Origin of the sequence: Sphingomonas sp. PP-F2F-G114-C0414 (genome assembly GCF_003688595.1) — a bacterium.
In the GTDB taxonomy this organism is placed as follows: domain Bacteria; phylum Pseudomonadota; class Alphaproteobacteria; order Sphingomonadales; family Sphingomonadaceae; genus Sphingomonas.
This window is the reverse complement of sequence record NZ_RCWT01000011.1, coordinates 1-56,808: the sequence shown is the minus strand read 5'-3', so window position 1 is coordinate 56,808 and position 56,808 is coordinate 1. Positions and strand designations below refer to the sequence as shown.

Sequence of the window (56,808 nt, the reverse complement as noted above, 5' to 3'; positions counted from 1 at the left end):
GCCCGAGGGCACCGAGTTGTTCATCGTCGAGGGCGATTCGGCAGGCGGTTCTGCCAAGCAGGCGCGCGACCGCAAGACGCAGGCAATCCTCCCGATCCGTGGCAAGATCCTCAACGTCGCGTCCGCCACCAGCGCCAAGATCTTCGCCAACCAGGAAATCGCCGACCTGACGCTCGCGCTGGGCTGCGGCACGCGGAAGGACTGCACCCCCGACACGCTTCGCTACGAACGCATCGTCATCATGACCGACGCCGACGTCGACGGCGCCCACATCGCGACGCTGCTGATGACGTTCTTCTTCCAGGAGATGCCCGAACTCGTCCGCCGCGGGCACCTCTACCTCGCCCAACCGCCGCTCTATCGCCTGACGGTCGGTACCAAGAGCGTCTACGCGCGCGACGACGCGCACCGCGCCGAACTCGAGCGCACCGTGTTCAAGGGCAAGAAGGTCGATGTCGGCCGCTTCAAGGGGCTCGGCGAGATGAACCCGAGCCAGCTCCGCGAAACCACGATGGACCCCGCCACCCGCGGCATGCTCCGCATCACGCTGCCCCAGGAATACGAGGAGCGCGCGCAGGTAAAGGACCTCGTCGATCGCCTGATGGGCAACAACCCTGCACACCGCTTCGCGTTCATCCAGGAAAATGCTGGGCGCATGGACGAGGAAGCGATCGACGCATGAACCAGACACGTACACTTCGTAAGGAAGCGCTTATCGCTTCATGGGCCAATTCGGACTGGGACGACGTCGCGCGTTTCATCGGGCCAAACGCGCACCGTTTCGCCAGTGCATGGGGAAAGGCACGTGACAAGATGGTGAAAGCCGGCGGGGGGCTCGTGCTCACTTGGTGCTGGCCCGCGCTGTTTTTCGGGTTCGCGTGGTTTCTGTACCGCAAGCAATGGGCAGTTGGCGCCGTCCTGATCATCCTGCCGCTGGTGGTCGGGTATTTCTTTTCCGTTTCGGCCGGCGGTGGCGCGGCAATCTTCATTGCGATGATAGCCAAATCGACGATCGCGCAGGATGCGGTCACCAAGATCGCGAAGATTCGTGCAGCGGGTGGCGGCGACGCGGAGATTGCCGCGGCAGGCGGAGTCTCGGTCATCGCCGGCGTGCTGGGCGGTATCGTCCTGGTGGCGGAGCTGGCGCTCGCGTTCGTGGGCGCAGTAATGGATCAGCAGGCCCATTTGGCCAGTCTCAGCAACGTCTAGAACCGGTGGGCGTGCCCATTCGACCGGCGTCCAGCGTCGGACGTGATTGACGCACCCGCCGCGCTACCGATATGAGGCCGCGTCGGGCGACCATTGGGTCGCCCTTCTCGTTTCGGAAAGGAAGCGCTTGTGACCATCACCCCGCTCATGCCCGTCTACCCGCGGTGTGGCGTGCGTCCGGTCCGAGGCGAGGGCGCGTACCTCTTCGGCGAGGACGGCCAGCAATATCTCGATTTCGCCAGCGGCATCGCGGTCAACGCGCTCGGCCACGCGCATCCGCACCTGACCAAGGCGATCGCGGAGCAGGCCGCGACGCTGATGCACGTGTCGAACCTGTACGGATCGCCGCAGGGGGAGCACCTCGCGCAGCGCCTCGTCGACAACAGTTTCGCCGATACGGTGTTCTTCACCAACTCCGGCGCGGAAGCGGTCGAATGCGCGATCAAGACCGCGCGGCGCTATCACTTCGCCAACGGTAATCCGCAGCGCCACACGCTGATCACGTTCGACACCGCGTTCCACGGTCGTACGCTCGGCGCGATCTCCGCGACCAACCAGGCCAAGATGCGCGACGGGTTCGAACCCTTGCTGCCCGGTTTCGGCTACGCGAAGTTCAACGATCTCGAAGGCGCGCTGGCGCTGATCGACGACAACACCGCCGGCTTCCTGGTCGAGCCGATCCAGGGCGAGGGCGGTATCCGCCAGGCGAGCCACGAGTTCCTCACCGGTCTGCGCAAAGCCTGCGACGAGCACGGCCTGTTGCTGGTGCTCGACGAGGTCCAGTGCGGCTATGGCCGAACCGGCAAGTTCTTCGCGCACGAGCTGTACGGTATCACGCCCGACATCATGTCGGTCGCCAAGGGCATCGGTGGCGGCTTCCCGTTCGGCGCGTGCCTCGCGACCGAAGAGGCGGCAAAGGGCATGGTCGCGGGCACGCATGGCTCGACCTATGGTGGCAATCCGCTGGCGATGGCGGCGGGCGAGGCGATCCTCGACGTGATCCTGGAGGACGGGTTCCTCGACAACGTCACCGCGATGGGCGACCGGTTGCGGCAGGGGCTCGAACAGATGATCCCGAACCACGATCATTTGTTCGACAGTGTCCGCGGTACCGGGCTGATGCTCGGGCTGAAGCTCAAGAGCGACAGCCGTGCGTTTGTCGCGTTCGCGCGCGACAACCACAATCTGCTGCTGGTGTCGGCGGGCGAGAACGTCGTCCGCATCCTGCCGCCGCTGGTGATCGACGAGAGCCACATCGCCGAGTGCATCGACAAGCTATCGACCGCCGCGCGCGTCTACGTACCCGCCGCCGACGATTGAAACTGATCCTCCCCGGTACGGGGAGGGGGACCATGCGAAGCATGGCGGAGGGGGATCGCCTCGAAGTGTTGCGTTCGTGGAGGCCCCCCTCCACCATTCGCTATGCGAACGGTCCTCCTCCCCGTGCCGGGGAGGAATTATGCGCCATTTCCTGAATCTCACCGACGCCGGAGCCGACGGCATCGCCGCGATGCTCACGGACGCTCTGGACCGCAAGGCGGCCCGCGACGGCTTCCCCAAGGGCCGTGCCGACACCGATGCACCGCTCGCCGGCCACACGCTCGCGATGGTCTTCGAGAAGAGCTCCACCCGCACGCGCTTCTCGTTCGACATGGCGATTCGCCAGCTCGGCGGCACGTCGATCGTGTCCGACGGCGGCTCGATGCAACTCGGCCGCGGCGAGTCGATCGCCGACACCGCGCGCATCCTGTCGGGCTATGTCGACGCGATCATGATCCGCACCGACGATCATGCCAAGATCGAGGAGATGGCACACTACGCCTCCGTCCCGGTCATCAACGGCCTGACCGACGCGTCGCATCCGTGCCAGATCATGGCCGACCTGCTGACGATCATCGAGAGCGGCAAGGCGCTGCCTGGCCTCAAGGTCGCATGGCTCGGCGACGGCAACAACGTGCTCGCCTCGATCGTCGAGGCGGCGGGGCTGATGCAGTTCGACGTCGTCGCGGCCTGCCCGCAGGGGTTCCAACCAGAGGAAGAGGCGATCGTCCGCGCGTCAGGGCGCGCCCGCGTCGTGGCCGATCCGCGCGAGGCGGTCGAAGGTGCTGACATCGTCGTCACCGACACCTGGATCTCGATGGGGCAGGCGCATGCCGAGGCGAAGCTGAAGGCGCTTACCCCGTATCAGGTCGACGCCGCGCTGATGGCACTCGCCAAACCCGACGCGAAGTTCCTCCACTGCCTCCCCGCGCACCGCGGCGAGGAAGTGACGCCCGACGTGATCGACGGCCCGCAGTCGCTGATCTGGCAGGAAGCAGAGAACCGCCTCCACGCGCAGAAGTCGGTGCTGCGCTGGTGCTTCGGTCAGATCGGTTGACCTGAACGGGCAGGGTCACCATCTGGCGGACGATGAACGATACGCCAAAATTCGATCCCAACGTGACCGATCTCGACCGCGCGCTGGCTTTCGCGATCCCCGCGCGCAGTGCGCGCGGTCGGATCGTGCGGCTCGGTACCGCGCTCGACGAGGTGCTTGCCGCGCATGCCTATCCGCCCGCGATCGAGAAGCTGCTTGCCGAGGCGCTCACGCTCGCCGCGCTGATCGGTTCGACGCTCAAGGACTCGAGCGGCCAGCTGACGATGCAGACGCGCACCGACAACGGCGTCGTCCAGCTGCTCGTCTGCGACTACCGTGGCGGCGAAGTGCGCGGCTATATCGAGTACGACGCGGACAAGCTCGCCGAGGCCCCCGCCGAACCATCGCTGTTCGCGCTGTTCGGTGCCGGCTATCTCGCGATCACGTTCGACATGGCGACCAGCAACGAACGCTATCAGGGTATCGTGCCGCTCGACGGCGATACGCTGTCGCAGGCCGCGCAGAGCTATTTCACGCAGTCCGAGCAGATCCCGACGATGATCCGCACCGGCATGGCGAAGGGCGCCGATGGTCGCTGCATTTCCGGCGGGCTGTTCCTCCAGCATCTCCCCGAGGGCGAGGACGGGCGCGAACGCCTGCATACCAAGCTCGATCATCCGGAATGGGAGCATGTCGCCACGCTCGGCAACACGATGGGCGTCGATGAACTCACCGATGCGACGTTGCCGCTGGAGACGCTCGTCTGGCGCCTGTTCAACGAGGAAGAGGACGTCCGCATCCTCGCCGATATCCCGATCACGCGCGGGTGCCGCTGCGATCCCGAGTATATCAAGGGCGTGATCTCGAAGTTCCCGATCGAGGAACGGCGATCGATGGCCGACGAGACCGGGTTCATCATCGTCGACTGCGCGTTTTGCGCGACGAAATTTCCTGTGCCCGTCGACGAGTGATGCACTTTTGCCGGTCGATTGAGCCGCTAACGTAAGGAATTAACGCCCCATTTACTTATGTTAGGTATAGATCGGGGTGTGCTTTTTATTCAGCACGTTTTTCTCCCTTGTGGCGCGATCCGCGCCAACCTCAGGGGCTGCCTCACCGGGCGGCCCCTTTCTTTTTGCGCGCCGCTGGCCTAGCGCACTCCGCATCATGACATCCCCTGCTCCCTTTGCGGTCGCGCTCGTTTCGGGCGGGCTCGACTCGATGATATCCGCCGCGATTGCGCGCGAAGCCGGCCAGCGGCTGCTCGCGCTGTCGTTCGATTACAATCAGCGTCACCGGATCGAACTCGATGCGGCGCGGCGCGTCGCCGCGGCGCTTGGGGCCGAACGCCATATCGTCCTGCCGATGGACCTTTCCGCGTTCGGCGGCTCCGCGCTGACCGCCGATATCGACGTACCGAAGGATGGCGCAGGTACCGAAGACGGTGGCGGCATTCCCGTCACCTACGTGCCCGCGCGCAACACGATCTTCCTCAGCCTCGCGCTCGGCTGGGCCGAAGCAGCGGGCGCCCGCGACATCTATATCGGCGTCAATGCGCTCGATTATTCGGGTTATCCCGATTGCCGCCCAGAGTTCATCGCCGCGTTCGAAGGCCTTGCCGAACTCGCCACCAAGGCTGGTGTCGAAGGCCAACCGTTCCGCATCCAGGCGCCGCTGCAGCACATGACCAAGGCGGATATCGTCCGCGAAGGCACGCGGCTCGGTCTCGATCTCGGGCTGAGCTGGTCGTGCTACGATCCGACGCCCGACGGCAGGCATTGCGGCGAGTGCGACAGCTGCCGGCTACGCGCGCGCGGCTTCGATGAGGCTGGGATCGCGGATCCCACCGTCTATGCCGTGAAGCCCAGCTGACATGAGCTATGCGGTCAAGGAGATGTTCCTGACGCTGCAAGGCGAGGGCGTGAATGCCGGTTGCCGTGCGGTATTCGTACGGTTCGCCGGCTGTAACCTCTGGTCGGGCCGCGAACAGGATCGCGCGACCGCGGTGTGTCGGTTCTGCGATACCGAGTTCGTCGGCACCGACGGCCTAGGCGGCGGCAAGTTCGCCGACGCGCAGGCGCTGGCGGCGGCGGTCGCGGGATTCTGGGGCGAGGGGGCGCGCGACCGCTTCGTCGTCCTCACCGGTGGCGAGCCGATGCTCCAGATCGACGACGCGATCGTCGACGCGCTGCACGGCGAGGGGTTCCGGATCGCGATGGAGAGCAACGGGACTATCCCGGCGCATCCTGGGATCGACTGGGTGTGCATCAGCCCCAAGGCCGGCAGCATCGTCGTCCAGCGCACGGGGCACGAGCTGAAACTGGTCTGGCCACAACCGGGAACCGATATCGAGGATATCGAAACCTGGGACTTCGCCAACCTGCTGCTCCAGCCGCTCGACGATCCGCGGGCCGACGCCAATCGCGCGGCATGCGTCGATCTGGTCATGGAGCGGCCGCAGTGGCGGTTGTCGTTGCAGACGCACAAGCTGCTGGGGCTGCGCTGAGCGGCGCGAGGTCGGCGGTTGATATCCTGTCATCCCGGCGAAAGCGGGGATCTGTTTGACGCGCATCGCCCTTTGACGTCGGGACAAGGAAGGCGAGGGCGGCAGCCAGGGTTCAGCCGATATTGCTCGCCGATATGTGCCCGTCATGCCCGCGGAAGCGGGGACCCAGATGGTCAAACGGTCGCGATCAAGTCGCTAGCGTTTGCCACTATGGGTTCCCACCTGCGCGGGAATGACGGTAAGATGTTTGTCAGGGACAGGGTCCGGGTCTTACTGCCCGGCCATCCCGACGCCCGCTGGCGGCCAGTTCTGCGCGCCGCACTTCTTCTGGACCCACTCGCCCTTCTTGTTCCAGCAGATCGCGTCGAGCCGCGGCATCGTCGCGCGGTCGCGGCCAATATAGCGCGGGAAGCGCTGTTCGCCCCACGGGATCAGGCTGTTACGCAGCTCGCGCGAGCGCGCCAGCGCGACCTCGAACAGGTGACCACGCGGCGCGAAGACCGCATCGCGACCGATCGACGAGGCGGTCTTGCAGAAGCCGAACTGTGCGGCGACCGTGGCGAAGCTGGAATAGGTGCGCGTGCCGAACTGGTCGAGCGCGGTCTGGCCGGCCTTGACCCCGGAGGCCTTGTTCACGCGCGCGAAGTATTTGGTCAGCGTCGTGAACGAGTTCTTCAGCTCTTCGCTGTGATCGGAGATCATCGCGTTGTAGTTGGGCACGGTCAGCAGGGTCGGCTCGAACTGGCACTGCAGCGCCGCGACATTGAGCGCGGCGCGCATGTGCCACACCAGCGCCGCGCGGATTTCGTCCTGCGTCGCGCCGGGCAACACCTGGCCGAGATCGGCTTCGTCGCCGACCACCGCCGCACCCGAAAAATCGCGCGACTGCAAGAAAAACTGCGCCGACGCCGACTGGGCTACAGCCAGTCCACTCGTCGCCACGCATAGCGCGAGCGCGGTACGCAACACCTTCATTCCAACCTCCCCGGGATCTTCAAGTCATCGATTCTAAAGCGTTTCGACGCCGCTCCCAAGTGAATTTAACTATAGAAGGCGGGCGGTAGCGTCCATGTTTGCCGATCGCGGCAGTTTTTCGTCGCAGGCGAAATGATTCCGCGGTCGACGGTGGGTATGTGCCCTGCCCGACCCGGTCGGCGTGGCCGCGGCTCTATCCCGCAGACCGCGCGAGCAAGCTCTAGAAGCCCGCAAACGCAAAGGGCCGCCCGGTCGCCCGGACGGCCCTTTCGCAGCACGACGTCCCTTTCGGGCATGCCGTACCGCAGCAGTAATTTCCTTGCGGAAATTACATTGCGTTGTTGGTCACCGCGGTGTCGTTCGACATCATCGTGTCGTTCGCCATCATGGTGTCGTTGGCCATCATGCCACCGTTCGACGCACCGTCGACTGCGGTCATGTTGTCGGTCATCGTGTCCATGCCTTCGCTGGCATTCATGTCGGTGACCATCGTGTTGTCGGTCGTCGTCTCGGTCTTAGGACCGCACGCCGAAACGGCGAGTGCTGCGCTGGCGATCAGCGAACCGGTCAGGACCTTGGAAATGAGTGCACGCATGTGGAAGCTCCCTAGATAGAGGATTTGGCTGGCTGCTCGCCCTTAATACCCAAATCGTAGTGGACATTAATCCGATAACGCTTTGCCCTCAAGCCTCGTTTTCTCAAGGACAAGAAACTGTTTCAAGGAAAGCATCGGCCGTCAACGCCAGGGCGGCGTCGAAGGTTGCAAGGTCGGCGGGAATACCCAGCGATTGCAGGCTCGTAACGCCGTACTCCGGCAGGCCGCATGGGACGATGCCACCAAAATGGGCCAGATCGGGTGCCACGTTCACCGAGAAGCCGTGGAGCGTCACCCAGCGCTTCACCCGCACCCCGATCGCCCCGATCTTCGCCTCGCGGCCCCCCGGAGCATTGGGATCGAGTGTCCATATCCCGACCCGGCCATCCACTGCGAACGCCTCGACGCCAAGCTCGCCCAGCGCCGCGATCACCCAGGATTCGAGCGCGTGGACATAGCGGCGGACGTCACGCCCGCGCTTGGTCAGGTCGAGCACGACATAGCCGATCCGCTGGCCCGGCCCATGATAGGTGTATTTGCCGCCACGCCCGGTCGGTATCACCGGAAAGCGCGCATCGATCAGGTCACCCGGTTCGGCACTTGTACCGGCCGTGTAGACCGGGGGATGTTCGAGCATCCACAGCAGCTCGCGCGCCTCGCCCGCGCCGACCGCCGCCGCGCGCGCCTCCATCTCGGCCAGTGCGTCGGCATAGGGGGTCAGGCCGGCGCTGGTCCGCCATTCGATATCGTCGGGCAGGGGGATCGTCACCGACCCCAATTGCGCACCCGCAGCCCGACTTGCAAGCAGGCGTGCAACCTGTGGTCAAGCGCAAGGGCTTCGGCTAACCCGCGCGATACAGGAACCCGGGGGAGTTTGGCGCATGGTGAAGATGGGGACGGTCTGGGATCGCACGATCGAGGTGCTCAACGGGCGCACCGGCATGATCGCACCGATCGCGCTGCTCGGCATGCTGCTGCCCAGCGTAATCCGTGACGGCTATGTCGCGTTCGCTGCACAGGGAACGATGAGCTTCGCGCTGATCGGAAGCATTTTGGCGATCGGTACGCTGGTCGCGATGCTCTGGTCGCAACTGGCGATCGTCGCGATCGCCAGCGATCCCGCCACCGATGCCGCGTCCGCGCGCCGAGACGCTGGTGCGCGCGTGCTCCCGGCGCTCGGCATCACCGTCCTGATCACGCTTGTCGCGGCGCTGCTCGTCGTGCCGCCGATGATCGTCCTCATCCAGTCGGGGTTCGATTTCACCGCCGCCGCCAATGGCCGCAGCGCGCAGATGACTCCGCCGAGCGCTGGCGTGGCAGGGTTCATCGCGCTGTACAGCCTCGCGTATCTCCTGGTCGCGATCTGGGTGGGCGCGCGGCTGGTGCTGCTCAACCCGGTCATCCTCAACGAACGGCTCGGGATCGGCGCGATCCGCCGCTCGGTCCAGCTGACCAGGGGGCTGACGTGGCGGATCATCGGCGTGCTGATCCTGTTCGCAGTCGTCATGCTCGTCTCGACCTGGGCCGCGCAGTCGGTGACCGGGATCGTCTTCCGCCTCGCGCTCGGCGCCGACGGCATCGCCACCGCGACCTTCCTGTCGGGTGTGGCCGCGACGATCGTCACCACCGCCTTCACCGCGCTCGCCGCCGTCTTCACCGCGCAGCTCTACGTCGCGACCAGAGAGAAACACGCCGTTCCATGAAGCTCGATTTCGCGACCGTCCTCACCGACGCGTGGAGGCTGTTCAAACGCGACCGCGACCTGCTGCTGCGGATCGCCGCGCCGTTCCTGTTCCTACCCGCGTTCGCGCTCGCGTTGGTCGTGCCCGATCCGCCGATGCCCGACGCGGCGGCGGGCAACAACGAAGCGCAGGCGATGGTCTGGGCCGACGCGGTGCAGACCTGGGCGACGGCGTATGGCGGCTGGTATCTGCTCGCCTATGTGATGAGCTTCTTCGGCACGTCGCTGTTCTACGCGCTGTATCTCGATCGCGAGCATCTCGACTTGCGGCAGGCGCTGACGCGGTGCCTGCGGATTTTTCCGCGGTTCCTGCTGGCGATGGTGATCGTGTCGCTGCCGGCTGGGGCGGGGCTGCTGCTGTACGCGATCCCGGGTCTCTACATCCTCGGCCGGACGATGCTGACCGGGCCGGCGCTGTTTGCCGAAGCGCCGCTCGGTGCCCTCGGCGCAATCCGCCGCAGCTTCACGCTCAGCCGCGGCGCGGGGTTGCCGCTCATGGGGCTGGCGGCGTTCAGCTACATCAGCGGCTGGCTCGTCGGCGCGCCGTTCATGATGCTGGATCGTGCGCTGCGTGAAGGCGGCGAACCCAACCCGGTGGCGCTGGCGATCGTCGATGCCGGTGCCGCCGTGGCGGCGATGGCGGCCGGCATCGCAATGGCCCTGATCGCGATCTCCGCCTACCGCCGCCTGGCGCGGTAGGGCACGTCCCAATTACCCCCCCCGTCATGCCGGGCTCGTTCCGGCATCCACGGTTCCGCACACTCGATAGAACTTGGTTTGCGGAACGGTGGACCCCGGAACTAGTCCGGGGTGACGGAGTGGGCGAACTACCCCCGCTTCGCCAAAAACGGAATCTGCGGCGCCGTTTCCGGCGGCAGCAACCCGGAAGCCCGCGGGTCGGGAAACGTCTCGATCGTCCGCTTCACCGCCACGAAACCCTGCGCCCGATAAAACCCCAGCGCACTCGGATGATCAAGCGTGCAGGTGTGCAGCCACACCCGCTCCACCCCCTTGGCCCAGGCCCGCGCGCACGCTTCGGCCATCAACCACCGTCCATGACCCTGCCCGACAAGCTCCGGGATCAGCCCGAAATACGAGACCTCGCACGCGCCTGCCTCGCGGAAATCGAGTTCGAGCATCCCGACCTCGATCCCCGCCGGATCGAGCACCGCATACACCGCGATCCCCGGATCATGCACGATCGCCGCCAGCGCATCGTCTGCCATCACCAGCCGCGAGAACCACAGCCACGGGCTCCCCACCCGCCGAAACAGCGCGCGGTATTTCTCCAGCGCGGGCCGCTCCCACCGCACCAGCCGCAACCGCGATCCCGGACTCGGCCGCAGCGGCGGTCGCTTGCGCATTTCCAGCGTCGTGACGATCGTGGCAAGGACGTCGTCGGCAACCGGGATCAGCGCCACTGGATCACGACCACGTAGCGCGCGGCGGCAGGCTCATCAGGATCGCGTCGATGTTGCCGCCGGTCTTGAGCCCGAACAACGTGCCCCGGTCATAGACGAGGTTGAACTCGGCATACCGCCCACGCCACTCGAGCATCCGCGCCTCGTCGGCCGCATCGAACGGCGTATCCATCCGCCGCCGCACGATCCGCGGATAGGCGTCGAGGAACGCCTCGCCGACGTCGCGCGTGAACGCGAAGTTCGCGTCGAAATCGCCGTCGAGATGGTCGAAGAAAATTCCGCCCGCACCGCGGCTCACTTTCCGGTGCGGGATGTAGAAATACGTCTCCGCCCAGTCCCTGAACCGCTCGTAATGCGCCGGATCGTGCGCGTCGCACGCCGCCTTCATGGTTGCGTGAAAGTCGGCCGTATCCTCCTCGATCGGCAAGGGCGGGTTGAGATCGCCGCCGCCGCCGAACCAACGCTTGGTGGTGTTGAGGAAGCGGCAGTTCATGTGCACCGCGGGCACGTGTGGGTTGGTCATGTGAGCCACCAGGCTGATCCCGGTGGCGAAAAATCGCGGGTCCTCGCCGGCGCCGTGGATCGACTTGGCGAAGTCCCCCTCGAACGTGCCACCGACGGTCGAGACGTTGACGCCGACCTTCTCGAAGATCTTGCCCTTCATGACGCCGCGCACCCCGCCACCACCGGGTTCGCCCGACGGATCGATCCGGTCCCAAGGCGTGTATTCGAAGCTCGCGTCGGAGCCGGCTTCGCGCTCGATCGCCTCGAACTCGGCGCAGATGCGGTCGCGCAGCGATTCGAACCAGGTTCGGGCGGCGGCTTGCTGGGGGTCGAGATCGGTCATGCGCGGGTCTCTACCAAATCCTCCCCGGAACGGGGAGGGGGACCGTTCGGCTACTTGGCCGAAGGGTGGAGGGGGATTTCCGCTAGCGTTACGGTTGTGATGACGAAGCGGTGTGTTCGCGGTGAACCCCCTCCACCATGCTTCGCACGGTCCCCCTCCCCGCGTGCGGGGAGGATCAGCTCGGCCAGCCACCCGTCTGCCGCAACGCCTCCGCCGCGACGATTCCCGTCGCCACGGAGATGTTCATCGACCGCAGCCCCGGCCGCATCGGGATCAGCACGCGCACGTCGGCGCGCGCATGCACGTCCTCCGGCACCCCCGCCCCCTCGCTTCCCATCAGCAACACGTCGTCCTCGCGAAACTCCGCGACATCCAGCCGCACCGCGCCCTTGGTCGTCAGCAACACGATCCGCCCCGTCACCTGCGCCAGGAACGTGTCCCAGTCGACATGCCGCACCACATCGACCACGCCGACATAATCCATCCCCGAGCGCGCGACGGCCTTCTCGCTCCAGGTGAATCCCATCGGTTCGATCAGATCGACGCCGATCCCCATGCACGCGGCGGTCCGCAGGATCGCGCCGACATTTCCGGCAATATCGGGCTGATAGAGAGCAATACGCATACTCGATCCTCTAGCGCCCCCAGGGTCCGGAGGTAACCCAAAGCAAAATGCAGTTGGCAAACCCGCGCCCCGCCGTCTATCAAAGCACAGCCTCCGTGGGGACGGTCGGACGGATTGGGGACATGGTTTCGCGAAACCGAAAGCCCAGCCCGTCACGAAAAAAATAACGTGCAAGGGCGAGATGAATGGCGACAGTCGACGACATGGTTCCCCCCGGCGAATCGCCAGAGCCGTTTCACGAAGAGGCCCATGATCCTCGCCGCCGTGATTTCATCAACATCGCCGCGGTCTCTTTTGCAGGGGTAGGCGCGGTCGCGATCGTTCTGCCGCTGATCAATCAGATGAACCCGAGCGCAGACGTGCTCGCACAGTCGACCACCGAGATCGACCTGTCGAAGATCCTCCCCGGCCAGGCGATCAAGACCAGCTTCCGCAAGCAGCCTTTGTTCGTGCGCAACCTGACGCCGAAGGAAATCTCGGAAGCCGACGCGGTCGACATCTCGACCTTGCGCGATCCGCAGACGCTGGAGCAGCGCACCAAGGCGGGCAAGAAGAACTGGCTGATCACGCTGGGCGTCTGCACGCATCTCGGCTGCGTCCCGCTCGGCGCGGGTGAGGGCGAAAACAAAGGGCCGTTCGGCGGCTATTTCTGCCCGTGCCACGGCTCGGCCTACGACACCGCCGCACGCATCCGCAAAGGCCCCGCTCCGTCGAACCTCCACGTTCCGGACTATGCCTTCAACTCCGACACCGTCGTCACGGTAGGCTGAGGAAAACGACATGAGCTTTCCCTGGGCCAAGCAATACGAACCGAAGCTGCCGCTGACGCGGTGGCTGGATGAGCGGCTTCCCGTTCCCCGGCTCGTCTACAATTCACTCGGCGGCGGCTATCCCGTCCCGCGCAACCTCAATTACTTCTGGAACTTCGGCGTGCTCGCCGGCGCCGCGCTGGCGATCCAGATCGTCACCGGCATCGTGCTCGCGATGCACTATGCCGCCAACGGCGCGGTCGCGTTCGACTCGGTCGAAAGCATCATGCGCGATGTCAACGCGGGCTGGTTCCTGCGGTACGCGCACGCGAACGGCGCCTCGATGTTCTTCATCGTCGTCTACACGCACATCTTCCGCGGGCTCTATTACGGCTCGTACAAGGCGCCGCGCGAGATGGTGTGGCTGCTCGGCGTGGTCATCTTCCTGCTGATGATGGCGACCGCGTTCATGGGCTATGTGCTTCCCTGGGGCCAGATGAGCTTCTGGGGCGCACAGGTCATCACCGGGTTCTTCTCGGCGATCCCGCTGGTCGGCGACACCATCCGCATCTGGCTGCTTGGCGGATTCGCGCCCGACAATGCCGCGCTCAACCGCTTCTTCTCGTTGCATTACCTGCTGCCGTTCGTGATCGCGGGCGTCATCATCCTGCACATCTGGGCGCTGCACATCCCCGGCTCGAACAACCCGACCGGCGTCGACGTGAAGGGCGAGCAGGACACCGTCCCGTTCCACCCATACTACACCGCCAAGGACGGCTTCGGGCTCGGCATCTTCATGCTGATCTTCGCCGGGCTGCTGTTCTTCTTCCCGAACTATCTCGGCCACCCGGACAACTACATCCCGGCGAACCCGCTCTCGACGCCCGCGCACATCGTTCCCGAATGGTATTTCTGGCCGTTCTACGCGATCCTGCGCGCCTTCACCGCGGACTTCATCCTGCCGGCCAAGCTCTGGGGCGTGCTGGCGATGTTCGGCTCGATCCTGCTGCTGTTCTTCCTGCCCTGGCTGGACAGCTCGCCGGTTCGCTCGATGAACTATCGTCCCAAGGCGCGGATCGCGTTCTGGGTGCTGGTCGCCGATATCCTGATCCTCGGCTATTGCGGCGGTGCACCGGCGACGGCGACCTACGTGATCCTGAGCCAGATCTGCGCGGCGTACTACTTCGCGCACTTCCTGATCATCCTGCCGCTGATCTCGCGCTCCGAGCGTCCGCGGCCGCTGCCCAACTCGATCACCGAGGCCGTCCTGGCCAATCACGGTGGCACGAGCCCGGCCCAGACCGCGCTGTCCACAGCTTCTGCGCCGCACACCGCGCACTGATACGAACTAGAGGACACACACATGGTTCGTCTCATCGCATCCCTGGTCGGCGCGGCCTTCGTGCTGGTGCTCGGCATCGCGCTGTTCGGCAGCGTCTACGGGGCCATCACCGACCCCGTCGCACCGACCGCCGAGAGCGAGTATCATCTCCACCCGAAGGAGCTGGATCTCGCCTCGAACGGCGTGTTCGGCAAGTTCGACCGTCGCCAGCTCCAGCGCGGTTTCCAGGTCTACAAGGAAGTCTGCGCGGCCTGCCACTCGCTGCGCCTGGTGGCGTTCCGCGACCTGCAGAAGATCGGCTATTCGGAGCCCGAGGTTAAGGCGATCGCCAACCAGTGGGTGATCGAGCAGCCGTCGATCAACCCGGAGACGGGCGAAGCGGCCACGCGGAAGAACATCCCGTCGGATCACTTCCCGCTGCCGTTCGCCAACGACGTCGCCGCCCGCGCCGCCAACAACAACGCGTTGCCGCCCGACCTGTCGCTGATGACCAAGGCGCGTCACGATGGCGGCGCGTACATCCACTCGCTGCTGACCGGCTACCAGCCGCAGTCGGCGAAGATGTTGAAGGAATTCCCGGACATCAAGACGCCCGAGGGTCTGCACTACAACCCGTATTTCGCGAACCTGAACATCGCGATGCCGCCACCGCTGACGTCGGATGGTCAGGTCGGTTATGCGGACGGGACGAAGGCCACCAAGGAGCAGATGTCGACCGACGTCGCGGCGTTCCTGACCTGGACCGCCGAGCCTAACCTTGAGGCACGCCATGCCGCCGGGTTCGCGTCGATCATCTTCATCCTGATCTTCTGCGGCCTCGCCTGGGGCGCGTACCAGAACGTCTGGCGCGACGTTAAGCATTGATGACGGCCGGGCTCCCGCGGTAAGGGCGCACGGATAGAGGGAGCGGCGGACGGGCAAACAGCCTGATCCGCCGCTTTCGTTTTGGCCGTAGCGCCGCGCCGCGATACGGCCGCCGCTTCGTGCGAAGAAGGGAACGTCCATGTCCGAGACCAAAGAGCGCAATGCCGACCTGAAGGCGCTGATCCGCACCATCCCGGACTTCCCCAAGCCCGGCATCCAGTTCCGCGACATCACCACCCTGCTGCTCAACCCGCAGGGCTGGGCGACCGCGATCGAGCGGATGGTCGCGGCGGTTTCCGGCCCCGTCGATCTGGTCGCCGGCATCGAAGCCCGCGGCTTTCTCTTCGCCGCCGCGCTCGCCGCACCGCTGAAGGCCGGCGTCCTGCTGATCCGCAAGGACGGCAAGCTCCCCGGCACCACCATCGCCGAGGACTATGCTCTGGAATACGGCACCGACCGCATCGCGATTCACGCCGACGCCTTCGCCCCCGGCGCACGCGTCCTGCTGGTCGACGACCTGATCGCCACCGGCGGCACCGCCCGCGCCGCCGTCCGCCTGCTCCACAAAGCCGGCGCGGTGGTCACGCAAGCCCAGTTCCTGGTCGACCTCCCCGACCTCGGCGGAGCAGACGCGCTCCGCACCGACGGCATCGAAGCAACCGCCCTGATCCACTTCCCCGGACACTGACCGCGCGCCGACACTCGTCGCCTAATAGAGGGCACGCGTACCCCAATACGGCGCCACCCCGGCGTAGGCCGGGGCCCAATTGGGAAACGCTGCTAACGGATGACTGCGCGCCGTTATTTCTTCATCGCTATTGGACCCCGGCCTTCGCCGGGGAGGTAGTAGTTGCGGTTTGCTTCACGGATTAATCCCCGCCGACTGCGAGGCCTGGTAGGATTGAACAGATCGCGCGCGCGCCAACCCCAAACCGCGTCAGACCCCATTCATGGAACTCGCGATACACCGACTCCGTTGTACGACGAATAGCGGCGCGTTGGGTCCGCTCTCCACGTACGGGAGACTCTCCATGTTCATGAAGCGCTTCGGCATCATCGGCCTAGCCTTGGGCCTCGGACTCGGCGTCGCAGGCTGTACCGACGGGTACGGCTATGGCGGCGCAGGCGTCGGTTACGCCAGCGATCCCTATTACGGCGGCGGCGGTTACGGCGACGGCTATTACGGCGCGGGCTATGGCGGAATCGGCGGCGGGTATGGCGGCTACGGCCTCGGCGGGCTGAACTCCTATTACGGCTGGAGCGGCGATTATTATTATCCCGGCTCGGGCGTTTATGTCTACGATCGCTATCGCCGACCGCACCGCTGGAACGGCAACCAGCAGCGCTATTGGCAGGGTCGCCAGCAGTATCGCGGCAATGGCTTTGACGGGCGCGGCAACTGGGGCGGGTTCGCCAACCGCGGTGACCGCGGCAATCGCGGCCGAGACGGCGGCTGGCGCGGTAACCGCCCTGGCAATCCCGGCACGCCTGGTCAGGGCCAGTTCGGCAACCGCGGTCCCGGCCGCGGCTGGGATCGTGGGCGTGGTCCCGATCGCGGCCAGTTCGGTCAACCCGGCCAGCCGGCGCAGCCCGGACAAGTCGCCAACCCCCAGCAGCCACAAGCGCAAGGCGGCTTCCGCGGCAATCGCGGCGACGGTGCGTTCCGAGGCAATCGCGGCGGCGGCGGCCAGCGCTTCGGCGGTGGACGGCAAGGCGGCGGTAACCGCGGCGGCGGTCGTCCGTCGCGGTAACTAGGAAACGTTTGGTTCACGCGAAGGCGCAATGGCGCGAAGAGAAGGTTTAGATTTCGCGCAGAGGCGCAGAGGCGCAGAGGGTTGTTTGGGGCTAGGGCGGCGAGCCTTCGCGGTGGCAGCGAAACTCACCCGAGGCTCTGCCATGCAAAAATCTCTCCGCGCCTCTGCGCCTCCGCGCGAACAAACCTTCTCTTGGCGACTTAGCGCCTTCGCGTGAATCAATACTCGATGACAGCCCGTCGCCCCTCAGAGCCAAAGCTCGCCAATTAATCGGCTCGCGCATCTGTGGGGCGCGTCGCGACGAGGCCGTTCGACACGAACGTCATCACCATCACGTCGTCCTGGTTGAACACCCGCATCCGGCTCTTGAAGATCCCCATCTCCGGCCGGCTCGCCGACACCCGCTTCTCCAGGATCTCGGTCTCGCAGCGCAGAGTATCGCCCGGATAGACCGGCTTGATCCACTTCAGCTCGTCGATCCCCGGCGACCCAAGCCCGGCCTGCTGGTTCTCCTTCAGATGCGCGACCAGCATCGCCATCGTCATCGCACACGTATGCCAGCCGCTCGCCGACAACCGACCGAAATGCGTCTGCGCCGCCGCCTCGTCGGACAGGTGAAACGGCTGCGGATCGTATTTCGCCGCGAAGTCCATCACCTCCTCGCGCGTGACCCCGTAGTGCCCGAACGACGCGGTCCGACCGACCTCGATATCCTCGAAATACTGCACAACCTCTCCTCTTATCGTTGCAGTACCTTCTGGAAGGGTGCGTCGGTGCCGTCCAGCCCCGCCTCGGCCGGCAACCCGATCAGATCGCGCAGCAAAGGCTCGATCGCAACGTTGTCGAAACTCGCAATCGTCTTGCCGCGAGCAAACGCCGGGCCGTTGGCGATGAACAGCGCGCGCATCTCCGGCGCCATGTTGTCATAGCCGTGCATGCCGCCGACCGAAGCCTTGGTCGGCGCGCTCGGATCGACCCGCCAGCCGACATCGGCAAGGCACAGATAGCTCGGCACCCGCGGGTTGCGGCCATAATGGAACCGCGCCGGGATCTCCCCCTTGCGCCAGCATTGCAGGTGATCGTGTGGCTTCAGCAATCGCGCCTCCAGCGCCGACTCATGCCCCGGCACCGCGAACAGAGTCGCGTACGGCCCGGTCTCGACGGTACGATAGTCCGCCTTGTCCGCGATCGCGTCGAGCGCCACGACGCGCGTGCTGCTCGTCGCCGCCATGCCGTGATCCGCGACGATCACCAGGTTCGCCCGCTGCCCAAGCGCGGCCAGCCCGTCGACGAGCACGCCAATGCTCGCATCGACATCCGCCACCGCCTGAGTCACCCCAGCACTGTCCGGCCCACCCGCATGACCCGCGCTGTCGACCGTATCGAAATACAACGTCACCAGTTTAGGCCGGATCGCGGCCGGCCGCCGCATCCAGTCGAGCACCGCATTGACCCGCTGCGTTCCCGACACCTGCTGGTTGAACTGCTGCCAGTCCTCCGGCCGCGTACCGCCCTCTATCGCCCCGTGGCTGTCGGGCTTCACCTTGCCGCCGACCGCGACGTTCGCGCCCGGCCAGAACATCGTCGCGGTCCGGATCCCGGCCTTCTCCGCATCGACCCAGATCGGTGAACTTTCGCTCCACCAGAACGGATCGTCCGTCGTCATCGTGAACGTCTCACCCGGCCGCGCGGGATCCTCCATCCTGTTCCCGACGATCCCGCTGCGATCGGGGCGCAGACCGGTCACCAAAGTCCAGTGATTGGGAAAGGTGATGCTCGGAAACGACGGCCGCATGCTCGCGAAGACGCCGCCGGTGCGCAGCCGGTTGAGGTTTGGAGTTACCCCCCGATCGAGATAATCCGGCCGGAAGCCATCGATCGACACGAGGATGGTAACCGGCGCGCGAGCCTCGCGCGGCATCGCAGCCGCCGCCGTTGACACGGGGGCAGGTGCAGTAATCGGCGCAAGGGCGGGGGGCGTATACGGATACGCACACCCGGCGAGCGTCAGCCCTAGAAATGCGAGCACAGTCGTCTTCATCATAACCGTTCGTCCCGAGCAGGTGCCGACTTCGCGCGATCCCTACTCGGCACGAACGGCGAGCGAAAGCGACCGTTTGCATGGGCTAGCGGGCCGTCCAAGGGGAAGCACCACCCCGGCGAAGGCCGGGGCCCAGTTGGGGAACGTTGCTGATCGGCGTTGCGCTTCGTTACTGCCGCATACCCAATTGGACCCCGGCCTCCGCCGGGGAGGTAAAGGAGGTGCCGGGCAGGTAAAAGGAGGTGGTCGCCCGCAACACTCAGCACCAGCCGTCGGCCTACAACCCCACCGCCAGCTTGCTGAACAAGGTCCAGCTCACCGGCGTCTTTCCATACGCCGCCTCCAGCGCCTCCGGCTTGGCATACGCCGCCACGGTCCCGCCAAGCGCCAACCCAAGCGGCCCCACGATCGGCAGCCGGTACGCATACCCGACCTCCGCCTTCGTCACCCGGAACTTCCGATCATGCAGCGGATCGTCGTGATCGGGAAACAGCTCGTCGTTCGCCACGTTCTCGAGCCTGCCGAACACCGCATGCCGCGGCGTCAGCTCATACGTCGCCTCCGCCAGGAACGCGCTCAGCTTCTCCCCCGGCACGCGGTCCTTGAGACTATACGCGAACGTCGTCGCCAGCCCGCCCCGCGCATATTGCACACTCGCGGTCGAGCGGTTCTCATCCTCGCCCGGATGCTGCGCCTCGGGCTCCTTCAGATGGCCATGGCTCACCTGCACCGCCCAGAACGGCGACGGCGTCCACGTCCCCCGCACGCTCCAAGAATCGAGGCGCGGAGTCTCGATATTCCAGCGATGCTCGTCCGGCTCGCGCCCCTTGAACGCCGACGCCTCCAGCTGGAACGCGGGCGTCGCATACCCCGCCGTCACCACGCCGTAGGTGATGTGCGTCGAATCGAACCAGTGATGCGTGATCGGCGACATCGGCTGATACCGCGCCGACCCCCGGTGCATGAACGCGCTCGGCCCCAGCGCCGGCTCGCCGACCGGCCCGCCATACAGGAAGACGGTGTTGCCGTTCCCGAGCCGGTAATCGACCTTCGCGGCAAGCTCCATGAACAGGTCGTGCGGATGCTGCCGATCGACCAGCGGACGGTCGTTCGCCAGCTCGCCGGTCGCGAACAGATTGGTGTAGCCGCGCGCGCCCATCAGCGGCTCGAGGCTGTTCATCGTCCGCAGCTGGATATGGAACCGGTCGCCCAGGTCGCGATCCGCCATCAGCATCGCCATCGACTGCACGAACGCTTCGCTCTTGCCGCGCGGCCCCCCCTGGTCGGTCGCGACGCCCCACGCATAGCCATGCGCCATCAGCATCCACCCGCCTGCCTGGGTCATGTAGCCGCGCATCGGTCCCTCGGCCGCCGGTAGCCGCGACGTCCCGCTACCCTGGCTGTAGAAGCCCGCGGACGTCCCCATCGCCATCCCCGCCATCGCCGAGCCCGCCGGCATCTTCGCCACTGCCGCATCTGACGCCGCCCGGTAGGCCGGGTCGGCGATCATAGGGTGCCCCATCGCAGCATGGGTCATCGCGCCATGATCCATCTGGGCATGGTCCATGGCCGCACGGTCCATCGAAGCGTCAGGCATCGGCCTCTGGTCCATCGACATCGTGGAAATGGCCGGCGTCGCGCCCGGTGCCGATTTGGCCTGTTGGTCGACCGCTCCGTGTGTTGTGGGAGCCGGCGTGGCAGCCTTGGCCCCGGTCCTCACCGGGACGCGCATCGTCTTCCTTGTCTTTGTCTTATTGGCCCGCACGCGCGCGTCCGGCATTTGCATGGTCATGCCTAAACCATGTTGCGCAGCCGCGGCATGGGGCAGGCACAGCGCCGCGGCACTCGCCGCGAGCAGCATCGATCGTGTCATCGTCTGAAATCCCGATAAAGCATGAAGGTCAGGGTGCGGTTGCACCCGACGATCATGCGGTTCGGGGTGGTGGCAGCACTGGGGCGGCGGTCATGCCGATGTCGAATACGGCGGCTCGCTCGACCGGTACGGCGGCCGCGGCCGGCGGGACGTGATCGATCTGCGCCGCGGTCCAAGCCGAAGGCGGAATGCAGCCAATGCAACCGTGCGGCGCGACCGCTTTGTGATCGGCCTCTTGTCCCATGCCTTCCGTGGGCGCGCTTGCCATCGCCGGCATCGCATGCGGAGTCGTCGTGGACCTGCCATGACACGCCGCGGGCGCTGCGGCAGGAAGCGCGAATGCGGCAAACAGAAGCACCAGGAAAAACCGCATCAGCATATGATCCGGGTAAGGTCGCACCGCCGCGCGATCAACCCCGTTGCACGGTGGCGTGTCCGATCCGGCCGTGATCGTCTTGCCACCGTTTTCAGCAAGCGCGACAGCGTGGGTATCATTGTCGTGTCATCCGAATGCCGCACGCACCTCCTGGCCTGTGCTGCCTTGCGTGCCTGCATTCATCCGAAATATCCGCTAATCGGCCGGATACGCGAGCCCGCCGGACTGCGCGGACTTGAATGCGGTACAGCGTATGCGGCAGGAGTAATGGCATGACTCGTCCTCTCGAACTTCATCCCGACCGGCTGTTTCCCGCCGATCCGACCACTCGCGACATCGCCCGCGCGCTGTACGCGGAGATCGCCGACCTGCCGATCGTCAGCCCGCATGGCCATACCGATCCGACCTGGTTCGCGGACAATCGCAACTGGACCGACGCGACCTCGCTGCTGCTCGCGCCCGATCATTATCTGTTCCGGATGCTCTACAGCCAGGGCGTCGACCTCGATGCGCTGATGATCCCGGGCAAGGATGGCAAGGCGACCGCGGATCCGCGGTCGGCGTGGCGGACGCTTGCCGCGCATTACCCGCTGTTTCGCGGTACGCCGTCGCGGATGTGGCTCGATCACGTGTTCGCCGAGGTGTTCGGGTTCGACGTCGCGTTCGAGCCGGCCACCGCGGACCTGTATTTCGACACGATCGGCGAGAAGCTCGCGACCGAGGCGTTCCGTCCGCGCGCGCTGTTCGACCGGTTCAGGATCGATTTCCTCGCCACCACCGAAGGCGCACACGACAGCCTCGACGCGCACCATCGCATCCAGGCCAGCGACTGGAACGGTCGCGTCGTGACGACCTATCGCCCGGACGGCGTGATCGATGTCGAGCACGAACAGTTCGCCGGTGCGCTGCGGCGCTTCGGCGAGCTGACCGGCGAAGATGTGTATAGCTGGCAGGGCTATCTCGCCGCACACCGCAAACGTCGCGCCGATTTCCGCGCGGCGGGCGCCACCGCGACCGATCACGGCCACCCGACCGCCGCGACCGCGAACCTGTCGACGCCCGAGTGCGAGGCCTTGTTCGCGCGCATCGTCGGCAACGCCTGGACCTCAGCCGACGCCGAACTCTTCCGCGCGCAGATGCTGACCGAGATGGCAGCGATGAGCATCGACGACGGCATGGTCATGCAGATACATCCCGGCTCGGTCCGCAATCACAATGCCGGACTGTTCGCCAGCCACGGCCGCGACAAGGGTGCGGATATCCCCGGCCGCACCGATTACGTCCATGCGCTGAAGCCGCTGCTCGACCGGTTCGGCACCTCGACCGAGTTGTCGATCATCCTCTTCACGCTCGACGAGAGCGTCTACGCGCGGGAGCTGGCGCCGCTCGCGGGCCATTATCCGTGCCTCAAGCTGGGGCCGAGCTGGTGGTTCCACGACAGTCCCGAGGGGATGCGGCGGTTCCGCGAGATGACCACCGAGACCGCAGGCTTCTACAACACCGTCGGCTTCAATGACGATACGCGCGCGTTCCTGTCGATCCCGGCGCGGCACGATGTCGCGCGGCGTGTCGATTGCGGCTTCCTCGCGCGGCTGGTCGCGGAGCACCGGCTGGAGGATTGGGAGGCGGCGGAGCTCGCGCACCAGTTGACCAGCGACCTCGTGCGCAAGGCGTACCGGCTGTGAGGCTGTCCCGCGCCACCCTGGCCGCACTCGCCGACGACGTCGCGCAGCCCGCTACGTCGGATGCGCCCGTACGACGTATCGTCCATCTCGGGATCGGTGCGTTCCACCGCGCGCACCAGGCGGTCTACACGCAGGATGCGATGACGCCGGACGATGGCTGGCGGATCACCGGCGTATCGCTGCGATCGCCGCAGGTCCGCGATACGCTCGCGCCGCAGGACGGTCTCTACACCGTGACCGAGCGATCGAACGGTGCGACCTCGACCCGGCTGATCACCGCGATCGACACGGTGCTGGTCGCCGCAGAGGATCCGCAAGCGGTGATCGCCGCGCTGGCTGACGTCGACACGCACGTCGTCACGCTGACCGTCACCGAGAAGGGCTATTACCGGCACCCGGCAAGTGGCGCGCTGCTGACAGACGATCCCGCGATCGCCAACGATCTCGGCGGCGGCGTGCCACGGACGATCTTCGGCTATCTCGGAGCGGCGCTGGAGCGGCGGCGCAGCACGGGGGCGGGGGGGCTGACGCTCGTCTCGTGCGACAATCTGTCCGGCAACGGCGCGCTGTTGATTAGCCTGCTGACCGCGTTCGTCGACCACCGCGATCCCGATCTGGGCGCGTGGGTCCGCGCGCATGTCGCCGCCCCCGATACGATGATCGACCGGATCGTGCCGGCGTCGACGCAAGCCGAGCGCGCGAGCGTGGCGGCGGCGATCGGCGTCGACGATGCCGCAGCGATCGTCACCGAGCCGTTCCGCCAATGGGTGATCGAGGACCGCTTCGCCGGCCCGCGCCCGGCCTGGGAGACCGCGGGCGCGCAGATCGTCGACGACGTCGCGCCGTTCGAACTCGCCAAGCTGCGGCTGTTGAACGCGAGCCATTCGACGCTGGCCTATGTCGGGCTCCAGCTCGGCCACGCGTTCGTCCATGAAGCGATCGCCGATCCGGTGCTGCGCGCGTTCGTCGTGGCGCAGATGCAGGAGGAGGCGGTACCGAGCCTGACCGCCGCGGCGGGGCTCGACCCCGACGCGTATATCGACGCTATCCTCGATCGCTTCGCCAACGCCGACCTGCATCACCGGCTCGATCAGATCGCGATGGATGGATCGCAGAAGCTGCCGCAACGCTGGATCGCGACCGTGACCGACCGGCTGGCACAAGGACTGGACAGCCCGCGGCACAGCCTGAGCCTCGCCGCATGGATCGCCTACACAGCCGACGCCCCAGGTATCTCGGACGATCCGCTGCGCGATCGTTTCGCCACGATTTGGGCGGAGTTGGCACGCGATCCGCGCCAGGTCGTCGCGCGCTTCGTCGCCGAGCTCGGCATATTCCCCGCGCAGTTCGACGACGCGATCGTCGATTCGCTCGCCCAGTCCGTTGCGACATGGCGTGCGGAAGGTCCACGGGCCGCGCTGCAAGCAGCGGTAGGGGAGTTCGACGCATGACCGGCACGGTGCTCTGTTTCGGCGAGATGCTGTTACGCCTCGCCGCACCCGATCGCGGGCATCTGTTCCAGGAAGCGCGGCTCGACGCGCATTTCGGCGGCGCGGAGGCCAACGTCGCGGTCGCACTCGCGCGGCTCGGCGAACCCGCCGCGGTGATCACGACTTTGCCGCACGGATCGCTCGGCGACGCAGCACTGGAGTCGGTCCGCGCCGCCGGCGTAGACGTTGCGCGCGTCAAGCGCACCGACGGTCGGTTGGGCCTGTATTTCCTGTCGCCGCCGAGCGGTCCGCGGGGCGCGCATATCGTCTACGACCGCCTCGACAGCAGTTTCGCGGTGGCGCCGTCCGACGCCTATGACTGGCCCGCGCTACTCCAGGGCATAGACTGGCTGCACCTGTCGGGGATCATCCCCGCGATCGCCCCCGAGGCGGCACGGCTGTCGCTCGACGCGATCGCCGCGGCAAAGGCGGCGGGCGTGCAAGTCTCGTTCGACGGCAATTTCCGCGCGAGCATGTGGGCGCGCTGGTGCGTCGATCCGCAGCAGATCCTCGTCGATCACGTCGCCGGCGCCGACCTGCTGTTCGGCAGTCACCGCGACATATCGCTGCTACTCGGCGAGGACTTTGCGGGCGACACCCCCGACGCCCGGCGGCGCGCCTGCGAGGCGGCGTTCGTGCGCTTCCCCAGCCTGACCTGCATCGCCTCGACCGCGCGCCGGGTCATCGATGCCGACACGCACGAACTGTCCGCGCGAGTCGATCGCCGCGACGCCGCGTTCGAGACCGAGACGATTCTCGTCACCCAGATCGTCGACCGGATCGGTACCGGCGACGCGTTCGCCGCCGGCGTGCTGTCGCGCCTGGATGAGGGTTGCGAGGCTGCTGCCCACTGCGGCCTGGCAATGGCGGCCTTGAAGCACGCGACGGCGGGCGATCACAGCCGGACGACGCGCGCCGATCTCGCCGCGTTCACCGGAGCGCCCGCCGACGTTCGACGCTGACCTCAGCGCGGGTTCGGCGTTTCCGAAACCGGGGTGAGCGCCTTGCCGGTGTCGAACCAGGCACAAAGATTGTCGACGACGAGCTTCCCCATCGCCTCGCGCGTGTGCTGCGAGGCCGAACCGATATGCGGTAGCAACACCGTGTTGGGCAGTGCGCGCAGGCTGTCGGGGACGTTGGGCTCGTCGGCATAGACGTCAAGGCCGGCTGCCAGAATCGTCCCGTCCTGCAACGCCGCGATCAGCGCGTCCTGATCGACCACGCTGCCACGCGCGACGTTGATGAAGATGCCGTCCGGGCCGAGCGCGGCGAGAACGGCGGCATCGACCAGATGCTGCGTCCCCTGACCGCCGGGCACGATCGCGATCAGCACGTCGCAGGCGGCGGCCAGCGCGACCGGCGTTGCGTGATAGTCATAGCCTATGTCCGACTGCTGCGAGCGGCCGTGATAGGCGACCGCGACGCCGAACGCCTCGAGCCGCCGCGCCACTGCCTTGCCGATCGCGCCGAGCCCGAGGATGCCGATCCGCCGTCCGCGCAACGTCGGCGACAGCGGAAAGGGGCCTTGCGCCCATGCGCCGGTGCGGACGTGGCGATCGGCCTGCGGGATGCGGCGCAACGTCGCGAGCAGGAGTCCGAGCGTCAGGTCGGCGACCTCTTCGTCGAGCACGCCGGGTGTGTTGGTGACGACGATCCCGCGCTCGGCGGCCGCCTTCGCATCGATGCCGTCATAGCCGACGCCGAAATTCGCGACGATCTCGAGCGCGGGGAGCCGGTCGAACCAGTCGCTGCCGATCCGCCCCGCCAGCGAACTCGCCGAGAGGCCGCGGATGCGGGGCCCCACGGTCGCCAGGAAGGCATCGGGGTCGGCATGGTCGCGCAACTGGTGGACGACGAATCGCTCGCTCAACGCGACGGCGACGCTTGGAAGCATGGGCGCGGGTATCAGTATCTCTGGTCGGGTCATGCCGTGGCTTTAGGCGTTACCCGGCGCGCCGGCATCCCCTTTTGCAGCTTCGACCGTTCAGCCGGGGATGCCCCAACTGGCCTCCTCGTTGGCCGCCGCCGCGGTCTTGACGAGATGTTCGACATAGTTCTGGAAGATCGGGACGGTGAACGTCACCAGCGTCGGCTCGCCCTTGGGCTCCTTGAACGTCAGGATGACGAACCGCTGGCCGTCCTCGTCGAGCACGAGGCCCGCTTCCATCGCGCCGGGGCCGCTGGGGGTGATGACGGTCGCTGCCATGTGTCTCGCCTTTACGAAATGTCCGTGGTTATCGCCGAGCGCCTTAGCGGTGCTTGCCGCCAAGCAGAAGGATCACACGCGGTAGCGCGCTTCGAGCAGGTCCAGCTCGCGCATCATCTTCTGCGCGGTGGCGCTGCCGATCCGCCGGTCGCGGACCCGCTCGACGACCGAGGCGCGTTCGGCCTTGATACCCGCCAGCCTGAACGTCCGCTCGAGCTGGTCCTGGAGCCGCGCCTCCGCGGACGCCTTGGCCGATCCGGTGCGGCTCTCGATCCGCTCGCGGTACAGATCCATCACCCGGGTCCCCGCCGCGGAATAGAAGTCGGCGTTGCCGTCGCGCTCGGCCAGGTCGTGTTGTGCGACCTCGATCGCGCCGATCGCCGCCTCGGCCGCCGCGACCCGGGCGGCATCCTCCTCGGCCTGCAACGAGGGTTCGGGCGGCATGGTCAGGCCGTTGAGCAGGATCGGCAAGGCGATGCTGGCGACCGCGAGCGACACGATGATCACCCCGGCGGCGAGGAAGATCGCGAGATCGCGCGCCGGGAACGCGGTGCCGTCGGTCATCGTCAGCGGGATCGTCAGGACACCCGCCAGCGTGATCGCGCCGCGCACGCCGGCCAGCGACATCGCCGCCACCAGCCGCCAGTCGGGGCTGTATTCGGGCTTTTCCGAGCCGCGATGACGCCGCCGCAGCAGCGTCAGCCGCAGCGAAACCCAAACCCAGCCGAACCGCAGCGTCGCCAGCCCCGCGACGATCGCCAGCACGTACAGGCCGAGCCACCACGTGCCGTGATGCCCGGTCAGCAGCACCGTCGCCTTGGCCCCGGCGAGGATCGCGGGAAGCTGTTCGCCCAGCAGCACGAAGATGATGCCGTTGAGCGCGAACTGGATCGTGTCCCACACCGAGTTCCGGCGCATCCGGGTGGCGGCCAGCGCCTGCCGCGAGATTTCCGCGAAGGTCATCGTCACGCCCGCCGACACCGCCGCGAGGATCCCCGACGCGTGGAGGTGTTCGGCCATCAGATAGGACCCGAACGGGATCAGTAGGCTGACCAGGATCTGCGACCCGGGCTCCTCGCCGAACCGTCGCGATACCCACGCCTTCGCGCGCGTGGCGGCGAGCGTGACGAGGACGCCGACCGCCAGGCCGATCCCCGCGACCCAGACGAAATTGGTCGCCGCCGCCGACGCGGAGAACGTACCCGTCAGCGCCGCGGCGATCGCGAAGCGCAGGCACACCAGCCCCGACGCGTCGTTCAGCAGCGATTCGCCTTCGAGGATATGCATCATCCGCTTGGGAATCGGCACGCGCGCGGCGATTGCCGAGACCGCGATCGGATCGGTCGGTGACACCACCGCCGCGAGCGCGAACGCGACCGCCAGCGGCATCGCCGGGATCATCCAGTGGATGAAGAATCCCATCCCGACCACAGTCAGAAGGACGAGCCCGAGCGCGAGTTCGACGACCGTCGACAGATCCTTGAGCAGTTCGTCCTTGGGGATTCGCCAGCCATCGAGAAACAGCAGCGGCGGCAGGAACAGCAACAGGAACAGCTCGGGATCGAGCTCTACGCGATACGAGGTCGACAGCCCGATCACCGCGCCGAGCAGGATCTGCACCAGCGGGGTCGGCACCGACACCGGCACCATGCGCGACACCGCGCCGCTCATTACCACGGCAAGCAACAGGAACAGGACGATCGATACGGCTTCCAAACGGCACTCCCAGCGTCGGCTCACACGTCAGTACCGGGCGCGGTCGGGGTAGAACAACCCCGCACGGACCGAAGCTGCCGGCAAACTGGGCAGGAACGCGTGGCCTTCGATGCGGCGTTAGGGCACAACTTCGCGATCCAGCACCCGCTGGCCGCACGCTTTGGGATCGGGACGACGCATGGGCGACAGCGAGGCAGGCGCAGGGTCGAGGAAGACAGGGCCGCTCGCCGGCGTCGTGGTCATCGAATTCGATGCGATCGGGCCGGTACCGTTCGCTGCGATGATGCTCGGAGACATGGGGGCGGACATCGTCCGCATCATCCGGCCGGGCCGCACGTACAGCGCCAGCGCGGATGGGCCGGCCTTGGGGCGGGGACGGCGGACCGTGGAACTCGACCTCAAGACGCAGGTGGGGCGCGCCGATGCGCTGGCGCTCGTCGCAACCGCCGATGCGCTGCTGGAGGGGACGCGGCCGGGCGTGATGGAACGGCTCGGGCTCGGCCCCGCAGATTGCCATGCTACCAATCCGACGCTGGTTTATGGCCGAATGACCGGCTGGGGGCAGACCGGACCGCTGGCGCAGGAGGCAGGGCACGACATCAACTATCTCGCGCTGACCGGCGCGCTGCATGCGATCGGCCCGGCGGAGCGCCCGATACCGCCGCTCAACCTGGTCGGCGATTATGGCGGCGGGGCGATGATGCTCGCGCTCGGCGTCGTCGCGGGCGTGCTGGCCGCGCGGGGCGGGGGGCCGGGCCGGGTGGTCGATGCGGCGATGACCGACGGCGCCGCGTTGCTGTCGAGCCTGTTCTACACGCTCGGCGCAGTGGGTCAGTGGGACGACCGACGCGCGGCCAACCTGCTCGACGGCGGCGCGCCCTTCTATCGCTGTTACGCATGCGCGGACGGCAAGCATGTCGCGGTCGGCGCGATCGAGCCACAATTCTTCGCCGCCTTGCTCGCCGGGCTGGACGTGGCGGACTGGCGCACGGTGCAGCACGACCGCACCCGCTGGCCCGAGATGGCGGCGGCGTTCGAAGCCGCGTTCGCCACGCGTCCGCGCGATGCCTGGGCGGACCATTTCGCCGGCACCGATGCCTGCGTCACCCCCGTCCTCGATCTCGCCGAAGCACCGCACCACCCGCACAACGTCGCGCGTGGTACCTTTATCGATGGCTACCCGGCGCCGGCGCCGCGCTTCGCCGCTGCGGTCTCGAACGAGCGCTAGATCATCGCGGCCTGGTCACGGTGTGCCGACCAGCGCCTGACGGATCGGCTCGACCCAGCGGTCGTGATCGATATCGTACACGATGAAATCGCTGTCGAACTGCCAATAGGCCCAGGGGAAGTCGTGCGCTTCGGCGGCCTTGCGGACGATTGTGGCATAGCGCGCGCGATCGGCGATCGGCGTGCCGCTTTTGTCGTAGGCGCCGAACTCGCCGAGCAACACCGGCCGCGCGTGGGCCTTGCTCCACGCCGCGACGGTGTCGATGTCGGCGCGGATCCGGGTCTCGTCGGCGGGCGTCAGCGGAATGCCGTGCAGATCGCGATTGTCGGACCACGCGGCACCCTGGTGGGTAAACCGGAACGGCTCGTAATAATGGAACGTGACCAGGATATTGCGATCATCCGCTGGCAGCGTCAGCGTGTCGAGCTTGCCCAGATTGTTCCAGTTGGTCGGCCCGACCACGAGCGTACGATCCGGGTTGCTGGCGCGCACGACCGGGATGATCTGCGCGAGCAGCGCGTTCCAGCGGTCGGCATCGAGCTTGCCGTGCGGTTCGTTCAACAGTTCGAACAGCACGGTCCGCGGCGCCGTCCGATAGCGGTCGCCGATCTGCTGCCAGAACGCCTTGAGCTTGGGCGCGCAGGCATCGGGGTCGTCCGAGCACAGGTTGAAGTCGTGCTCGTCGATGATGACCGACAGCCCGGCATCGGTCGCCTGCTTCACCACGCGGTCGAGCGTCGCGAGCCAGCGCGGATCGAGCCTGTTGGCGGTGTCCATATGGCTGAAGGCTTGCAGGGCCAGCCGGATGAAATCGAAGCCGCCTTTGCGGATGATCGCGAAATGACGCGGCTGAAAGCGCGCGCGCGACGGGTCCTTCCACACGGGATCATAGCCGAGCACGTTGACCCCGCGGTGCAGCCGGGCCGCGGTCGCGAACGCGTCCCCGGCAGGGGCCGCGCGGGACGCACCCGATGCGCTGACCGTACATGTCATGCTCGCCACCAGCGCCACCGCCATCGCAACCAACGGTTTCCACCTGATCATCGCGCTCTCTCCGTCCGCCTGCGACTCAGCGCGCCGACGTCGGTGCGGGGCGGTCTGGCGATCGGTATCACACAGGAGGCCGCCGAGGCTGTCAACGCACTGTCGTCGCGCGTTTGCAGCCGCTATCGTCCCGCACGATGTCGTCCGTCCCACCCCCTGCAACCGATCGCTTCGTCACGGGTCACGCCGCTACCGCTCGCCGAGTCGCGGAGCGCCCTGCCGTAAATGCCGCCGCGTTCGCCAGCGAGGTCGTGACGACGTTTCAACCCGTCGTCCTGCGCGGACAGGTGCGCCATTGGCAGGCGGTCGCGGCCGGCCGCGGCGGCGACCGCGCGATGGCGGAGTATCTCGCCGCGTTCGGCGCCCCCGGCGGCAAGCCGCTCGACGTGATGATCGCGCCGCCCGAGGTCGAAGGTCGGTTTTTCTACGCCGACGAGACGCTGACGCGCTTCAACTTCCACCGCCAGCAGGTCCCGATCGGTGCGCTGGTAGCGGAGCTTCTGCGCTACGCCGAGACCGACGCCGCTCGGCCGCACACGCTGTATGCCAACGCGGCGACCGCGCCCGAGCATCTGCCCGGCTGGGAAGGCGCCAATCCACTCGATCTCGGTATCGATGCGCCCGCGCGGTTGTGGATCGGCAACGCGACGCGGATCGCGACGCATTACGACACGTCGATCAATATCGCATGCGTGGTGGCGGGACGGCGTCGCTTCACGCTGTTCCCGCCCGACCAATTGCCCAATCTCTATGTCGGGCCTCTCGATCATACCATGGCCGGCCCGCCGTCGAGCATGGTCGACCCCGACGCTCCCGATCTGACGCGCTACCCGCGGTTCGCCGACGCGCTCGCGCACGCGCAGGTCGCCGAACTCGAACCCGGCGACGCGCTCTTCATTCCGCCGACCTGGTGGCATCACGTCCGTGCGTTCGGCCGGCTCAACGTGCTGGTCAATTACTGGTGGGAGCATCGCTCGGGCGCTGCGTTCCTTGCGCTGGTCCATGCGATCGGTGCCGTCCGCGATCTGCCGGTCGCGGAAAAGCAGGCGTGGCACAGCTGGTACGAGCATCTCGTCTTCGCACCGGATGCCGCGCAGGCTGCCGACCATCTGCCGCCGTCCGCGCGCGGCATTCTCGGACCGGACAGCACGGATCGCACCGGCAGGATCCGTCAGTTCCTGATCAACATGCTGCAACGGCCGTAGTGCCCGCAAGTCAGGACCGGTTGAGGCTCTGTCGCAAGGCTGCGCGCATCTGTTCCAGCCCGTCGCGGTCCGCCTCGCCGAGCACGCCCCTGACGTGGGGTGGCAAATGCGCCGCGGAATCGCCCTCGGTACGGAACACGAGATGGTCGAACATGGTCCGCCACACCCGCCGCTGGTCCTCCGGCAGCGTCCGCAGCGAGAACAGCGCGAGCAGCAGCGCGTCATAGGGGTTCGCCATGCCCTGGGGTGCAGGATCCCACCAGTAATTGCATAGCATGTTGACCGGCGCGAGCGACGCGACCGCGTGCCACCAGTGGAACGGGATATACAGCGCGTCGCCCGGTTCGAGTGTCGCTTCCCGGGCGTTTTCCATCGCTTGGGCGAACCGCGGATAGCGCTCCAGGTCCGGCGAGTCCGGGTCGACCATGCTGACCGGCGTGCCTGCGGGCGTCAGTTCGTACGGACCCATGTACAGGTTCGCGACCTGATCGGGCGGGAAGAGCGTGAAGCGGCGGCGACCGGCGATGACGACCGCGATGTTCTCCATCAGATCGTAATGCGTCGCCACCCGGATCGCGTTGCCGAGCCAGAGCCGCGGCACGACCTGCGTATCGACCAGGTCAATGCCCTGCTCGGCGGCAAAGCCCGGCAGCAGGTCGGGGGCGGGGATCGACTGCACCGCCATCGCGTACGGTTGCGCCACCGTGCGATCGCGCAACAGCCGGTCGAGGAACGGATCGAGCGGTGAGCGTCCGCGGGTGAAGTTGAGTGCGGTCATGTCAGGCTGGTAAAAGAAACGCCCTTCGATCTCGGGCGGCCCGACGATCGCGCCGACCGGCTCGACATGGCTGAAGGTCTTGAGATAGTCGACCAGCGTCTCGTCGGAGGTCCGGGCGGCGCGCACTGCCGGCCAGTCGGCGGCCAGACCGCGCAGGACCACAGGCTGCGCGGCGGGGCGTATCTCGGCGTCGAAGCGCGCGCGGTCGATGCCGTGCAGTTCGGCGATCGGGGAAGGGGTGGCGAGACGCGTCACGCGTGGGCAGGCCCCGTGATGCGCCGAGGTGCGGCTCGCTCATAAGTCTGCATCACAACGGCGAGCCCCCGCCGCCGACATCGAAGGGCGACTCCGCGGTAAACGCAAAGAACGGAACGTCGTCGGACGAGGTCGGGGCAGGGGCGGAAGCAGGCGCCGAGGAGGACGGTGCAGCCTGCGCGGCGAGCGGGGACGGCGCGGTCCGCCGCAGGAACTCGCCGTGCGTCGGCAGGCGCTGCGCGGTGTCGAGATACCCGCGCCGCATCTGCTCGAGCGCGCTTGCGACCTTCTGCTCGTCGAGCGCATCGGCGGCGGGCTCCCAGCCCTGCGGCGTGATTCCTTGGCCGAGACAGACCGCGACCCAGCTCGGGTTGCTGAACAGGTCATAGCCTTCGCGGAACAGCCGCCCCTTGCCGGCGAACAGGTCGATCTTGCGTTGCAGGCTTTCGGGGATGTCCATCGTCCGCACCCGGTTCCAGAACGGCGAATCGTCGCGGCGCGTCGCCTTGTAGTGCAGGATGATGAAATCGCGGATGTCCTCGTACAGATCGTGCATCTGCCGGTTGAACTCGTCGCGTTCGACCGGATCGAAGCGCTTGTCGGGAAACAGCGCGATCAACCGCTGGATTCCCGCCTGTACCAGATGGATGCTGGTCGATTCGAGCGGTTCGATGAACCCGCTGGACAGGCCGAGCGCCACCACGTTGCGGTTCCAGCAGTCGCGGCGGCGGCCGGCGGTGAACTGCAACCGTCGCGGCTCGGCGAGCTGTTCGCCTTCCAGGCTCGCGAGCAACTGTGCTTCGGCCTCGTCGTCGCCGAGATATTTGCTGCAATACACCAGGCCATTGCCCATCCGGTGCTGCAACGGGATGCGCCATCGCCAGCCCGCCTTGTGCGCGGTCGAGCGCGTGAACGCATCGGGCTCGCCGGGGTTGGGCAACGCGCAGGGGACTGCAACCGCACGGTCACACGGCAGCCACTGCGCATAGCTCTCATAGCCGGTGTGCAACGTTTCCTCGATCAACAGACCCCTAAAGCCCGAGCAGTCGATGAACAGGTCGCCCTCGATCCGGCGCCCGTCCTCAAGCGTGACCGCAGCGACATAGCCGTCCGCGGGGCGCTGGTTCACTTCAGCGATCTTGCCTTCGATCCGGACGATGCCGGCGCGCTCGGCATAGTCGCGCAGATATCGCGCGTAGAGCGATGCGTCGAAATGGAACGCGTAGAACAGCTCGCGCACGGGTGATCGGGCGTCGCCGGTCGCGCGCCCGAACTTGCCGTTCGCGGCCGCCATCGCGCTCATCGACCAGGCCGAAATGTCGGCGATCGGCCGCCGCGCCTTCTCGCGCAGCCAAAGCTGGTGGAAATGGACGCCTTGCAGGTCGTGGCCGTAATTGCCGAACGGGTGGAAATAGCGTTCGCCGAGCGCGCCCCAGTCGACGAACTCGATCCCGAGCTTGAACGTGCCCGACGTCGCCGCCAGGAACGCGTTCTCGTCGAGCCCGAGCATCTGGTTGAAATTGATCAGCGGCGGGATCGTCGCCTCGCCGACGCCGACCGTGCCGATCTCCTCGGATTCGACCAGCGTGATCTCGGTATAGCCGTTGTTGAGAAACCGCGCGAAGGCCGCCGCGGCCATCCAGCCGGCGGTGCCGCCGCCGACAATGACGACGCGTCGGATCGAATGCTCGTTCATGGCAGGAGATGTCTCGTCTGGGCCGCGCGATACGCGGCGTGGGTGGGAATATGCGGCAAGGCGGCGGCAATCTCGGTGGTCAGTCGTGCCATCGCGGTCTGCGCGGCAGCGGCCGGAACCGCCGCGACGAGCGGATCGATCCGTCGTGGCAGGACGCCCTGACCGATGAGGACGGCAGCCCAACTGTCGCGCGCGAACGTCTCCTCCTCATAGAAGGGAAGCCGGCCACGCTCGGTGAACTGCGCGAGCGTGTGCGAAAGGCTGGCTGGCGGCACGGCGGCGGCGACCGCCTGCCACAGCGGATCGTCACGCTGCGCAGTTTTATAGTGCAACGCCAGGAAGTCGCGGACGCGTTCGGCCTCGGCCAGCGTCTGGCGGTTGAACTCGGCCGCTTCACCTCGGGTCGGCGTGCGACCGGGGAGCATCGCGATCAACCGGTCGATCGCGCTAAGCGCGAGGTGGAGGTTGCACCATTCGAGCGGTTCGACTTCGGTCGCGGCGTCGCCGATCGCGATGCAATTGCCCAGCCACGGGTGCGGCCTCGTTCCCGGACGAACGCGGATCGGCTCGCCGGGCGCCGTGCCTGCGGCATTGCGCAACACGCGCGCGGCCTTGGCGTCGCTGATCTCCCCCGACGCATAGGCAAAGCCGCTTTGCGCGCCGCTGCTCCAGCGCCAGCCCGCCGGATGCGCGACCGCGGTGGTGAGCACTAGCGGTTCCGCGCTACCCTCGGCGAGCAGGACGCGGTCGCATGGCAGCCAGGCGCTCCAGTCGTCCCTGACGTCGTCGAGGGCGCCGCGTAATTTTGCGTCGGGGCCGGTCGCGTCGACGAACAGGTCGGCGACCATGCATGACCCGCCCGCAAGCTCCACCGCGGCGATCCCGTCGCCGGTATCGCGAACGATGCCGGCTATCTCGCCGACGATCTCGCGCACGCCGACATGCAGCGCGAAGGCCCGCATCATCGTCTGATACCGCGGAAGGTCGAGCGTCAGCCCATATTCGTGATCCGCAAACGGCGTCTCGGGCATGGTCGGCGCGAACCGCCCGGCGCGGGCGAGCGCTGCGGCGGGCGAATGGCTGTCGAATGGTGCCGCGCGCGCGCCCTCCAGCACGGACCGGATCCAGTGGAGATGGAACGCGGTCGGACCCAGCGATCGGCCATAACGGCCATAGGCATGGACATAGTCGGGCAACCCCGTTGCCCAGCCGCTGAACAGCGTCCCCAGGCGATAGCCGCTCGCGGTCCGGGCGATGCCATCGGCGGCACCGATGCCGAGATCGTCGTGGAATCCGAGCAGCGACGGCAGCGTGCACGCGATCCGGTCCGCCAGCGCGTCGCGTGACGGCGTGCAGCGCAGGATAGCCACGTCGAGGAACGGCGCGCGGCGTTTCAGCGCGGCTGCCGCGCACCACGCGGTGATGCCGCCGCCCGCGACCAGGACGCTCCGGAGCTGCTCCTGCCGCATCAGGCCGCCTGTGCCATCGCGCAATAGCGTTCGATGAAGCTGCGGTGATCCGGGCGTCGCGCGACGTCGCTGGCGATCTCCCCGCGCAGTGCGTCGAGGCTGCGCGCCAGCGCGTCCGACGCGACCGGATCGGCGCGCGGGTCCCAGCCTTCCGGAACGATTCCCTGGCCGAGATACACCGCCACCCAGCTCGGATCGAGAAAGACGCCCTCGCGGTACTTCACGATCCGTGCGCGCGTGCGCCACAAGTCGAGCTTTTCCGACAGCGTGTCGGGGATCGGCATCGTCCGGACATAGTCCCAGAACGGCGAATCGCTGCGCGTCGTGGCGTGGTAGTGGAGGATCAGGAAATCGCGGATCCGATCATATTCGAGGTCGATCACGCGGTTGAACTCGTCTCGGTCGGTCGCGGCGATGCGGGGTTCGGGGAACAGTTCGATCAACGTCGTGATCGCCTGCTGGACAAGGTAGATGCTGGTCGATTCGAGCGGTTCGAGAAACCCGCTCGCGAGCCCGATCGCGACGCAATTGCCGACCCAACTGCGGCGGCGGCGCCCGGCCTTGAACCGCAGCACGCGTGGTGCGGCCAGCGCCTCCCCCTCGACCGCGGCTTCGAGTGCGCGGCGCGCATCGTCGTCGGCGACGAAGCCGCTGGCATAGACATAGCCGTTGCCCGTGCGGTGCTGCAGCGGGATCCGCCAGCGCCAGCCCGCAGGCATCGCGATCGCACTCGTATACGGCGTGACCGCGGTGCGTGTGCGGCACGGCATCGCCACCGCACGGTCGGTCGGCAGCCAGTGCGACCAGTCGACGAACGGTTCCGCCATTGCCTCGCCGAGCAACAGCGCGCGGAACCCCGAGCAGTCGACGAACAGGTCGCCTTCGATCCGCTCGCCGGTGTCCAGCACGATCGCGGCGATGTCGCCACTGTCTCCGTCACGCTCCACCCGGACGACGACCCCCTCGGTCCGGCGGGCGCCCATGCCCTCGGCAATCTCGCGGAGATAGGGTGCGAAGAGCAGCGCATCGAACTGATAGGCATAGCCGAACGTGCCCGCGAGCCGGTGCGGATCGGTCTCGGGACGATCGAACTTGCCGGCGCGGGCCAGCGCACACGCGTAGGACACCGAATCGAGCGACGGCAGAGGCGCGCCTTCGCCCAGCAAGCGCGCCCAGTAATGCTGGAAATCCACCCCGCCGGTGCCGCGACCGAAGGTGCCGAACGGATGGATATAGCTGTCGCCGAGGCGGTTCCAGTCGCGAAACTCGATCCCCAGTTTGAAGGTCGCCCGGGTGCGCGCCATGAAGTCGGCCTCGTCGATGCCCAGCCGCTCGTTGAACGCGCGGATATGCGGCAACGTGGCCTCGCCGACGCCGACCACGCCGATCGCCTCGGACTCGATCAGATGCACCGAACACTGGCCCGGCAGCAGGCGCGATAGCGCTGCCGCGGTCATCCACCCGGCCGTGCCGCCACCAACCACAACCACGCGTGTTTTTGGTTTTGCCATGACCGGCACTCGATACCCTCCCGACGCGCCTTATGGTGGCGCTCTCACAAGATGCTCCCTCATTCGACCCGTTGCGTCAACCGCGGATGGATTGTTGTGACGGCGTTGCCGGATTGTCACATTCTAAGTATTTACCGTTTGATTTCCGCACTATGTTACCGCAAACACGCACTGCACGCCGAGGCCCGGGACACTCGGCGGCGACAGGGAATCAGGCGCGATTACAGCGCTGCGTTTAGGAGGGGTCATAATGCGCCGCATTGCGCCGTCGAACACTGCCGTTCGTCATATTGTTCGTTTTTTACATAGCGCGTCGGCGACGACGTTGTGCGTAGCCTTGGCTGGAGTCGCGCAGGCGCAGACCGGTCCGGACCCCCAGCAGACTGCTGCACCCGCCGCCAATCAGACGTCGCCGACCGGCGCGAAAACCGGGCAGGGCACCGCCGGGTCGGCCAGCCCCGCGACCGCAACGGCCGATCCGTCCGCGACCGATACGCAAAGCACCGCCGCCGCCGATACCAGTGATGCGCCAGGCGAGATCGTCGTCACCGGGATTCGGCAGAGCCTTGCCAACGCGCAGAACATCAAGCGCAATTCCGATACCGTGGTCGACGCGATCACCGCGACCGATATCGGCGCCTTGCCCGATCGGTCGGTGACCGAAGCGTTGCAGCGCGTACCCGGCGTGTCGATCAGCCGCTTCGCCGGCGCCAACGACCCCGACCATTTCTCGGTCGAAGGTTCGGGCGTCGTGATCCGCGGCCTCAACTTCGTTCGGTCGGAATTCAACGGCCGCGACGCGTTCGCCGCGGGGATCGGTGGGCAGGCGCTCAACTTCAGCGACGTCCCGGCCGAATTGCTGGGGTCGGTGGAAGTCTACAAGAACGTCACCGCCGCCTCAATCGAGGGCGGGCTCGCCGGAACGGTCAATCTGAACACGCGCAAGCCGTTCGACAATAACGGCTTTCATATCGGCGCCGATGCCGAAGCGAACTACGGCGATTTCGCCAAGAAGTGGACGCCGACCGGGTCGCTGCTCGTCAGCAACACCTGGGATACGCCGATCGGCAAATTCGGCCTGCTCGGCGACGTGTCCTATTCGCGGATCCGCAGCCGTGCGGACGGCGTCCAGATCACCAATTTCCAGGCCCGCGACAACAGCCAGGTACCGTATCAGAACGGCAACGGCGTGCTCGTCTGTCGCAACCCGCTGCCGAGCAGCACCGACACCACCACGCTGCCCGCCGCCGGCGCCGCGTGCAACGCCGCCTCGACCCCCGGGGCCGACGGCTTCGCCGATCTGTCCACGGGGCAATATTCGCCGCTCGGTGGCCAGTATCGGACGCAGACCTTCGATCGCAAGCGCGACGGCGTCGCCTTGGCCGCGCAGTTCGAGTCGACCGATCGCTCCTTCCTGCTGACCGGGCAATATCTTCGCTCGCACACGACGAACTCGACCAGCGAACATACGTTCGAAGCGGCCCCGGATCTGTCCGAATACAGCACCTTCCCCAATGGCTGTCAGCAGAACAGCAACGGTCCGCTCTACAACAACAACGGCACGACGCGGGCGGAATGCCCGGTCGGCGGGTTCACGAACTATACCTACGATGCGAACGGTCTGTTCAAGAGCGGCTATATCACGACGCCGGGCACGGGTTTCCGCACCAACCGCAGCGGCGCGCCATCCACCACGTCGATCCCGACCGGCGGCGCGCCGATCTCCCTGTCGCGCGGCCAGACCTATGAGCGGAACCTCATCAACGATTACGGCCTGAATGCGGAAATTCATCCGACCGAACGGCTGACGATCGCGCTGGACGCGGACTACACCCGCTCCGAGCACGACACGTTCAGCCTGAACATCTTCGGCGAGACGTTCGCTGACCAGGAACTGGATCTGTCGGGGAGCGTGCCGAACGTCATCTCGCACAAGCCGAGCACGTTGTCGGCGGCATGGGCGACGCCGGCGAACGCCGTCCTCGCCGGCCAGACCGACAGTCAGTATTTCGCCGATCCGAGCACGACGTTCTGGCGCGCCGCGATGGATCATGCCGAGCACAGCGTCGGCAAGGAGTTCCAGTTCAAGGGCGATGCGACGTACGACTTCGCCGATGGCGGCTTCTTCACCAAGGCGCGGTTCGGTGCGCGCTATGCCGACCGCGATCAGACGGTCCAGTATTCGACGTATAACTGGGGCATGGTCAGCGAAGTCTGGGCGGGGTATCCGGTGACGGTGAACCAGTTCGGCGGCGACCGGGCGGACTATTACACGTTCCCGAACTTCTTCCGCGGCGCGACGAATTCACCGCCGGGCGCGTATTACTACAATGGCGACATGATCAAGGACTATAACGGCGCCGTTGATTTCATCAAACAAGTCGAGTCCACCGCGCAGACGCAGAACGGCAACACCCAACAGCAGTGGCGGCCGCTCGCCGAGCGCCCGGGTGTCGTGGCCGGGACGAATTACCTGCCGAGCGAGATCCAGCGTGTCCATCAGCGCGACTTCTCCGCCTATGCGATGGTGTCGTTCAAGACCGAGTCCGACAGCAACGGGCTGAACTTCAGCGGCAACGTCGGTGCGCGCTATGTACGGACTGGGCTGGACTCGTTCGGCACGAGCACGATTCCGAACCAGGCGACGTTGAACATCACCAACCCCTATGACACACGCTGCGCCGTTTCCGCGGTGCCGGCGGGTGCACCTCCCGGTACGAACCCAACGCGTCCAGGCGGTGTCTGCAATCTCGGGGCAACCGGCTATGCCCAGCTGCAGCAGTTTGCCGGTGTGGATACGGCCAATCTCTTCAACCAGGCGAAGAACAGCTACAATTACCTCCTGCCGAGCGTGAACCTGAAGCTCGGCATCACGCCGAAGCTGCTCGCTCGCCTGTCGGGATCGAAGGTGCTGACCCGCCCGGACTCCGCGCTGATCCGCAACTACCAGCAGATCTCGATCGACGGGAACGGCAACTTCCTGAGCACGGTGGGCAACCCGTATCTCAAGCCCGCGACCGCGTATCAGTTCGATCTCACCGCGGAATGGTATTTCTCGAAGGTCGGTTCGCTGACGATCGATGCCTTCTACAAGGACGTGAAGAACTTCTTCTATCAGTCGGTCGTCAACCTGCCGCTGCAGAACAACGGGATCACCTTCCCGCTGCTCACCCGCGGTCCCGCCAATTACAACGGACACGGCAAGATCAAGGGTGTCGAGGTCGCGTATCAGCAGACCTTCGATTTCCTGCCGGGTGTTCTGAGCGGCCTTGGTTTCACCGGGAACTATTCGTTCATCCAAAGCTCGGGGCTGCCGAACTCGTTCCTGAACGGGGGGACGCCGGTCGGCAACGTCGCGCCGCAGACCAAGACCGGCAGCCTGCCGCTCGAAGGTCTCTCGAAGCACAACGTCAACGCGACGCTGTTTTACGAAAAGGGGCCGGTCTCGGTTCGTGCCGCGTATAACTGGCGGTCGAAATATCTGCTGACGGCGGCCGACGTGATCTTCCCGTATACGTCGATCTTCCAGGCCGCGGCCGGGCAGCTCGACGCCTCCGCCTTCCTCAACGTCAACAAATACATCAAGGTCGGCGTGCAGGGTGTGAACCTGACCAACTCGGTGACCAAGACGCTGCAGGCGTATAGCGGTGATCCGAAAGCGCTCGCGCCCCGGTCCTATTTCGTCAACGACCGCCGCTTCTCGTTCATCCTGCGCGGCAATTTCTAAGCTACCCGGGGGGAGGGCGACCCAACGGTCGCTTTCCCCCAACGCGCACTTTCCCGCCAACGGCGTGTCGTCGGGATGAGGCGCCTGCACGAACTACGACGTGTGGGATAGCGGCTGCACCCGGCAAAGGCGCCGATCCGGTTATGGCGGGCCTTGTTCCCAAAAGGGCACGATCACCGCGGCCCAGGCGGGACAGCGACGTTCCGATTGGGTTTTGATCGTCTGTTCGCAGGGCACGCGACCGCAGCGTCAGTTTGCCGACCATTTTCGCAGCTAAGGCGACCAGCGCCCAGCGCCCAGCGATCAGGGAGCGTCGGCGAGGTGGAGTGCTGGTCGGTCGGAGTTCGTGCCGGCGGGACGGACTGAAACGATCTTCGGGACACACCCGTTCATCAGTTGCTCGGCGACGAGCGGCCAGTCGGTGATCCCCCAGTCGACCGGGGACTCTTCCCGAACGATCTGATCATGCCCGAGATCATCGTCGAGGACGAGGTCCAGCAGCGGCAATTGGGTGCGTTCGCGTGCACAGAAAAAGACGCGGACCTTTGGCCGTGACGTTCGGCGGTCATTGGGCATGGTGACGGCCAGCCGGTTGGAGCTGAGATACACCAGCAGACCGGGCGGGTAGACGCCGATCGTCTTCATGAACCCCAGAAGCAGTTCGCGATCGAAATTCCCGTCCCAGTCGTACATGCGACCGATGGCCTCCTCGGCTTTCCAGGCGGCCTTGTAGCTGCGGTTGGAGGTCAAGGCGTCGTAGACATCGCAGATTGCAGCGATGCGGGCGGCCCGGCTGATCTGATCGTCCTTGAGCCCAAATGGATACCCCGAACCATCGAGCCGTTCGTGGTGGTGACGACACACGTCCAGGACGACGTCCGACGCACCGGCATGTCGGCTGAGCAGCCGATAGCCTTGCTCCGGATGAGTGCGGACGAGCGCGAACTCGTCGTCGGTCAGCGGACCCGGCTTCTGCAGGATCTTGTTGGGGACGACAATCTTGCCGATGTCGTGCACCATGCCGGCAACACCATAGTCGAAGACCTCGCTCTCCGGCATGTCGAGATGACGCGCAAAGCTCGTCATCAACGCGCTCACCGCGAGCGAATGCACATACGTGTATTCGTCCTGCTTCTTCAGTCTCGTGACGGCGATGAGCGCGTAGGGATTGCGCGCCACGGAGGCCATCACCTCCGCTACCAGCGGCGCGAACGCAGTCAGCCGGACCTTCTCGCCGGCATGCGCTTCGGCGAACAGGCGCTTGATCTCACGCGCGGAATGCTTGACGAGCGCTACGGCGCGTTCCCGTTCTTCCGCGAAACCGTGGCGTCGTTGAGCGGAGAGCAGCGGTGGAGACAGCAGGTCGTGCCCGGCGACCGAGTCGTCGCCATCCTCGCTCGCAGCCCCTCTATCAGCGCTATCGGCGCTATCGAGCGCCAAGCCCCGTCCTTCGTCGATAACGACGCCGGTGACGGAGCTTTCGCGAATGCGTGCGAGATCTTTCGCGTCGGTCAGGTGAAAACGCGGAAGCCAGAAGGGATGGTCGAGCCAGGATCCTTCGAACCGGTGCACGAACATGCCAAGCGTTACCTGGTCGCGCCGAATGCGTCGCAACACGTCCTGTCTCCTTTCAAGCACTTCTGGGATACAGGCATGAAGGAAGCGTTATGCCGTTACCGGCGGCCTTACGCGATTTACTTACAATCGTGTCGCTGGTCTGATTGATCGGGCGCGTATTCCCGTATTGCGCCGAACCTGGTTCCGCGCGTTCGTGCAGACGGGCCCTCCGCCGCGCGTGCGACTGCAGTGCTAGTTAGAAGGCACGATCGCGATCGTCGGCGAGTAACTCGTCGAGCCCTGTGACTGGCTGCGCTCAGCGAGCAGTATCGCGCGGGTCAGAAGCGTTTCGCGTTTCCTCTTCCATCCCCGTGCAGGCGATCCGTCATTCGGTGTCCTCGAACGTGACCCCTGCCGTGAAGGCGAGTTGCAGCACCTGCGCCACGGTCCGGAGCTTGAGCTTCGTCATCATCTTGGCGCGGTGGATCTCGACGGTGCGGGGGCTGAGTGCGAGTCGGCTGGCGATGATCTTGTTCGGCCAGCCGCCGATCAGGCCATTGAAGACCGAGCGTTCGCGGGGCGACAAGCTGTCGATCCGCGCGCGCGCAAGGCGGGTCGCGGCCCCGACGTCGTCACGCTGCTGCGTGCGCTCGAACGCGGCGGCGAGCGCACGCAGCAGTTGCCTGGCGTCGACCGGCGACTCGAGAACGTCGGTCGCGCCGGCTTTCATCAATTCGACGGCAAGATTGGTTTCGCAGGTATCGACGATAACGATCGGAACGACCGCGGACTGGCGTTCGACGATGTCCTTCAGGATCATGAACTCGTCGACGGCCGGCCGGCTTACGTTGATCAACAGGATCGCTGCAAGCGCCGGGTCGTGATGCATCGCAAACGTCTTGAGATCCGCTGCGATCGCCGAAAGGCCCTGGAGCGGCAACGCGATGGCGTCGCCTGCGACATAGATCGGCAGCGCAGCGTCGGCGCCAAACGGGCTCCAGATCGGGAGTCCCGACGGATCGCGCCCCTCGCTGCACGGTGCGGGCAAGACACAATCGATTGTGGCTGCGGTGCCGGGGATAGCGGAACAGTCCGTCGTGACGCCATCCGAACGATCGGACAGGCGGACGGTAGCAGCAGTATTACGCATCGCCGGTTCCCCTTTGTGCCCGCATGTAACGGAAATACGGCGTTTATGTCATCAGACCACTATAAGATATCTAATTTATATTGTTAACATAAGTTGTAAATAAATCCCTTACACGCCGGTGCCGAAGCTTTTGACCAGTGATCCGGCAACTAAGGCCCAACCGTCAACCAAGACAAAGAAAATGATTTTCATTGGTAGCGATATCGTTGGTGGCGGCAGCATCATCATGCCCATCGCCATCAATACTGCCGCAACCGCGAGGTCGATGACGAGGAACGGGATCAGCAGCAGAAAACCGATCTCGAACGCGCGGCGCAATTCCGAGATCATGAACGCCGGCATCAGCGTCGACAGGCCGGTGTCGGCCCGCGCGACCGGCGGCTTGTGCGCGAGTTCGGTAAACAGCGCGAGATCCTGATCGCGGACCTGCGACAGCATGAAGCGGCGGAACGGCTCGATGGTCCGGTCGAACGCTTGGGTCTCCTGGATCTTGCCTGCGGTGTACGGCTGGACGCCGTCGTGCCACGCCTGTTCGAAGGTCGGCGCCATCACGAAGAACGAGAGAAACAGCGAAAGGCTGATGATGACCGGGTTGGGCGGCACGCCCTGCGCGCCGAGACCGGTGCGGAGCAGCGACAGCGCGACGACGATGCGGGTGAACGACGTGACGGTCATTAGGATGCCCGGCGCGAGGCTCAGCACCGTGAGCATCAGGATGAGCTGGATCGCGCGCGCTGACAGACTGCCCTGACCGAACGTCACCGATGCGCTCTGCGCCATCGCCGCGGTCGGTGCGAACAGCATCGCCGCGCCGAGGATGAGCGCGAGCGCGCTGCGCTTACGCATTGAACCACGCCTCTTCGAGTGACTTGCACAGCACGGGACTGTGCGAGCCTTCCGCCTGTTCGAGATCGGCGATCGCCTGCGCCTCCTCGTCCGCACGAACGATGCGCGTTTCGAGGATCGTGGCGCGGTCGGGGTGGAGCACGAACAGATGTTCGCGGTCGTCGCGGCGGACGAGGATGATCGACCGCTTGCCGTCGATCTGGATGCGTTCGACCAGCTCGACGCGGCGGCCGAGCTTGACGCCGACCCGGCCGGGCAGCGCGATATCGTAGCGGCGGACCAGCCACAGCGCGGCCGCGAGCATGCCCAGCACGACGCCGAGACCGCCCATTGTCCGCAACAGCGCGGCGATATCCATCAACGATGCTCCCGCGGAATGACTTCGGTCACTTCGAGCGACATCTGGTCTTCGTCGACCAGCACGCGGCCCTTCGCGACCAGCTTGCCGTTGACATAGACCAGGGTCGGGTCGTCGTGACCGCAATCCAGCGCGATCATCGCGCCGCGCCCCATCGCCAGGATCTGGCGGATCGGCAGATTGGTCGATCCCAGGACGATCGACAGATCGATGGTGATATCCTCGAGTACGGACATGAATGTTCCTTCCTTCAGGCCATCATAGGAAAGAATTGCCGGGTCCCGACCGGGGCCGGAACTTTTTGCCTATTAGGGAAAGGTGGGTGCCATCACGGCGCCCGACGGAGACAATCATGGACCTGACCGACGCGGTACAGGTGTCGGCATCCGGACTGCGCGCGCAGTCGTTGCGGATGCGCGTCATTGCCGAAAACCTCGCCAATGCGGACTCCGTATCGGCATCGCCCGGCGGCGATCCCTATCGTCGTAGGGTCGCGAGCTTCAGTGCCGACGTCGATCGCGCGAACGGCACGAACGGCGTCAAGATCCGCTCGGTCGACGCCGACAAGACCGCCTTCCAACGCGCCTATCAGCCGGGCAGTCCGGCCGCCGACGCCAAGGGCTATGTGCTGATGCCGAACGTCAATCCGCTGATCGAAGCGGCCGACATGAAGGCCGCGCAGCGCGCCTACGAAGCCAATCTCAACGCCATCGAAGCGGCCAAGAGCCTGACGATGCGCACCATAGACCTTTTGAAGTAAGGACGAACAACGATGTCCATCGGAGCATTGGATGCGACCTCCGCCTATGGCCGGGCGCTTGGTATCGGCAAGGACTCGGGCGGGCTGCTCGGCAAGGCCGGCGGGGTCGGCGCGAGTTCGGGTGCGGGCGGGTTCGGCGACATGGTCGAACACCTCGTCGGCGACGCGGCAGGCTCGATGCGCGCCGCCGAGTCCGCGAGCGCGAAGCAGGTCGCGGGCAAGGGCGACCTGATCGACGTCGTCACCGCGATGGGTGCGGCGGAAACCGCGCTCGACACCGTCGTCGCGGTGCGCGACCGCGTGGTCAGCGCCTATTCCGACATCATGCGGATGCAGATCTGACATGTCGCCGACCGACGTCATCGAAATCACGCGGTCCGCGCTGGTCGTCGTGCTGACGGTCTGCGGACCGTTGCTCCTGACCGCGCTCATCGTCGGCGTCGCGGTCAGCCTCATGCAGGCGCTGACTCAGGTGCAGGAACAGACGCTGACCTTCGTGCCGAAACTGGTCGCGATGGGCGTCGTCCTGATGCTTACGCTGCCGATGATGGGGCATGCGATGGCCGATTTCACGCACCTCGTCGCCGACCGCATCATCCATGGCTGACACGCTCAACGGCATCCCGATCTGGGCGGTCGCGTTTCTCGTGCTGTTCGCGCGGGTCGGTGCGGTGCTGATGGTCCTGCCGGTCTTCTCGGAGGATGCGATTCCTGCGCGAATCCGGCTGATGATCGCGTTCGGGATGACCGCGGGGCTGTGGGGAATCCTGTCGCCGCACGTCCAGTCGGTGACGCAGAACATCGATGCGCTGCCCGGCGTGATCCTGTGCGAGTTGCTGACCGGCCTCGGCCTCGGCATGCTGGTGCGGATCATGTTCATGGCGATGGCGATCGCCGGGTCGATCGCCAGCCTTCAGGTCGGATTGACCTCCGCGATCGTCGCCGACAGTTCGCAGGGCGGGCAGGCCAGCATCCTGTCGAAATTCGTCGGCGTCGCCGCCGGCGTGATCTGCATGGCGCTGCTCGTCCATCATCTCTGGATCGCCGCGATCGTGCGGTCCTATGACGTCTTCCCGGTCGGCGGCGTGCCGGCAGCGGGCGATTTCGCGGCGCTCGCAGTCAAGACCGTCAGCCGGTCGATGGCGCTCGGCGTCAGCCTGGCCGCACCGATGATCGTCTACGGGATCGTCTTCAACGTCGCGCTCGGCCTGTCGGCGCGGCTGGCCCCCGCGATCCAGATCTTCTTCGTCGCGCAACCGCTCAACCTGCTGTTCGGCCTCGCGCTGTTCTCGACGCTGCTCGGGGTGATGCTGACCGTGTTCGCGGCGTCGATGGGCAGCTGGATCCAGGCGGGCTGGGGCTGATCGGATGGCGGACAAGGACCAGAAGACGCATGACCCGACCGGCAAGCGGCTCGAGGATGCGCGCAAGAAGGGCGATCTGCCGAGCGCGCCGGAGATGCGGCATGCGGCGATCTTCGCGGCGATGCTGGCGGTCATGGGCGGTCTCGGTGTCCACGCATTCTCGCGGCTGGCGACGATGCTGGTGCGGCTATGGGGTCAGGCGGAGGACTATTCGCTCGCGCCGGACGGTGCGCAGAACATCGCCAGCGGGATCATCTTTCAGATCGGCGTGGTTTTCGCCCCGCTGTTCGGCGCGCTGGTCGCGTTCGCGATTCTCGGCGGCGTGATGCACGGGCGGCCGACGATCTCATGGTCGCGGGTATCGCCCAAATGGAGCAAGCTGTCGCCGATCTCGGGCGCCAAAAAATTGTTCGGCAAGCAGGCGCTGGTCGAGTTCGCCAAGACGCTGGCGAAACTGTCGGTGATCGTCGGGGTCGCGGTGTGGGCGTTGTGGCCGCGCGCGAACGCGCTCGACAGCCTGGTCGGTGCGGATGCGGCGGATATCGGGACGACCGCCGCGGGGCTGGTCGTGATGCTCGTCAAGACGGTCGCGGTACCGGTCGGCGCGATCGCGCTGGCCGATCTGATCTGGCAGCGCCGCACCTGGTTCTCCAAGCTCAAGATGTCGCTTCAGGAGATCAAGGACGAGCACAAGCAGAGCGAGGGCGATCCCAAGATCAAGGCGAAGATCCGCTCGATCGCGATCCAGCGGTCGCGGCGGCGGATGATGGCCGCGGTGCCGGGCGCCAGCGTGATCATCACCAATCCGACGCATTATGCGATCGCGCTCAAATACGACCACGGTCGGATGGGGGCACCGGTGGTGGTGGCGAAGGGGGTCGATACGATCGCGCTCAAAATCCGCGAGATCGCGACGCAGGCGGGGGTGCCGATCGTCGAGAACCGCGTGCTGGCGCGCGCGCTGTACGCCAGCGTCGAGATCGACCGGCCGATCCCGACCGAGCATTATGCGGCAGTCGCCGAAGTGATCGGCTACGTCATGCGGATCGCCAAGCGCCTGCGCTAGGCTGCGCGAGTTACGTCAGGCGTTGAGGTCGAGCTTGGCGAGTTCGACGCGGACGCGCACTTCGAGGTCGCGCGCGACCTTTGCGAACTCCGGAGTCACCACGGCATCGTCGGGTACGACGAACGCCTCGGCCCAAGTGGCCAGCTCTTGCACGCGTTCGGGAGGCGCGGCACCGTGCGCGAGATCGTCGCGCAACCGCTCGAGCAACGTCAGGCCGCGATCGGCGTCCTCCGCGATCTTGCGTCGACGTTCCGAGACCGGATCGACCGCGGCGAGCGCGACCATCATCTGAACCGAGGTCGCCGATGTCGGGACCACTGGCGGGGGCGTCGATGGTGGTGCCTCGGCGGTGGTTGCGGCGGCCGAGGCGACAGCGGCGGGCAGCGCGAAACCATCGCGGGTGCGCGTATCGGCGAGCATCGATTGGAGCAGCGGCGTGATGCCGTCGATCCGCATTATTCGTCCCTTCGGTCGGCGGGCGCCATTCCTATCCTATAAGAAATTTGATGTCCAACGTCTCGCGAAAGCCCCGGCCATGCGCCTCCGTCTTGTTTCTCTGATCTGCGCCGCCCTGGCTGCTGCGCTCGGCGTGGTGCCGGCCTCGGCAGGCACGCGCGTGAAAGACATCGTCGATGTCGAGAACGTGCGGTCGAACCAACTCGTCGGCTACGGGCTGGTGGTCGGCCTTGCCGGCACCGGCGACCGGGTCCGCAACGCGCCGTTCACCGAGGAATCGCTGCAGGCGATGCTCGAGCGGATGGGCGTCAACGTCCGTGACTCCTCGATGAAGCCGGCCAACGTCGCCGCGGTTTCGGTGATCGCGACGATGCCGCCGTTCGCGCGCAAGGGCTCGACGATCGACGTCCAGGTCGCCGCGCTCGGCGATGCCACCAATCTGCAGGGCGGCGTGCTGCTCGTGTCGTCGCTGCGCGCGCTCGACGGCAAGATCTATGCGGTCGCGCAAGGGCCGGTCGCGGTATCGGGGTTCAAGGCGCAAGGGGCCGGCGCCAGCGTCAGCCGCGGCGTCGCGACCTCGGCGCGGATCGCCGGCGGCGCGATCGTCGAGGAGGAGGTGCCCTATGCGCTGCGCTCCGCGACCAGCCTCAAGCTCGCGCTGAAGAACCCCGATTTCACGACCGCGCGGCACATCGCGGTGGCGATCAACGGTCGGTTCGCCGGGACCGCCAAGGTGCTCGATCCCGGCACGGTCGAGATCGCGCCGGCGGCGTCCTTTACCGGCGACTCGGTCGACCTGTTGGGGGAAATCGAAAACCTGCCGATCGCGGTCGATCAGCCCGCGCGGATCGTCATCAACGAGGCGTCGGGCACGGTCGTGATGAGCGCCGATGTGCGGATCAGCCCGGTCGCGATCGCGCAAGGGGGGCTGACGATCAGCGTCAGCGAGACCCCGGTCGCATCGCAGCCCGCGCCGTTCTCGAACGGGCAGACCGTGGTGCTGCCGCGAACCCGCGTCGCGGTCGACGATGGCGGCGGTGCGTCGCTGGCGATGGTCGGCGGTTCGGCGTCGCTGCAATCGCTGGTCAGCGGGCTCAACACGCTCGGCGTGTCGCCCCGCGACCTCATTACCATTCTCCAGGCGGTCAAGAGCGCGGGCGCGCTCCAGGCCGAGATCGAGGTCCAGTGATGCCCATCGATACGACCATTACAGCAACGCCGGTCGCAATACCCTCCGTCACGCCGAAAGCGCCGCCTTCTGCAACGGCGAAGGGTGCGGAGGCGAAGACCGCGAAGTCGTTCGAGGCGGTGTTCCTCGGCCAGATGACCCAGATGATGATGGAGACGGTCGAGACCGACGGTCCGTTCGGGGGCGGTCACGGCGAGGAAATGTTCCGCGGCGTGCTCGCCGAAAAGCTCGGCACCGCGATCGCGGCGAAGGGCGGCATCGGTCTGGCACCCGCCGTCATGGCGCAGATCATCAAATTACAGGGAGGAACGACGCGTGATTGAACTGGTCAAGAGCCTGACGTCGCTGGCGATGATCCTGGATGAGGAAAACGACCGGCTGACTCGCCCGGCCAATGCCAGCGACCTGCCCGAACTCGTCGCGGCGAAGATACGGCTGGCGGGGATCGTCGAGGCGGAATCGATCCGCCTCGCGCGCGAGCGGCCACGCTGGCTCGACGACCTGCCCGAGGAGGAGCAAGGCGAAATCCGGTCGTTGCTGGAGACATTGGTCCGCCGGCTCGGCGTGAACGCGAACCTGCTCGAGCGCCGGATCGCGATGTGCGACGAGATCATGGGCGCGATCGCCGCCGAGGCGCGGCGCCTGACCGGCGCGAAGAGCGCGGTGTATGGCGTCCGCGGCACGTTGCTGTCGAGCGAGCAGGCCACGCCAATCTCGATCAACGGCCATTTCTGACACACCGCGACGCCGTTCTGACACGTCACCACGACAATGCCGCGCCGCTGCGACCGGGAGGTCCGGCGGCCCCCTATAGATACTGCGTACGGGGCGGGGGCCCTTCTGGAGATCCACATGAAATTCCTCGATAATATTAAGATACCGACGAAGATCGTCGCGTTGCTGCTGATGCTCGGTGCGATCACGATGTTCATCGCCTGGAATGGCTCCCGTCGGATCTTGATCGCCGACAACGCCAATACCGAAATGACCGAAGACATGGCGAATACCGTCCAGCTTGTTCGTGCGACCCGGATGGCCGTGCAGATGAGCAACGCGGCCTTCGCGACCGTCGTCTATGACGGCGCCAGCCCGGAAGCACGCGACGCCGCGCAGAGCGAGTTGTCCAACTACAACGCGGCGCGCGATCTGTTCGGCGCGGTCGAAAAGCAGGAGCCGGCGCTGAAAAGCCAGCTGGGCTCGTTTATCGCGCAGCTCGACCAGAGCCACGTGCTGACCTCGCGCGCTGCCGCACTGGGATTGCAGAACCGCAACGCGGAAGCCACCGCCGTTATCGGTCAGGCTCGTCCTCTTATCGCCAAACTTTCCGCCGATCTCGTGGCGTTCAATGACGCGCGGATCGCGGCCGCCAACAAGTCCGCCGACGAACTGACGATCGTCGCGAACTCGACGTCGACGACGATGATCGTGATGGGCATCATCGGCGTGGTCGCTGGCGTCGGGCTTGCACTGATCGTCACGCGCAGCGGCATCACCGGTCCGCTTGCCAAGCTGCAGAGCCGGATGGGCGAGATCGCCGCCGGCGACTATACGCAGGACGTGACGGGTACCGATCGCGGCGACGAGATCGGCGCGATGGCCAAGGCGGTGAAGGTGTTCCGCGAGAACGGCATCGCTAAGGATGCTGCTGACGCCGCCAAGGCACGCGCCGATGGCGAGCAGAAAATGGTCGTCGACACCGTGTCGACGCATCTGTCCGAACTGTCGGCGGGTGATCTGACCGCCGCGATCAAGGCCGACTTCCCGCCCGAATACGGCGCGCTGAAGAGCAACTTCAATGAGGCGCTCGACAATCTGCGCGGGCTGATCAGCTCGGTCAGCGAAAGCGCACTGACCATCCGCACCGGCTCGGGCGAAATCGCGCAGGCCTCGGAAGATCTAGCACGCCGAACCGAGAGCAACGCCGCCTCGCTCGAGGAAACCGCAGCGTCGGTCACGCAGATGGATGGCCGTCTGAAGGCGAGTGCGTCGGCATCGACGAAGACCGTCGAGCGCGCCGACCAGGCGATCGCCACCGTAGGTGGTGGTCGTGCGGTCGCCGACGAGGCGGTCCAGGCGATGGGGCGTGTTTCGGAGAGCGCCAAGGGCATCGACAGCGTGATCGAAGGGCTCGACAAGATCGCGTTCCAGACGCGCGTGCTGGCGATGAACGCCGCGGTCGAAGCCGGGCGTGCGGGTGACGCAGGGCGTGGCTTCGCGGTGGTTGCCGATCTTGTCTCTGCCCTGGCGATGCGTGCCGAGGAAGAGGCCAAGCGTGCGCGTGACCAGTTGACGGTCACGCAGACTGATATCGTCACCGCGGTCGAAGCGGTGCAGAAGGTAGACGGCGCGCTCGCCAACATCTCGGGCGACGTCGGCCAGGTCCACGAGTTGCTCGCGACGATGGCCGCGGACAACCAGGCGCAGTCGGCGGCGATCACGCAGATCTCCGCAGCGATCGGCACGATGGACCAGTCGACGCAGCAGAACGCGGCGATGGTCGAGGAAACTTCGGCAGCCGCGCGCAACCTGGCGAGCGAAGTCGGCAACCTTGCCGATCAGGCAAGCCGCTTCAACGTCGGCAATGGCGGCGGCAACAGCGGCGCACGCGCGAAGATCCAGCAGACCTTCGGCAAGGCGCTGAGCCAGCCGAGCGCAGGCTATGCTTCGCCGGTCAAGCCGCTGCCGGCCGCGGCGATCCCCGCGCTGGTCCGTTCGGACGACGATTGGAACGAGTTCTGATCGAGGCTTAGCCGCACGGCTAAACAGGAAGCCCGCGTCCCCAATCAGGGACGCGGGCTTTCGTGCGTCTGGGGGAGATCGGATATCGAGGTCGGGACCTAAGCCGCGGGCAACACGCGCGACTTTAACAATTGTTCCCTTCGCACCCGAATAATCCGCGGGCGTCCTATCATGAAGGAGACACACCCTCCCACCGAAAAGGCCTCGCCATGGTCTCTCGTACCCTGGCCCGCATCGCGTTGTTGCTGGCGCTCACCCCGATCTCTGCGACGCCGGTTCTGGCCCAGGCCAAGGATTCGGTGGTCGCGACGGCGACGCCCGACACCGCCGCGCAGACCACCACGCGGGCGACGCCGATCGCCACGGTCTATCCGGCCGAAGCGGCGGGCGATGGTGCGGTGAGCGCGGGGTATGCGATCGCGCGCTGGGCAGAAAACTGGACGCGGTACCGCGATCCCGCGCTGCGCGACGATCCGCTCGATCGGTTGAAGTTCATCCCGATCGCTGGCCGCGACGACGTCTATCTGACGCTGTCCGGTGAAATCCGTGGCCGCGTCGATACCGTCACCAATCCCGGTGCGCGCGACGCCGAGAAGATCAGGCAGCGCGAATTGCGGCTGTTCGCGGGCAGCGATCTCCATCTGGGATCGCATGTCCGCCTTTACGGCGAGCTGGCGCATGGCGGTGTCGCCGGCGACCGTGCGACGCAGGCGGGCGCGAACATGCGCAACACGCTGATCGTCCAGCAGGCGTTCGCCGAGGTTTCGACCGCGCTGGACGGCGGCGATGTCGGCGTCCGTTATGGTCGCCAGATCTTCGCGGACGGGCCTGGCGTGCTGGTCAGCCAAGGCGATGCGGGCAACATCCAGGTCGTCCTGAACGGCGCCCGCGGCTGGGCGCATCTCGGTTCGGTCCGTGCCGACGTGTTCGACCTCCGCTTCACGCGCTACGGTACCGGCGGCACCGGCGACGATCGCGTCGATCATGCGCGGCGTTTCTCGGGCGTCACGACCGGCATCGTCCTGCCGCAGACCTGGTTCGGCGGATCGAAACTGTATCTCGAGCCCTTCGCGTGGCGGTTGCGCCGCGACGCGGTCACCTTCGGCGGCGACACCGCGCGCGAGGCACGCCGGTTCTACGGGCTGCGGCTGTGGGGCGATGCCGGGCGGGTGACGCTCGACTGGAGCGCCAATCGCCAGAGCGGTCGGTTCGGCCCGCGCGCGATCGACGCATGGCAGGTGTTCGCGGCGCAGACCGTCCGGATCGGCGACGCGGGAACATCCCCGCGGATCGGCCTGCACGTCGATTACGGATCGGGCGGCGGCGGCTATCGGAACGGTTCGCTTCACAACGCGGCGGCACCGGTGCTCGATGGCGGTTATTTCAGCTATCAGGATGCCTTTTCGCCGACCAATTTCGTCGCGGTCGCGCCCAATTTCACGCTGTCGCCGATCACCCGCGTCCGCCTCACGGTCGAAGCGCAGCGGGTGTGGCGGGCGAAGGTCGACGACGCCGTCTATGCGGCGAGCGGGCGCGCCTATGCGGGCACGCAGTCGGTGCGCGGCATGCACGTCGCCGACGTCGCCCGCGCGCAGCTCGTCTGGTCGGTCGCGCCGCGGGTCTCGATCACCGGTCGCTACGAACATCTGATCGCACGATCGGTGCTGACGCGCAGCGGGTTCGACAATTCCGACTGCCTGAGCGGCTGGATCAGCATGAAGCTGTAGCCGCACGGCCATTCGGTCGAACGAATTCATAACAGTCCGAGGTTTTTGCGCGATCTTCCGCGTGGCCGAGGTCGAACAGGAGAGACGTCAAATGGGAATGCTCAACAACGCGAAGATCTCGACCAAGGTCGTATCCTTGCTCGTGCTGCTGGGATGTATCACGCTGGCGATCGCGTGGTTCGGATCGTCGAAGATCGCGATGATCGATGCGTCGTATTCACGGCTGATCGACCAGAAGCTGACCGGCACGATGTTCCGATCGCGGGGCAACACCCGGATGAACGCGATGATGTACGACGGCTACAAGATTGCCGTGGTCGGCGCGAACAGCGAGGAGGGGCGCAAGACGCTCGCGAAATTCCAGGTCGATGCCGACAAGATCGCATCCGATCTGGAACGCGGCAAGGTCGCCAACCCGCCGGCCGTCGGTGAGCTCAACGAGACGTTGCGCGGAATGCAGCGGGTTCGCGGTCTCGTCGAACGGGCGAACCAGCTGAGCGCGCAGAATCGCAGCGCCGAGGCGATCGCCGTGCTCGGCCAAGCGGACGCGGTGATGACTCCGGTGTTCGAGAAGTCGCTGACGCTGGTGGATCGCAACAGCGATCAGGCAGCGGTCGCGTCGAATGATTTGTCTGCCGTGAGCGCATCGACCATCACCATGCTGTATGTCGTCGCGATCATGGCGATCATCGCCGGCGTCGGTCTGGCGATGCTGATCACGCGTTTCGGGATCACCGGGCCGCTCAATCGTCTCCAGGCGCAGATGGGCGACATCGCCGGTGGCAACTATGCCAAGGACGTCGAGGGCACGGATCGTGCGGACGAAGTCGGCGCGATGGCCAAGGCGGTGAAGGTGTTCCGCGAGAACGGCATCGCCAAGGACACCGCTGACACCGCCAAGGCACGCGCCGATGCCGAACAGAAGATGGTTGTCGACACCGTGTCGACGCATCTGTCCGAGCTGTCGGCAGGTGACCTGACCGCGGCGATCAAGGCCGACTTCCCGCCTGAATACGGCGCACTGAAGAGCAACTTCAACGAGGCGCTCGACAATCTGCGCGGGCTGATCAGCTCGGTCAGCGAAAGTGCGATGACGATCCGTACCGGCTCGGGCGAAATCGCGCAGGCCTCGGAAGATCTTGCGCGCCGTACCGAAAGCAACGCCGCCTCGCTCGAGGAGACCGCGGCGTCGGTCACGCAGATGGACGGCCGTCTGAAGGCGAGTGCGTCGGCATCGACGCAGACCGTCGAGCGCGCCGACCAGGCGATCGCCACCGTCGGTGGTGGCCGTGCGGTCGCCGACGAAGCGGTGCAGGCGATGGGACGTGTTTCGGAGAGCGCCAAGGGCATCGACAGCGTGATCGAAGGACTCGACAAGATCGCGTTCCAGACGCGCGTGCTGGCGATGAACGCCGCGGTCGAAGCGGGCCGTGCGGGTGACGCAGGGCGCGGTTTCGCGGTGGTCGCGGATCTCGTCTCGGCCCTGGCGATGCGCGCCGAGGAAGAGGCCAAGCGTGCGCGCGACCAGCTGACGGTCACGCAGACCGATATCGTCACCGCGGTCGAAGCGGTGCAGAAGGTTGATGGCGCGCTCGCCAATATCTCGGGCGACGTCGGCCAGGTCCACGAGCTGCTCGCGACGATGGCGGCGGACAACCAGGCGCAGTCGGCGGCGATCACGCAGATCTCCGCGGCGATCGGCACGATGGACCAGTCGACGCAGCAGAATGCGGCGATGGTCGAGGAAACCTCGGCCGCCGCGCGCAACCTGGCGAGCGAAGTCGGCAACCTTGCCGATCAGGCGAGCCGCTTCAACGTCGGCAATGGCGGCGGAAGCAGTGGCGCCCGCGCGAAGATCCAGCAGACCTTCGGCAAGGCGCTGAGCCAGCCGAGCGCAGGCTATGCCTCGCCGGTCAAGCCGCTCCCGGCCGCGGCGATCCCAGCGCTGGTCCGTTCGGATGACGATTGGAACGAGTTCTGATCGAGGCTTAGCCGCAAGGCTGAACAGGAAGCCCGCGTCCCCAACCAGGGACGCGGGCTTTCGTGCGTCTGCGGGCTTCGGGGCAGGCACCCCGATCGGCACGCCAAGTCGACATTAAGAACGCCCGTTTAGGCTCCTCCGTCAGAAAAAAGTGGCCCACAGGCAGCGGAAGGAGTGAATGGCACGGGGCCTTGATTACGCGGTGCGCTCGTCGCTTGCCGCCCGCTCGGTCAGGCTTCGCCCACATCCGGACGTTCAGGCTGGCGATCCGGGCGCCCAATAACGGCCATTCGTTAAGCGCGATCTCGAAAGGGAGGATTTTTCTGGGTGT

The 56,808-nt window shown here is 66.2% G+C and carries 56 protein-coding genes (1 of these 56 only partly in view); 32 read left to right on the top strand and 24 right to left on the bottom strand.

Going from position 1 to position 56,808, the window contains the following annotated elements:
- The 7 genes from parE to queE all read left to right on the top strand — a co-directional run.
- A protein-coding gene (gene parE, locus C8J47_RS09435; protein ID WP_056055454.1) for a DNA topoisomerase IV subunit B crosses the window boundary here: on the top strand, positions 1–682 show its end. Its footprint begins 1,328 nt before the window's first position; only the last 682 of its 2,010 coding nucleotides appear in the window; its start codon lies off the left edge, out of view; its stop codon occupies positions 680–682.
- Positions 679–1,209, top strand: a complete 531-nt coding sequence (locus C8J47_RS09430; RefSeq protein ID WP_121885478.1) for a DUF2628 domain-containing protein — start codon at positions 679–681, stop codon at positions 1,207–1,209. The genes parE and C8J47_RS09430 overlap by 4 nt, the downstream gene beginning before the upstream one ends.
- Before the next feature lie 129 nt (positions 1,210–1,338).
- Entirely contained in the window at positions 1,339–2,529 is a 1,191-nt protein-coding gene (locus C8J47_RS09425) for an aspartate aminotransferase family protein (RefSeq protein WP_121885477.1), read from the top strand.
- A 139-nt stretch (positions 2,530–2,668) separates the two neighbouring features.
- A complete protein-coding gene (gene argF, locus C8J47_RS09420; protein WP_121885476.1) occupies positions 2,669–3,586 on the top strand; it encodes an ornithine carbamoyltransferase in 918 nt (305 codons plus the stop codon).
- Between the two features lie 32 nt (positions 3,587–3,618).
- On the top strand, positions 3,619–4,536 hold the full coding sequence (locus C8J47_RS09415; protein WP_056055466.1) for an Hsp33 family molecular chaperone HslO: 918 nt from the start codon (positions 3,619–3,621) through the stop codon (positions 4,534–4,536).
- Positions 4,537–4,732: 196 nt separating this feature from the next.
- The gene (queC, locus tag C8J47_RS09410; RefSeq protein WP_121885475.1) at positions 4,733–5,437 is read left to right on the top strand and encodes a 7-cyano-7-deazaguanine synthase QueC; all 705 of its coding nucleotides are present in this window, start codon (positions 4,733–4,735) and stop codon (positions 5,435–5,437) included.
- A 1-nt stretch (position 5,438) separates the two neighbouring features.
- Positions 5,439–6,071, top strand: a complete 633-nt coding sequence (gene queE, locus C8J47_RS09405; RefSeq protein ID WP_121885474.1) for a 7-carboxy-7-deazaguanine synthase — start codon at positions 5,439–5,441, stop codon at positions 6,069–6,071.
- Positions 6,072–6,341: 270 nt separating this feature from the next.
- Here queE and C8J47_RS09400 read toward each other — a convergent pair whose 3' ends face one another.
- The 3 genes from C8J47_RS09400 to lipB form a co-directional block, all read right to left on the bottom strand.
- Positions 6,342–7,046 (bottom strand): hypothetical protein, encoded by a 705-nt coding sequence (locus C8J47_RS09400; RefSeq protein ID WP_056055478.1) that lies wholly within the window; start codon positions 7,044–7,046, stop codon positions 6,342–6,344.
- Between the two features lie 328 nt (positions 7,047–7,374).
- Positions 7,375–7,641 (bottom strand): hypothetical protein, encoded by a 267-nt coding sequence (locus C8J47_RS09395; RefSeq protein WP_056055480.1) that lies wholly within the window; start codon positions 7,639–7,641, stop codon positions 7,375–7,377.
- Positions 7,642–7,744: 103 nt separating this feature from the next.
- Positions 7,745–8,410, bottom strand: a complete 666-nt coding sequence (lipB, locus tag C8J47_RS09390) for a lipoyl(octanoyl) transferase LipB (RefSeq protein ID WP_404969267.1) — start codon at positions 8,408–8,410, stop codon at positions 7,745–7,747.
- A 112-nt stretch (positions 8,411–8,522) separates the two neighbouring features.
- On the opposite strand from lipB, the gene C8J47_RS09385 reads away from it, so the two are divergent.
- Positions 8,523–9,344, top strand: a complete 822-nt coding sequence (locus C8J47_RS09385; RefSeq protein ID WP_121885473.1) for a hypothetical protein — start codon at positions 8,523–8,525, stop codon at positions 9,342–9,344.
- Positions 9,341–10,081, top strand: a complete 741-nt coding sequence (locus C8J47_RS09380; protein WP_121885472.1) for a hypothetical protein — start codon at positions 9,341–9,343, stop codon at positions 10,079–10,081. The genes C8J47_RS09385 and C8J47_RS09380 overlap by 4 nt, the downstream gene beginning before the upstream one ends.
- Positions 10,082–10,209: 128 nt before the next feature.
- Here C8J47_RS09380 and C8J47_RS09375 read toward each other — a convergent pair whose 3' ends face one another.
- The 3 genes from C8J47_RS09375 to C8J47_RS09365 form a co-directional block, all read right to left on the bottom strand.
- Positions 10,210–10,803 carry an N-acetyltransferase gene (locus C8J47_RS09375; protein WP_121885471.1) on the bottom strand — a complete coding sequence of 198 codons (594 nt, stop codon included), beginning with the start codon at positions 10,801–10,803 and terminating at the stop codon, positions 10,210–10,212.
- 4 nt (positions 10,804–10,807) lie between these two features.
- Complete coding sequence (gene hemF, locus C8J47_RS09370; RefSeq protein ID WP_121885470.1) at positions 10,808–11,650, bottom strand: oxygen-dependent coproporphyrinogen oxidase; 843 nt, start codon at positions 11,648–11,650, stop codon at positions 10,808–10,810.
- 175 nt (positions 11,651–11,825) lie between these two features.
- Positions 11,826–12,275: a tRNA (cytidine(34)-2'-O)-methyltransferase gene (locus C8J47_RS09365; protein WP_121885469.1), complete on the bottom strand. Its 450-nt coding sequence runs from the start codon at positions 12,273–12,275 to the stop codon at positions 11,826–11,828.
- Between the two features lie 203 nt (positions 12,276–12,478).
- On the opposite strand from C8J47_RS09365, the gene petA reads away from it, so the two are divergent.
- The 5 genes from petA (at position 12,479) to C8J47_RS09340 (ending at position 16,981) form a co-directional block, all read left to right on the top strand.
- A complete protein-coding gene (gene petA, locus C8J47_RS09360) occupies positions 12,479–13,045 on the top strand; it encodes a ubiquinol-cytochrome c reductase iron-sulfur subunit (protein WP_056489394.1) in 567 nt (188 codons plus the stop codon).
- Positions 13,046–13,055: 10 nt separating this feature from the next.
- Positions 13,056–14,366: a cytochrome b/b6 gene (locus C8J47_RS09355; RefSeq protein WP_121885468.1), complete on the top strand. Its 1,311-nt coding sequence runs from the start codon at positions 13,056–13,058 to the stop codon at positions 14,364–14,366.
- 21 nt (positions 14,367–14,387) lie between these two features.
- Positions 14,388–15,230: a cytochrome c1 gene (locus C8J47_RS09350; protein ID WP_056055500.1), complete on the top strand. Its 843-nt coding sequence runs from the start codon at positions 14,388–14,390 to the stop codon at positions 15,228–15,230.
- Positions 15,231–15,369: 139 nt separating this feature from the next.
- Entirely contained in the window at positions 15,370–15,918 is a 549-nt protein-coding gene (locus tag C8J47_RS09345) for an adenine phosphoribosyltransferase (protein ID WP_121885467.1), read from the top strand.
- A gap of 343 nt (positions 15,919–16,261) precedes the next feature.
- Entirely contained in the window at positions 16,262–16,981 is a 720-nt protein-coding gene (locus C8J47_RS09340) for a hypothetical protein (protein WP_121885466.1), read from the top strand.
- Between the two features lie 269 nt (positions 16,982–17,250).
- Here C8J47_RS09340 and C8J47_RS09335 read toward each other — a convergent pair whose 3' ends face one another.
- The 3 genes from C8J47_RS09335 to C8J47_RS09325 form a co-directional block, all read right to left on the bottom strand.
- Positions 17,251–17,712, bottom strand: coding sequence for a MaoC family dehydratase (locus C8J47_RS09335; RefSeq protein WP_121885465.1), 462 nt, complete (start codon positions 17,710–17,712; stop codon positions 17,251–17,253).
- A gap of 11 nt (positions 17,713–17,723) precedes the next feature.
- A complete protein-coding gene (locus tag C8J47_RS09330) occupies positions 17,724–19,028 on the bottom strand; it encodes an ectonucleotide pyrophosphatase/phosphodiesterase (protein ID WP_404969266.1) in 1,305 nt (434 codons plus the stop codon).
- Positions 19,029–19,302: 274 nt separating this feature from the next.
- On the bottom strand, positions 19,303–20,592 hold the full coding sequence (locus C8J47_RS09325) for a hypothetical protein (protein WP_259467465.1): 1,290 nt from the start codon (positions 20,590–20,592) through the stop codon (positions 19,303–19,305).
- Here C8J47_RS09325 and C8J47_RS19495 point away from each other — a divergent pair.
- Positions 20,591–20,905, top strand: coding sequence for a hypothetical protein (locus C8J47_RS19495; RefSeq protein ID WP_259467464.1), 315 nt, complete (start codon positions 20,591–20,593; stop codon positions 20,903–20,905). The genes C8J47_RS09325 and C8J47_RS19495 overlap by 2 nt on opposite strands.
- A gap of 45 nt (positions 20,906–20,950) precedes the next feature.
- Here C8J47_RS19495 and C8J47_RS09320 read toward each other — a convergent pair whose 3' ends face one another.
- Positions 20,951–21,271 carry a hypothetical protein gene (locus tag C8J47_RS09320; protein WP_147454304.1) on the bottom strand — a complete coding sequence of 107 codons (321 nt, stop codon included), beginning with the start codon at positions 21,269–21,271 and terminating at the stop codon, positions 20,951–20,953.
- Between the two features lie 275 nt (positions 21,272–21,546).
- Between C8J47_RS09320 and uxaC the strand changes: the two genes are divergently transcribed.
- From uxaC to C8J47_RS09305, 3 genes are read left to right on the top strand one after another with little or no spacing between them, the layout of a single operon-like run.
- A complete protein-coding gene (uxaC, locus tag C8J47_RS09315) occupies positions 21,547–22,959 on the top strand; it encodes a glucuronate isomerase (RefSeq protein ID WP_121885462.1) in 1,413 nt (470 codons plus the stop codon).
- Positions 22,956–24,410, top strand: coding sequence for a mannitol dehydrogenase family protein (locus tag C8J47_RS09310; protein ID WP_183129066.1), 1,455 nt, complete (start codon positions 22,956–22,958; stop codon positions 24,408–24,410). Before uxaC ends, C8J47_RS09310 begins: the two co-directional genes overlap by 4 nt.
- Positions 24,407–25,411 (top strand): sugar kinase, encoded by a 1,005-nt coding sequence (locus tag C8J47_RS09305; RefSeq protein ID WP_121885461.1) that lies wholly within the window; start codon positions 24,407–24,409, stop codon positions 25,409–25,411. Before C8J47_RS09310 ends, C8J47_RS09305 begins: the two co-directional genes overlap by 4 nt.
- Before the next feature lie 2 nt (positions 25,412–25,413).
- On the opposite strand, the gene C8J47_RS09300 is transcribed toward C8J47_RS09305, so the two are convergent.
- The 3 genes from C8J47_RS09300 to C8J47_RS09290 form a co-directional block, all read right to left on the bottom strand.
- Positions 25,414–26,343 carry a 2-hydroxyacid dehydrogenase gene (locus C8J47_RS09300; protein WP_259467463.1) on the bottom strand — a complete coding sequence of 310 codons (930 nt, stop codon included), beginning with the start codon at positions 26,341–26,343 and terminating at the stop codon, positions 25,414–25,416.
- A 90-nt stretch (positions 26,344–26,433) separates the two neighbouring features.
- On the bottom strand, positions 26,434–26,655 hold the full coding sequence (locus C8J47_RS09295) for a hypothetical protein (protein WP_121885459.1): 222 nt from the start codon (positions 26,653–26,655) through the stop codon (positions 26,434–26,436).
- 72 nt (positions 26,656–26,727) lie between these two features.
- Entirely contained in the window at positions 26,728–28,371 is a 1,644-nt protein-coding gene (locus C8J47_RS09290) for a Na+/H+ antiporter (RefSeq protein ID WP_183129065.1), read from the bottom strand.
- 178 nt (positions 28,372–28,549) lie between these two features.
- Between C8J47_RS09290 and C8J47_RS09285 the strand changes: the two genes are divergently transcribed.
- Positions 28,550–29,599: a CaiB/BaiF CoA-transferase family protein gene (locus C8J47_RS09285; protein ID WP_121885458.1), complete on the top strand. Its 1,050-nt coding sequence runs from the start codon at positions 28,550–28,552 to the stop codon at positions 29,597–29,599.
- Between the two features lie 15 nt (positions 29,600–29,614).
- Here the strand turns inward: C8J47_RS09285 and C8J47_RS09280 are convergent, their stop codons facing one another.
- Positions 29,615–30,643 (bottom strand): glycoside hydrolase family 5 protein, encoded by a 1,029-nt coding sequence (locus C8J47_RS09280; protein ID WP_259467462.1) that lies wholly within the window; start codon positions 30,641–30,643, stop codon positions 29,615–29,617.
- A gap of 137 nt (positions 30,644–30,780) precedes the next feature.
- On the opposite strand from C8J47_RS09280, the gene C8J47_RS09275 reads away from it, so the two are divergent.
- Entirely contained in the window at positions 30,781–31,848 is a 1,068-nt protein-coding gene (locus C8J47_RS09275; protein ID WP_121885457.1) for a cupin-like domain-containing protein, read from the top strand.
- Positions 31,849–31,858: 10 nt separating this feature from the next.
- Here the strand turns inward: C8J47_RS09275 and C8J47_RS09270 are convergent, their stop codons facing one another.
- Genes C8J47_RS09270 through C8J47_RS09255 form a run of 4 tightly spaced genes read right to left on the bottom strand, consistent with a single transcriptional unit; the run spans position 31,859 to position 37,557 of the window.
- Complete coding sequence (locus C8J47_RS09270) at positions 31,859–32,881, bottom strand: cupin-like domain-containing protein (RefSeq protein ID WP_259467461.1); 1,023 nt, start codon at positions 32,879–32,881, stop codon at positions 31,859–31,861.
- A gap of 52 nt (positions 32,882–32,933) precedes the next feature.
- Positions 32,934–34,577 (bottom strand): tryptophan halogenase family protein, encoded by a 1,644-nt coding sequence (locus C8J47_RS09265; protein WP_121885456.1) that lies wholly within the window; start codon positions 34,575–34,577, stop codon positions 32,934–32,936.
- Positions 34,574–36,070 carry a tryptophan 7-halogenase gene (locus C8J47_RS09260; protein ID WP_121885455.1) on the bottom strand — a complete coding sequence of 499 codons (1,497 nt, stop codon included), beginning with the start codon at positions 36,068–36,070 and terminating at the stop codon, positions 34,574–34,576. Before C8J47_RS09260 ends, C8J47_RS09265 begins: the two co-directional genes overlap by 4 nt.
- Positions 36,046–37,557 (bottom strand): tryptophan halogenase family protein, encoded by a 1,512-nt coding sequence (locus tag C8J47_RS09255; RefSeq protein WP_121885454.1) that lies wholly within the window; start codon positions 37,555–37,557, stop codon positions 36,046–36,048. Before C8J47_RS09255 ends, C8J47_RS09260 begins: the two co-directional genes overlap by 25 nt.
- 250 nt (positions 37,558–37,807) lie before the next feature.
- Between C8J47_RS09255 and C8J47_RS09250 the strand changes: the two genes are divergently transcribed.
- Positions 37,808–41,284, top strand: coding sequence for a TonB-dependent receptor (locus C8J47_RS09250; protein WP_121885453.1), 3,477 nt, complete (start codon positions 37,808–37,810; stop codon positions 41,282–41,284).
- Positions 41,285–41,587: 303 nt separating this feature from the next.
- Here the strand turns inward: C8J47_RS09250 and C8J47_RS09245 are convergent, their stop codons facing one another.
- From C8J47_RS09245 to C8J47_RS09225, 5 genes are all read right to left on the bottom strand, one after another.
- Positions 41,588–42,901: an HD-GYP domain-containing protein gene (locus C8J47_RS09245; RefSeq protein ID WP_147454303.1), complete on the bottom strand. Its 1,314-nt coding sequence runs from the start codon at positions 42,899–42,901 to the stop codon at positions 41,588–41,590.
- Positions 42,902–43,226: 325 nt separating this feature from the next.
- On the bottom strand, positions 43,227–43,991 hold the full coding sequence (locus tag C8J47_RS09240) for a response regulator transcription factor (protein ID WP_121885451.1): 765 nt from the start codon (positions 43,989–43,991) through the stop codon (positions 43,227–43,229).
- A gap of 108 nt (positions 43,992–44,099) precedes the next feature.
- A complete protein-coding gene (gene fliP / locus C8J47_RS09235) occupies positions 44,100–44,837 on the bottom strand; it encodes a flagellar type III secretion system pore protein FliP (protein WP_056055556.1) in 738 nt (245 codons plus the stop codon).
- Positions 44,830–45,195 (bottom strand): flagellar biosynthetic protein FliO, encoded by a 366-nt coding sequence (locus tag C8J47_RS09230; RefSeq protein WP_121885450.1) that lies wholly within the window; start codon positions 45,193–45,195, stop codon positions 44,830–44,832. The genes fliP and C8J47_RS09230 overlap by 8 nt, the downstream gene beginning before the upstream one ends.
- Positions 45,195–45,431: a FliM/FliN family flagellar motor switch protein gene (locus C8J47_RS09225; protein ID WP_121885449.1), complete on the bottom strand. Its 237-nt coding sequence runs from the start codon at positions 45,429–45,431 to the stop codon at positions 45,195–45,197. The genes C8J47_RS09230 and C8J47_RS09225 overlap by 1 nt, the downstream gene beginning before the upstream one ends.
- 116 nt (positions 45,432–45,547) lie before the next feature.
- Here C8J47_RS09225 and flgC point away from each other — a divergent pair, with 116 nt between their 5' ends.
- The 5 genes from flgC to flhB are packed head-to-tail and all read left to right on the top strand — an operon-like array spanning position 45,548 to position 48,385.
- Positions 45,548–45,955, top strand: coding sequence for a flagellar basal body rod protein FlgC (gene flgC / locus C8J47_RS09220; RefSeq protein ID WP_060527122.1), 408 nt, complete (start codon positions 45,548–45,550; stop codon positions 45,953–45,955).
- A 12-nt stretch (positions 45,956–45,967) separates the two neighbouring features.
- A complete protein-coding gene (locus C8J47_RS09215; protein WP_121885448.1) occupies positions 45,968–46,297 on the top strand; it encodes a flagellar hook-basal body complex protein FliE in 330 nt (109 codons plus the stop codon).
- 1 nt (position 46,298) lies between these two features.
- Positions 46,299–46,562, top strand: coding sequence for a flagellar biosynthesis protein FliQ (gene fliQ, locus C8J47_RS09210; RefSeq protein WP_056055568.1), 264 nt, complete (start codon positions 46,299–46,301; stop codon positions 46,560–46,562).
- Entirely contained in the window at positions 46,555–47,319 is a 765-nt protein-coding gene (gene fliR / locus C8J47_RS09205) for a flagellar biosynthetic protein FliR (protein WP_056055571.1), read from the top strand. The genes fliQ and fliR overlap by 8 nt, the downstream gene beginning before the upstream one ends.
- 4 nt (positions 47,320–47,323) lie before the next feature.
- Positions 47,324–48,385 (top strand): flagellar biosynthesis protein FlhB, encoded by a 1,062-nt coding sequence (gene flhB / locus C8J47_RS09200; RefSeq protein ID WP_121885447.1) that lies wholly within the window; start codon positions 47,324–47,326, stop codon positions 48,383–48,385.
- A gap of 15 nt (positions 48,386–48,400) precedes the next feature.
- Here the strand turns inward: flhB and C8J47_RS09195 are convergent, their stop codons facing one another.
- Positions 48,401–48,841: a flagellar assembly protein FliX gene (locus C8J47_RS09195; protein WP_121885446.1), complete on the bottom strand. Its 441-nt coding sequence runs from the start codon at positions 48,839–48,841 to the stop codon at positions 48,401–48,403.
- Between the two features lie 79 nt (positions 48,842–48,920).
- Between C8J47_RS09195 and C8J47_RS09190 the strand changes: the two genes are divergently transcribed.
- The 6 genes from C8J47_RS09190 to C8J47_RS09165 all read left to right on the top strand — a co-directional run bounded on the left by C8J47_RS09190 (position 48,921) and on the right by C8J47_RS09165 (position 56,477).
- The gene (locus C8J47_RS09190; protein ID WP_056055584.1) at positions 48,921–50,030 is read left to right on the top strand and encodes a flagellar basal body P-ring protein FlgI; all 1,110 of its coding nucleotides are present in this window, start codon (positions 48,921–48,923) and stop codon (positions 50,028–50,030) included.
- Positions 50,030–50,353: a rod-binding protein gene (locus C8J47_RS09185; protein ID WP_121885445.1), complete on the top strand. Its 324-nt coding sequence runs from the start codon at positions 50,030–50,032 to the stop codon at positions 50,351–50,353. The genes C8J47_RS09190 and C8J47_RS09185 overlap by 1 nt, the downstream gene beginning before the upstream one ends.
- The gene (locus tag C8J47_RS09180) at positions 50,346–50,765 is read left to right on the top strand and encodes a hypothetical protein (protein WP_060527117.1); all 420 of its coding nucleotides are present in this window, start codon (positions 50,346–50,348) and stop codon (positions 50,763–50,765) included. Before C8J47_RS09185 ends, C8J47_RS09180 begins: the two co-directional genes overlap by 8 nt.
- Positions 50,766–50,882: 117 nt before the next feature.
- Positions 50,883–52,769, top strand: a complete 1,887-nt coding sequence (locus C8J47_RS09175; RefSeq protein WP_121885444.1) for a methyl-accepting chemotaxis protein — start codon at positions 50,883–50,885, stop codon at positions 52,767–52,769.
- Positions 52,770–52,978: 209 nt separating this feature from the next.
- Complete coding sequence (locus tag C8J47_RS09170) at positions 52,979–54,496, top strand: alginate export family protein (protein WP_121885443.1); 1,518 nt, start codon at positions 52,979–52,981, stop codon at positions 54,494–54,496.
- Between the two features lie 91 nt (positions 54,497–54,587).
- On the top strand, positions 54,588–56,477 hold the full coding sequence (locus C8J47_RS09165; RefSeq protein WP_121885442.1) for a methyl-accepting chemotaxis protein: 1,890 nt from the start codon (positions 54,588–54,590) through the stop codon (positions 56,475–56,477).
- The last annotated feature ends 331 nt before the right edge of the window (positions 56,478–56,808 follow it).

Coding starts and splice junctions, on each gene's coding strand:
- C8J47_RS09225 (WP_121885449.1), bottom strand. CDS start 45,431: ATGTCCGTACTCGAGGATATCACCATCGATCTGTCGATCGTCCTGGGA.
- C8J47_RS09300 (WP_259467463.1), bottom strand. CDS start 26,343: ATGCTTCCAAGCGTCGCCGTCGCGTTGAGCGAGCGATTCGTCGTCCAC.
- C8J47_RS09285 (WP_121885458.1), top strand. CDS start 28,550: ATGGGCGACAGCGAGGCAGGCGCAGGGTCGAGGAAGACAGGGCCGCTC.
- C8J47_RS09195 (WP_121885446.1), bottom strand. CDS start 48,841: ATGCGGATCGACGGCATCACGCCGCTGCTCCAATCGATGCTCGCCGAT.
- C8J47_RS09215 (WP_121885448.1), top strand. CDS start 45,968: ATGTCCATCGGAGCATTGGATGCGACCTCCGCCTATGGCCGGGCGCTT.
- fliP (WP_056055556.1), bottom strand. CDS start 44,837: ATGCGTAAGCGCAGCGCGCTCGCGCTCATCCTCGGCGCGGCGATGCTG.
- queC (WP_121885475.1), top strand. CDS start 4,733: ATGACATCCCCTGCTCCCTTTGCGGTCGCGCTCGTTTCGGGCGGGCTC.
- C8J47_RS09305 (WP_121885461.1), top strand. CDS start 24,407: ATGACCGGCACGGTGCTCTGTTTCGGCGAGATGCTGTTACGCCTCGCC.
- uxaC (WP_121885462.1), top strand. CDS start 21,547: ATGACTCGTCCTCTCGAACTTCATCCCGACCGGCTGTTTCCCGCCGAT.
- C8J47_RS09365 (WP_121885469.1), bottom strand. CDS start 12,275: ATGCGTATTGCTCTCTATCAGCCCGATATTGCCGGAAATGTCGGCGCG.
- C8J47_RS09395 (WP_056055480.1), bottom strand. CDS start 7,641: ATGCGTGCACTCATTTCCAAGGTCCTGACCGGTTCGCTGATCGCCAGC.
- C8J47_RS09430 (WP_121885478.1), top strand. CDS start 679: ATGAACCAGACACGTACACTTCGTAAGGAAGCGCTTATCGCTTCATGG.
- flhB (WP_121885447.1), top strand. CDS start 47,324: ATGGCGGACAAGGACCAGAAGACGCATGACCCGACCGGCAAGCGGCTC.
- fliQ (WP_056055568.1), top strand. CDS start 46,299: ATGTCGCCGACCGACGTCATCGAAATCACGCGGTCCGCGCTGGTCGTC.
- C8J47_RS09380 (WP_121885472.1), top strand. CDS start 9,341: ATGAAGCTCGATTTCGCGACCGTCCTCACCGACGCGTGGAGGCTGTTC.
- C8J47_RS09280 (WP_259467462.1), bottom strand. CDS start 30,643: ATGATCAGGTGGAAACCGTTGGTTGCGATGGCGGTGGCGCTGGTGGCG.
- C8J47_RS09295 (WP_121885459.1), bottom strand. CDS start 26,655: ATGGCAGCGACCGTCATCACCCCCAGCGGCCCCGGCGCGATGGAAGCG.
- C8J47_RS09400 (WP_056055478.1), bottom strand. CDS start 7,046: ATGAAGGTGTTGCGTACCGCGCTCGCGCTATGCGTGGCGACGAGTGGA.
- C8J47_RS09320 (WP_147454304.1), bottom strand. CDS start 21,271: ATGCGGTTTTTCCTGGTGCTTCTGTTTGCCGCATTCGCGCTTCCTGCC.
- C8J47_RS09165 (WP_121885442.1), top strand. CDS start 54,588: ATGGGAATGCTCAACAACGCGAAGATCTCGACCAAGGTCGTATCCTTG.
- C8J47_RS09330 (WP_404969266.1), bottom strand. CDS start 19,028: ATGATGAAGACGACTGTGCTCGCATTTCTAGGGCTGACGCTCGCCGGG.
- C8J47_RS09340 (WP_121885466.1), top strand. CDS start 16,262: ATGTTCATGAAGCGCTTCGGCATCATCGGCCTAGCCTTGGGCCTCGGA.
- C8J47_RS09385 (WP_121885473.1), top strand. CDS start 8,523: ATGGTGAAGATGGGGACGGTCTGGGATCGCACGATCGAGGTGCTCAAC.
- C8J47_RS19495 (WP_259467464.1), top strand. CDS start 20,591: ATGGCCGCACGGTCCATCGAAGCGTCAGGCATCGGCCTCTGGTCCATC.
- fliR (WP_056055571.1), top strand. CDS start 46,555: ATGGCTGACACGCTCAACGGCATCCCGATCTGGGCGGTCGCGTTTCTC.
- C8J47_RS09355 (WP_121885468.1), top strand. CDS start 13,056: ATGAGCTTTCCCTGGGCCAAGCAATACGAACCGAAGCTGCCGCTGACG.
- C8J47_RS09345 (WP_121885467.1), top strand. CDS start 15,370: ATGTCCGAGACCAAAGAGCGCAATGCCGACCTGAAGGCGCTGATCCGC.
- C8J47_RS09185 (WP_121885445.1), top strand. CDS start 50,030: ATGCCCATCGATACGACCATTACAGCAACGCCGGTCGCAATACCCTCC.
- C8J47_RS09240 (WP_121885451.1), bottom strand. CDS start 43,991: ATGCGTAATACTGCTGCTACCGTCCGCCTGTCCGATCGTTCGGATGGC.
- C8J47_RS09250 (WP_121885453.1), top strand. CDS start 37,808: ATGCGCCGCATTGCGCCGTCGAACACTGCCGTTCGTCATATTGTTCGT.
- C8J47_RS09190 (WP_056055584.1), top strand. CDS start 48,921: ATGCGCCTCCGTCTTGTTTCTCTGATCTGCGCCGCCCTGGCTGCTGCG.
- argF (WP_121885476.1), top strand. CDS start 2,669: ATGCGCCATTTCCTGAATCTCACCGACGCCGGAGCCGACGGCATCGCC.
- C8J47_RS09170 (WP_121885443.1), top strand. CDS start 52,979: ATGGTCTCTCGTACCCTGGCCCGCATCGCGTTGTTGCTGGCGCTCACC.
- C8J47_RS09255 (WP_121885454.1), bottom strand. CDS start 37,557: ATGGCAAAACCAAAAACACGCGTGGTTGTGGTTGGTGGCGGCACGGCC.
- C8J47_RS09415 (WP_056055466.1), top strand. CDS start 3,619: ATGAACGATACGCCAAAATTCGATCCCAACGTGACCGATCTCGACCGC.
- hemF (WP_121885470.1), bottom strand. CDS start 11,650: ATGACCGATCTCGACCCCCAGCAAGCCGCCGCCCGAACCTGGTTCGAA.
- C8J47_RS09175 (WP_121885444.1), top strand. CDS start 50,883: ATGAAATTCCTCGATAATATTAAGATACCGACGAAGATCGTCGCGTTG.
- C8J47_RS09265 (WP_121885456.1), bottom strand. CDS start 34,577: ATGAACGAGCATTCGATCCGACGCGTCGTCATTGTCGGCGGCGGCACC.
- C8J47_RS09325 (WP_259467465.1), bottom strand. CDS start 20,592: ATGGACCATGCCCAGATGGATCATGGCGCGATGACCCATGCTGCGATG.
- C8J47_RS09230 (WP_121885450.1), bottom strand. CDS start 45,195: ATGGATATCGCCGCGCTGTTGCGGACAATGGGCGGTCTCGGCGTCGTG.
- C8J47_RS09350 (WP_056055500.1), top strand. CDS start 14,388: ATGGTTCGTCTCATCGCATCCCTGGTCGGCGCGGCCTTCGTGCTGGTG.
- queE (WP_121885474.1), top strand. CDS start 5,439: ATGAGCTATGCGGTCAAGGAGATGTTCCTGACGCTGCAAGGCGAGGGC.
- flgC (WP_060527122.1), top strand. CDS start 45,548: ATGGACCTGACCGACGCGGTACAGGTGTCGGCATCCGGACTGCGCGCG.
- petA (WP_056489394.1), top strand. CDS start 12,479: ATGGTTCCCCCCGGCGAATCGCCAGAGCCGTTTCACGAAGAGGCCCAT.
- C8J47_RS09275 (WP_121885457.1), top strand. CDS start 30,781: ATGTCGTCCGTCCCACCCCCTGCAACCGATCGCTTCGTCACGGGTCAC.